Here is a 54,063-nt window from a genome sequence, read left to right as displayed (position 1 = left end):
GAGAAGACGCGGACCGCCTCGAACTCGCGAACAGTCGCGGTCGTCGCGACCTGCCCGCGCGCCTGCGCGCCGCTGCCGATCACGGCGAGTTCGGTCGCGTCCTCGCGGGCGAGCGCGTCGACCGCGACCGCGCCGGCAGCACCCGTTTTAAACGGGTTCATCGAGGCGCCGTCGATGAGCGCGAGCGGCGCGCCCGACTCGGCGTCGAAAAGCGGGGTCATGAACCACGCATCCTCCGCGCCGAAGCCGGCGGAATACGAATAGCCGCCCATCGCGCCCGTCTCCGGGAGGACGGCGGCGTAGGTCGTGAACATCCCCGGCGGCTCGCGGTTGAACAGCTTCGTCCGCGGCTCGGCGGGCGCGCCCTCGCCTACCTGTCGGTACGCGTCGCGCACGGCGGCGACGTAGTCGGCCGGCTCGGCGAGGTCGTCCACCGCGGAACTAGCGAGGAACAGGGCTTCGGTCATACTCGCCCGGTTGGGGCGGGGGAACTAAACGGTACAGGACGCGGCGAACGGCGGCGCGTCACGCGGACGACCGGCCGGTAGGGTGTCAGGCGGACGACCGGCCGCCCGAGCCGGCTTCTCCTTGGCCGGAGCGCGACGCGTCCGCCGGCGCGTCGGCGGCGACTGGGGCCCTGACGAATATCGCGTGGGCCATGACGGTGGCGGCGGCCACCGCGCCCGCGGGCAGCGCCGACAGCAACGACAGCCCGACCAGGTTGAGGAACGCGGTCACGCCGATCAGTGCTGCCGGGATGAGCCCGAGGACGTAGTCGTAGTATCCAGTCATGCTCCCGTTGAATAGTAGTCGAAAATCGATATTAAATCTTTCCCGTGGTTCGGAGGTAGTTCCGCTATGAACACAGAGAGGTAACTCATAACTTATGAACCGATCTGAGCCCCGGCCGACCGAGTCGAACTGCGACGAGAAGGGAGAAAACGGCGTTTGGACGCCGAAATCCGATCGAGGAGCGCTACCGGAGCCGGAAGTAGAGCGCCCGCCAGCCGCCGAGGGCGAGGGAGCCGAGCACGAGCATGACGACGGCGAACGCGGGCGCGGCGCCGCCGCGGAAGACGAACGCGCGGAGCGCCAGCCCGACGACCGCGGCCGGGATCCACGACCGGATCGCGAGCGGGACCGACGACTTCGCGGTCTCGACGGCGCCGGCGGAATAGGCCCCCACGAGCGGCGCGATTAGGGCCCACGCGATCAGGAACGGCGCGAACACTTCGAGCAGGTAGAGCGGGTTCGACGACAGGAACTCGACGCTGCTGTGGTTGATCGCGCCGATCGTCAACAGGACGATCAGCGCGATCAGGTCGCCGACCGCGAGGGGAACGGCGGCGCGATCGAGGCGTGTTGCGAGGAACGACGAGTCGGCCATACCGACCCGTCGGGCGCCCCCCTACTTTGTACGCACGGATTCGGTCGGGCGGTCGAGCGCCGGCGACTGCGACGTCGCCGGCCGGGATGCCGTCACTCGTACAGCGGGTGCGCCTCGCAGAGCTCGACGACGCGCTCGCCGACCTCGTAGATGACGTCCTCGCTGTCGACGTCGTCGACGACGCGGTAGATCAGGTCGCCGACCTCCTCGATCGCGTCGGCGTCGAAGCCCCGCGTCGTCAGCCCGGCGGTGCCCGCGCGGATCCCCGAGGGGTCGAACGGCGAGCGGGTTTCGCCGGGGACCGTGTTCCCGTTGAGGACGATGTTCGCGGCCGCGAGCGCGTCCTCCGCGTCGCCCCCGGAGAGGTCCGGGTGCGAGTCGCGCAGGTCGGCCAGCACAAGGTGGTTGTCGGTTCCGCCGGAGACTAAGGAGAGGCCGTGCTCCTGAAGCGTCTCGGCGAGTACCTCCGCGTTGTCGACGACCTGCTGCGCGTACTCCTCGAACTCGGGTTCGAGGGCCTCCTTGAAGCCGACCGCCTTGCCGGCGACGTTGTGCATCAGCGGCCCGCCCTGCCCGCCGGGGAAGACGGCCGAGTCGATGTCGTCCGCGAACTCCGCGTCGCACATCACGATCCCGCCGCGGCCGGCGCGGATCGTCTTGTGGGTCGAGCCCGTGACGAAGTCGGCGACGCCGACCGGCGACGGGTGGACGCCGGCGGCGACGAGCCCGGTGATGTGCGCGATGTCGGCGAGGTGGTAGGCGTCGACCGCGTCGGCGGCCGCCTGGATCTCCTCCCAGTCGACGGTGCGCGGGTACGCGGAGTAGCCCGAGACGATGATGTCGGGCTCGAAGGACTCGGCCGTGTCACGCAGCCCCTCGTAGTCGATGTACCCCGTCTCGGGGTCGACCTCGTACTGCTCGACGTCGTACAGCTGCCCCGTGAAGTTCGCCGGGTGGCCGTGCGAGAGGTGGCCGCCGTGGTTCAGCTCCAAGGAGAGGATCTTGTCGCCCGGTTCGAGGACCGAGTAGTACACCGCCTGGTTCGCCTGCGTGCCGGAGTGGGGCTGGACGTTGACGTGGTCGGCGCCCCACAGCTCCTTCGCGCGCTCGATCGCCAGCTCCTCGACCTCGTCGGCGTACTCGCAGCCGGCGTAGTAGCGCGACCCGGGGTAGCCCTCGGCGTACTTGTTCGTGAGGACGCTCCCCTGCGCCTCCAGTACCGCCTCGCTCACGTGGTTCTCGCTCGCGATCATCGCGAGCGTCTGCTCCTGTCTGTCGCGCTCGCCGGTCAGCGCGTCGGCGACCGCCGGGTCGACCTCCCGGACGTGCTCGTGGTCCATGTGCGAACGCGGGCGCGACCGCGCATTAATCCTTCTGTCGCCGTGGGAAGTGCCGTCGTCTCGCCGGCGGACGCGGCCCCACGCGTCGACCGCCGATCCGGGAGCGAACTCCCCGATCCGCGGACCGATATTCGATTCGGCGAATTAGCCGTTTTCGTTCGTTTGAGAGCCGCTGCGTACGTTGTTCGAAGCATAAACCCCGTTAATATTAAATACGCAACCGGCTTTTATACGAAGAGATATATGGTGTCGAATTTACTGGCGGCCGACGTCGAGGCGGCGCTCGAAGCGGCGTTCGCGGGGGACGACGACGAGCTGCTCGTCGTGGACCCCTCGGCTGAGACGATCGTATCGCTGGTCGAGACCGCGGTCGGGCGGGACGACCTCCCGGAGCTGTCGATGCTCGCCGACGAGCGCACCCTCAAGGACGTCACGGACGACTTCGTCGTCGCGTCCCGGGCGGCCGACCTCGTCGCCGACGGCGCCCTGGACCTCCGGGTGTTAGACGGGGAGGTCGACAACGCGCTGTTCGTCTCCCCCTCTCGGGTCGTGGCGCTCGTCACGGCGGGGGACGACGTCGCCGCGCTCTCGACGGACGAGGACGAGTTCGTCGACGAGGTGTACGAGTCCCACCGCGACGCGTTCGACGAGGCGGAGCCGTACACGCTCCGCACGCCGGCGATCAGCCGGGTCCGCGAGACGATGGAGTCCGAGATCGGATCGGAGGCCCGCGACGACTTCGACGCCGCCCTCGCCGCGACCGAGGGGGCCGACGGCGCCGACCTCGACGAGGTGACCGTCTCGCTGCTCGTCGCGGCGAAGAACGACGTGCTTCTCTACGACATCTCGAAGTGGGGCGAGGACGTCGGTATCGCCTCGAAGGCGACCTTCTCCCGGACGAAGACGCGCCTCGAAGACCTGGGGATCATCGACACCGAGAAGGTCCCGATCGACGTCGGGCGACCCCGCCTCCGCCTGAAGCTCGGCGACGAGCGCCTCCGGGGCGTCGACGCCGCGGAACTCGCCGCCGAGGCCGCCGAGATGATGGCCGCCACCCCCGCCTGAGCGCTCCCGAACGCGCGCTCGTCTCGCGTTCCGCCCTCTCGTACGTCCCGCTCTCGCTCGCTTTTCGCCCGCGACCGCGTTCCCGCTCTCGCTTGCTTTTCGCCCGCGACCGCGCTCCCGCTCTCCCGCGGGACGCGTTCGCAGCCGTGCCGCGGACCCGCGGCTTTTTTTCGCCGCCTCGCGTCGACCGGGTATGGATATCGGACTTGTCGGCGACGGCCCCGCGGTCGAGGCGGCCGCGGCCGCGCTCGGCGACGTCGACGTGAACGCGATGCCCGTCGAGGCGGAGCTGCTGGACGGGTTCGACCTGGCGGTCGTCGTCGACACCGCCGGCTCGGCGGCGTTCGCGACCGCGAACGAGCTGCTCGACCGGTGGATCGGCGTGGAGGTGGGCGGGCTCGGCGGCGTCCCCCTCGACGACCTCGACGCCGCCGTGACCGTCTTTGACGACGCCTGCTACGACTGCCTGCGCGCCCGCGTCGAGAGCGGGGGCGCCGAGCCGGCCGACGGACCGACCGGCCGCCGCTCTGCCGTGCGCTACGCCGGCGCGGTGGCCGGGCGCCGGGCGATCCGGCTGCTCGCCGGCGACCCGGTCGCGGACACCGTCGTCGAGGTGCCGGGCGCCGAGCGGACGCTGCTGCCCGCGCCCGGGTGCGGCTGCGGCGCCGACCCCGGCGACGCGCTCCCGCGCGAGGACGTCGAGCGCGACCTCGGCGAGGCGATCGACCGCGCGGAGCGGGCCGTCGACCCCCGGATCGGCGCCCTGAGCGAAGTGGGCGAGCAGGAGTCGTTCCCGCTGCCGTACTACGTCGCGCGGGTCGCGGACACGACGCCGTTCTCCGACGCCGACGCGGCCGACTTCGGCGGCGGCGCGGCCGCCGACTGGGACGCCGCGTTCATGAAGGCGCTCGGCGAGGGGTTAGAGCGGTACGCGGCCGGCGTCTACCGCGAGGCCGAGTTCACGCGCGCGCCGGCCGCGAACGTCCCGAACCCGGTCACGCCCGACGCGTTTGTCCGGCCCGAGGGCGCCGAGGCGTACGACCGCGACGACCGGCTGCCGTGGGTCCGCGGCGAGCGCCTCGGGACGGGCGACCCCGCGAGCCTCCCGGCGGAGTTCGTTGGCTTCCCGCCGCCGGAGCGCCGGTATCGGCCGCCGATCACGACCGGGCTCGGGCTCGGGGGATCCGGGCCGGACGCCGCGCTCTCCGGCCTCTACGAGGCGATCGAGCGCGACGCGACGATGACCAGTTGGTACTCCACGACGGAGCCGCTCGGACTCGAGGTCGACGACCCCGCCTTCGCCGAGCTGGAGAAGCGGGCGCGCGCCGAGTCGCTGTCGGTGACCGCGCTGCTCGTCACGACCGACGTGGACGTGCCCGTCGTCGCGGTCGGCGTCGGCCGCGAGGGCGACTGGCCGCGGTTCGCCGCGGGCTCTGGCGCCGACCTCGACCCGGCCGCGGCGGCGCGGAGCGCGCTCGCCGAGGCGCTCCAGAACTGGACCGAGCTCCGCTCGATGGGGCGCGAGGCGGCCGCCGAGCAGGGCGCCGCGATCGGTCACCACGCCGACTTCCCCGCGGAGACGGCGGCGTTCTTCGACCCGGACGCGACCGTCTCGGCCGACGGGCTCGGGGAGCCGGAGCTGTCGGGGGCCGAGGAGCTGGCGGCCGTCGTCGACCGCGTCGAGGGCGTCGGGCTCGATCCCTACGTCGCGCGGGTGACGACGCGCGACCTCGCGGCGCTGGGCTTCGAAGCCGTCCGCGTGCTGGTCCCGGGCGCGCAGCCGCTGTTCACCGGCGAGCCGTTCTTCGGCGAGCGCGCGAGCGAGGTGCCGCGGTCGATGGGGTTCGAGCCCGCGCTCGACCGGCCGTACCACCCGTTCCCCTGACGAGGTGAGGCGTCTCCCTCCCGCGGATTTAGGTGCCTCCGGGTCGCGGGAGGTCGTATGGACGTCGTACCCGACGCGGACGTCGAGGCGGTCGAGGCGGTCGACGGCGTGTTCCTCACCCAGGGCGCCGTCGGCGAGGAGACCAGCATCCAGCGGTTCGAGATCGAACCGGGCGCGACGGTGCCCGAACACGACCACCCGCACGAGCAGATCGGCGTGATCACGGCCGGCAGGCTGACGTTCGTCGTTGACGGCGAAGAGCGCGTCGTCGGCCCCGACGACACCTACGTGATCCCCGGCGACGAGCCGCACGCGGCCGAGAACCGCACCGACGAGCCGGTGGTCGGCTTCGACATCTTCGCGCCGCCGCGGGCGAACCCCGACTGGGGCGAGAAGTAGGCTGTCGGCGGCTTGTGGCGGGCCGGGCCAAATTCGGGGCGCGAACCCCCTAGTTCCCGACGTTTCGCGCGTCCGCGATACCCGCAAGACGTACCGGACCGAAGGTGTGTTAGTGCTCGGGGCCCGATACCGGGTAATGGGAGTCCAAGAACAGTACCCGTTCGACGTGGAGGCGCTCCGCGCCGACTTCCCGATCCTCGATCGGAAGGTCGGCGGGGATCCGGAGACGGCCGGGGAGGGCGAGGGCGACGACACGCCGCTCGTCTACCTCGACAACGCGGCGACCTCGCACACGCCCGACCCGGTCGTCGACGCCATCTCCGACTACTACCGGAGCTACAACGCCAACGTCCACCGCGGGATCCACCAGCTGAGCCAGGAGGCCTCCGTCGCCTACGAGGAGGCCCACGACGCGGTCGCCGACTTCGTCGGCGCGGCGGGCCGCGAGGAGATTGTCTTCACCAAGAACACGACCGAGGCGATGAACCTCGTCGCCTACGCGTGGGGGCTCGAAGAGCTCGGTCCGGGCGACAACGTCGTCCTCTCCGAGATGGAGCACCACGCCTCGCTCGTCACCTGGCAGCAGATCGGCAAGCGCACCGGCGCCGACGTGCGCTTCATCGACGTCACCGACGAGGGACGGCTCGACATGGACGACGCCGCCGACCTGATCGACGACGACACCGAGATGGTATCCGTCGTCCACGTGTCGAACACGCTCGGAACCGTGAACCCGATCGGTGAGCTGGCCGATCTGGCACACGACCACGGCGCGCTGATGTTCGCCGACGCCGCGCAGTCCGTGCCGACCCGTCCGGTCGACGTTCAAGAGCTGGGTGTCGACTTCCTCGCCTTCTCCGGCCATAAGATGTGCGGCCCGACCGGGATCGGCGCCCTCTACGGCCGCGAAGAGATCTTAGAGGGGATGCAGCCGTACCTCTACGGCGGCGACATGATCCGCCGCGTCTCCTTCGAGGACTCCACCTGGGAGGACCTCCCGTGGAAGTTCGAGGCCGGGACGCCCTCGATCGCGCAGGGGATCGGCCTCGCGGCCGCGATCGAGTACCTCGAGGAGGTCGGAATGGACCGGATCGAGGCCCACGAGGACCTGCTCGCCGAGTACGCCTACGACGAGCTCGAAGCGCTCGGGGGGGTCGAGATCTACGGCCCGCCCGGCGACGACCGCGGCGGCCTCGTCGCGTTCAACGTCGACGGCGTCCACGCCCACGACCTCTCCAGCATCCTCAACGACTACGGCGTCGCGATCCGCGCCGGCGACCACTGCACCCAGCCGCTCCACGACGAGATGGGCGTCGCCGCCTCCGCGCGCGCCTCCTTCTACTTCTACAACACTGTCGAGGAGGTCGACGCCTTGGTCGACGCGGTCCGCGAGGCGCGCGACCTGTTCGCGTAGCACGACGCTGACCTCGACCGGGTCCGCACGCTCGTCGACGAACATCGAGACCGCGAGGCGGGCGCGGTAACGGAAGCCGCATCGACTCTGCGTCCGCTCGGCTTGCCGGAAGAGACGCTGCGCTCCGAGGAGCGAGGTTTGGCGTCGCTGGGTGGCGGACGCGGAGGAGGCGGGTGTCGTCGACGAGGTGCGGGGACGGCCGCGTTATCGTTCGAGATCGACCGTGAGGTCCGTCGCTATCCACGCGTCGGTGTTGCCCTGTTCGGCGAAGACGGTCCGCTCCTGCGAGCAGCGAGTCGCGGCGACGGTCGGCCGCTCGTCCGCCGCCGATTCGACGTTCCGCTCGATCCGGTCTCCCGTTGTCATTACGCCCCCCTCAGCGGCCAGTGGTGTTATAGATTTCGGTCGGCCTAAACCGTGCGCGGCGATCCGCGCGAGGGATCGGTGGGTCTTACCCCTCGGCGGTCGTTCGCACGCCCGTGACCGATACCCTGTTCACACCGCTCACGCTCCGCGACACCGAGTTCCGAAACCGCGTGATGCTGTCGCCGATGTGCCAGTACTCCGCCGAGGACGGCCTGGCGAACGACTGGCATCGGGTCCACCTCGGCGCCCGCGCCGCCGGCGGCGCGGGGGTCGTGATGACTGAGGCGACCGCCGTCGAACCCCGCGGCCGCATCACGCCGAACTGCCTCGGGATCTGGTCCGACAAGCACGCCGAGAGGATCGAACCGATCGTCGAGTTCGTGAAGTCCCAGGGCGCGACGCCGGGGATCCAACTGGCTCACGCCGGGCGGAAAGCCTCCCACCAGCCGCCGGCCGAGGGGAGCGGTCCGATTCCCGTCGACAAGCCGGCGGGCTGGGAGACCGTCTCAGCGACCGACGAGCCGTACCCGCATCCGAACGTCGACGACCGCGACCTGACCGACACCCGCCGGCTGGACGGTGCGGGCATCGACGAGGTGATCGACGCGTTCGCGGTCGCGGCGGAGCGCGCGCGCGACGTCGGCTTCGAGGTCGCGGAGGTCCACGCGGCCCACGGCTACCTGCTCCACCAGTTCCTGTCGCCCGTCACCAACGACCGCGACGACGAGTACGGCGGAAGCTTCGAGAACCGCGCTCGACTCCTGCGTGAGGTCGTCGAAGCCGTGCGCGAGGTCTGGCCCGACGGGAAGCCCGTCTTCGTCCGCATCTCGGCGACGGACTGGCTCCCCGACCGCGACTCGTGGGACGTGGACGACTCGGTCCGGCTGGCGCCGCTGCTCGCCGAGGCGGGCGCCGACCTGATCGACGTCTCGGGCGGCGGGATCCATCCCGACCAGGAGATCCCGAACGCGGGGCCGGGCTACCAGGTGCCGTACGCCGAGGCGATCCGCGAGGGGACCGACGTGCCGGTCGCCGCGGTCGGCGGGATCACGGAGCCGACCCACGCCGACGCGCTCGTCCGCAACGGGCGGGCCGACCTCGTCGCGCTCGGCCGCGAGATGCTCCGGCACCCGTACTGGCCGCTGGAGGCCGCCCATGAGCTCGGCGAAGAGGCCGAGTGGCCCGTCCAGTACCGCCGCGGGCGCTACGACTGAGACGGCCCCCTAAGAGGGGCGGTACTCCCCCGCACGCTCCGGGAAGACTTATTCGGCTTCCGCGAGCCGACCGCGTATGGAGTATCGACCGTTCCCCGACGAGCGCGGCGAGGAGTTCGACGCGTTCATGCGGTACGCGTTCTCCCCGACCGAGGGCCCGTACGACCCCGAGGCGGCGGACGACCACGACACCATCGCTGACACGCGGGGGCTGTTCGACGGCGACGACCCCGTCGCGGTCTGCGCGCACCACGACTTCTCGCTGCGAATCCGCGGCGCGGACCGCGAGGTCGCCGGCCTCTCCGCGGTCGCGTCCCCGCCGGAACACCGTCGTGAAGGCAACGTCGCCCACATGCTCCGGGAGTCGCTGGCGGAGTACCGCGAGCGCGACGTTGCCGTCTCGGCGCTGTGGCCCTTCGAGTATCCCTTCTACGCGAACTACGGGTGGGCGACCGCGAGCCGATACCGTCATCTGACCGCGCCGCCGGCCGCGCTGGGGTTCGTCGACGACCTCATCGCGACCGACGGCGGCGACGCCGGGCGCTTCCGCCGGGTGGGCGAGGACGACTACCCGGCCGTGAAGCCCGTTCTCGCGGCGATGGCCGACCGCTACGACCTGACGATGGACTGGACCGAGGAGTGGTGGCGCGAGCGGACCCTCCAGGGGTGGAAGACCGACCCGTTCGTCTACGGCTGGGAGCGCGACGGCAGGCTCCGCGCCGTCTGCGCGTACAGCTTCGACGACGACGCGGGCGACGGAGACGATCCAGTCCTGCGCGTCACAGACGTCGCCGTCGCGGGCGACGAGGCGTGGTTCCAGCTCCTGCGATTCTTCCGCAACCACGACTCGCAGGTCGACGAGGTACAGATTCGCGCCCCGCCGGACGCGCCCCTGCTCGACCTCGTCGACGACCCGCGCGCCGTCGACTGCGAGGTCCGCACCGGCCCGATGATCCGGCTCGTCGACGTCGCCGCCGCGCTCGAAACGCTCTCCCCCGACCCGGCGGTCGAGGCCGCGTTCTCGCTTTCGGTCGCCGACCCTCTCGCGGCGTGGAACGACCGGACGTTTCGGGTCGAGGTCGCTGACGGCGCCGTGGCAGTGGAGCCGGCGGACGGCGGCGGGGGCGCAGACAGGACCGCGGACGCCCCGGTCGAGATGGGCGCGCTCTCGCAGCTGTACGTCGGGTACCGGTCGGTCGACGAGGTGATTCGGGGGGACGGGCTCGCGGTCGATTCCGCGACCGCCGACGACCTCCGCGAGCTGTTTCCGACGCGGACGACGCACCTGCGCGAGGGGTTCTGAGGCGCTCGCTCGAACCCGCTTCCGCGACCCGGCAGGGCTTTTTATCCGCGGACCGCCTACGAGGCGGCATGAGTTCCCGTGACCCACGCGACGACGACCTCGAGGAGCGGCTCGACGAACTCGAGGACGTGCTGAGCGAGCTCCGCGCCGACCTCCGCGAGACCGAGCGCGACCGCCGCGGCCCCCCGCGGCCGCCCCGGCTCTCGGAGCTGGTCCGGTTCACCGAACAGTACACGATCCCGACGATCATCGCGCTGCTAGAGACGACGATCAAGTCGCTCGAGCTGCTCCAGGGGACCCTCCGGCTCGCCGACCCCGGCCGGAGCGTCGCCGAGGGCGCGGAGGGCGCGGGCGACCGCCTCGCGGACGTCCGCGACGGCGCGACGGCCGGTCTCTCGCGGTCGCTCGCGGAGCTCCGAACCGCCCTCTCGGAGGCCGACCTTCCCGAAGAGGCCGCCTCCCGCTCGATCGTCGCCGACGCGCGCGACCTCACCGCGGAGATCGAGTCCCGGATAGACGAGGGGCGCCGCGAGGCCGACGCGGCGCGAGACCGGCGGCTGGGGCGGGAGCGAGACGGTCGGCGAGACGACGCGACCCGAGAGCGAGACGGCGGGCGCCGAGATGGAGTCGAGACGCGGTCCGACCGAGGCGACGAGGCGAGCCCGGTTCAGATCGACGTGACCGAGCCCGGAGAGAGCGGAGACGACGCCGAGGGCGAGGGAGCCGAGGACGCCGACGACCCGCCGGAGATCGACGTCGAGTCCGAGCTGGAGTCGATAAAGCGCCAGATCGACGGCGACGAGGTCGACCCGGACGCCGGCGGGAATAGTCCGAGCGTGGACGAGGGCGATCCCGGCGAGGGCGACGGCACGGAGAGTGGCGCGGACGGGGACGGCGATGCGGACGACGAGAACCCGGACGGCGACAACGCGGCCGACAACGACTCGGACGCCGACGACGCGGCCGACCGGGCGAACTGAGCCGCGTATTTAAAAGGTGACGCCGAGCCGGTCGGCGACGCGCTCGGCGGAGTCGACGAGGAGCGTCTCGTCGTCGGTGAACACCTCCAGCGCGACGGTCCCGTCGAAGTCGGCGAGTTCCGACTCGACGACGCCGTAGTCGACCTCGCCTGCCCCCACGGGGAGGTGCGTGTCCCCGCGGCGACGGACGTCGTGGCAGTGGAGGTGCGAGATCCGGTCGCCGTGGCTTCGGAGGAACCGCTTTATCGCCTTGTTGCCGCCCTCCATGTACGCGTGGCCGACGTCAAAGCAGACCGACGTGTCCGTCTCCCGGGCGAGGTCACCGAGGACGGAGAGCTGGAGCCCCGCATGCTGGTGGCCGACGTTCTCGACGACGACCTCGACGCCCGCCTCGCGGCCGGCATCCGCGACCCGCCGGAGCTGGTCGGCCGCGGTCTCACGGAAGTCCACGTCGTCGCGGTCGGCGGAGGTGGCGTGGAGGACCGCCTTCTCCGCGCCGAGTTCGCCCGCCGAATTTAAAAGGCGGCGCTGGTAGTCGACGATGGCGTCGTTGACCTCGGAGACGTACGTCGCCAGCCGCTGGCTGTACGGGAGGTGAACGAGCAGGTCGCGGCCGGCGAGCGCGTCGGTCAGGCGCTCCGGGTCGATATCCTCCGGGACGAGCGTCGGCTCGCCGACACCGAGTTCGCAGAAGTCGAACCGCGCGGGCGACGCCGCGAGGCGGTCGAGGTCGTCGCCGACGGTGAGACCGATCTCCATGTCGGCGGTGGGTGCGGCGGCGTGTTATGTATCTCTGATTATTTCAGTATTTAAATAAGGAATTATACTACCAGCCAGAGATGGCCACTCCGATCGCTCGTGTTTGCGGCGCCGCCGCGTGAACTGTTCGTCGGGGAGTCCACCACTGGCACGGCGCTCGCGGCGGACCGGAGTCGGTCGGGTGTCGGTTCACCCGGAGCTCCTCTCGAGGAGCACGTAGACGAGATACAGCGGGACGGCAATCAGTAGCCCCATCCAGAGGATCCCCCAGAACCCCATTATACCGCCGAAAAGACCCCAGCCGCCCATCATGCCGCCGCCGTAGCCGCCGCTCCCGTGAGCAGCCGCGGTGCCCGTCGCGGCGATCAACAGCGGGACCGCGAGCGTCGCGATTCGGCGAATCGTCCGTCCGAGGGCGTCGATATCGTGTGTCATTGTGACCGGTGAGTGGATTCTTTGAACGGCCCTACGCTTGGCAATCGAGTCGAACGGCGACCGTTAACAACCGTACCCCCGTCCGTTCATCCCCGCGGCCGGATGATCTTCGTCCGCCATATCTCGGACCATCTCCTCGACGGTGACGCCCATGTGAGCTTCCATCTCGTCGACGGCGTTCGGGCCCATCTGACCGGTCATATGACGATCCATCCAGGCGGCCCGCTCCGCCATCTCGCCGTCGATCGGCGTCCCTTCGGCCGCCGTTTCGTTTTCCCGGACCGGTTCGTCTCCGTGTGCGCTGACTACCGGGGCAGCGAATGCGAGTCCGGCGATCGCGAGCGCCACGAGCAGCCATCGTCCGATGTTTCGGTCGGTCATTGTCTTTCGCCTCACCTGCTCATACGGCGGGCTCTGAGTTATGCTCGCGGGCGTGAACGCAAGCCTGAAAACGTTTGAGAGCGTTTACAAGCTCACCTAAACGTTTCATTTTCCGAGGACCGTTCATACCTGCCGAATTCGGACGGAGGGAGTCTACCGGCCGGCGGCTACCCGTCCGGCCGTTGCTGCCGGAGGTCGTCGCTCGGATACACGCGGTAGGTCCGCCCTTGTCGTTCCCGATACAGCAGCCCGCGCTCTTCGAGTGAGCTCACCGTCTGACTCACCTTGCTCTTCGAGAAACCGGACCGATCGCGGAGTTCGATCTGCGTGGTCCCGGGGGAGTTCAACACGGGTTCGAGGACGCGTCGTTCATCGTCCGGCAGGAGATCGAGGACCCGCGCCTGCGGGTTAGACTCGGGGTTGAGAGAGGTCGCCTGTGAGCCTTCGCCGCCTTCCGCGGACGTAGCGGTCTCCGCCGACGGCGGGTCGGGAGTATCGTTCACCCCCGAGTCGGTCGCTCCCGACCCGGTGAGCTCGCCACGGACCAAGAAGTAGACGCCGCCGATCACGCCCACGACCAGCAGCGTTCCGACTGCGTACCAGAGGGGGTCTGGTCCGTGTAGCGACCCCATCGACGAGTCCATCATCGACCCCATCGACTGCTCGAGGGCGCGGCGCCGTTGATACGCTCGCCAGGTGAGCCCCCCGCCGGCCAAGAGGACGAACCCGAGGAGCACACCGACGACGGCGTCCGCTCGACGTCGGTTCATACGGAGACCCCCGGGTTCGACGTCTGACTGTTCATACCGGTAGTTCGGGGGCGACGAGTGTGATGATTGCGGATCAGAACCACACCAACGGGATCGCGCATTCCCGGAGCGCCCCCGACGAAGTCGTCAGTGGTCATGGTCGTGGTCGCGACTCCGGATCTCCGGGTGCTGATCGGCGAACTCCCTCGGCGCCTCCTCGAACATCCGCTCACACGCCGTCGAGCAGAAGTGATACGTCGCCCCGTCGTGGGACGCGCTGGGGCCCTCGTCGTCGGTCCGCATGCCGCAGACCGGATCGCGGTACTCTCCGGGCGCGCCGAGACCGCGCCGAGACCGCGCCGATAGACGTACAGGAGGAACCCGGAGAGCGCGAAGGCGACGAGGTTGAGGAAGAACGTGTAGTTGAACTCGAAGTACGTCTGCTCGGTCGCCGTCTCGCCGCCAGCGAGGTCGGGGACGATGCCTAAGGCGTCGAACAGCAGCTCCATGAGGAAGCCGGTGAACGCCATCGTGACGAAGAAGACGCCGAGGATGTACAGCATGACCTTCCAGCCGTAGTACTTCCGGTAGACGTTCAAGACGGGGATCGTGATGAGGTCGGCGTAGACGAACGCGATGATCCCGGCGAAGCTCACGCCGCCGCCCCACAGCGCGACCGCGAACGCGACGTTCCCCATGCTGCCGACGAAGCTGAAGACCGCGATCGTGACGCCCATGACCGCGTTCTCGGCGGTCACGAGCAGACCGTCTCCCTGAATGAACAGGGCGTTCCACACCCGCTGCGGTACGAAGACGATGACGAACCCGGAGATGAGAAAGCCGGCGACGACGTCCTTCCAGATCATCGACCACTCCTTGCGGTACTGGTTGGCGACCTTGTACCAGCCCCCCCACGAGCGCAGCTCGTCGCGCCACCCGCCGCGGCTCGACGCCTCCTGCCGGTACGTCTCCAGACACCCCTCCGAGCAGAACCGCAGCGTCTCGCCGCCGTCGGTCGTGAGGGTGTACGCTTTCGTTCCCTCCATTCCGCAGGTGGGGTCCTCGCTGACCGCTGACTCCCGATCGCGTTCAGCGAGCGCCTCTCTGACCTCCTCGAAGAGGGCTTCGGGGAGCGTGAGGTGGACGATGGCGGCCATAACGGCGATGAGAATCAGGCCGCCGAGCAGCTCCGCGAGCAGGAACTCCCAACCCAGCAGGAGTAGGATCATCAGCCCGAGTTCGACGATGAGGTTCGTCGACGCGAACATGAACGCGAGGAAGTTCACCGCGTGGGCGCCTTTTTTGAACAGCCCCTTTCCGATGGCGACGGCCCCGAAACTACACCCGCTGCTCGCCGCGCCGAACACCGTCGCCTTCGTGAGACCGCGCAAGTCGCCGTCGCCCAGCGCCTGCGCCATTCGCTCCTTCGAGACGTACACCTGAACGAGACTCGTGACCGTGAGCCCCATGATGATCGCCCACGCGGCCGTCCAGAGGAACCCGACACCGATACGGAGGGATTCGAGGACGCCGTCGAGTATCGCTGCCTCCATAGTTAGATACTCGTAGGCGGAATCTATTGCAGTTTCCATTAGAATACCTCTCCCGAGACGCCGGAGACGCTGTGGGATCGAAAGCTTTCAAGCGACTATCTTTGGATAGCGAACCAGAAACCCGCTCATCGCGGACCGCGCGGGCGACGCCGCGAGCCAGTCGAGGTCGTCGCCGACGGTGAGACCGATCTCCATGTCGACGGTGAGACCGATCTCCATGTCGACGGTGGGTCCGGCGGTTTTGTACAGATGGTGGCACGGATTCGTGGCTCTGTCGCGATCCAGCGGCACGGGAACGGTGATGAGCGATAGCGGGAGTGGGTATCGCAGATCGATGCCTGCGATTCGGCATTTAAATATCCGTGAGCCACGGCGGCGATAGCTTATAAAGGCGGGCGATGGCGCGCCCCGGTGAGCGGCCGTCAGGCCGCGAACCGACGGTGCGAGGGAGTCGCTGGCGCCGTTGGCGCCAGCGACGAGGCTGGGGAGGTGTGAGGTGCCGTGCCGTGCGATGCGGGGCGGGACTCAAAGGGGCAGTCGCGAGGGCGAAGCACGCCGCAGTAAGCACCGCAAGGAGCGAGTGAAACGAGCGACTGAGGAGCACAGCAAGGCGCGCGAGCCGTCGCGACTGGGGCTTTGGAGATCCTCATCCCAGCAGCGCCGGTTACTTATAAACAACCGACAACAACACCGTGATCTGAGTTATAAACGACCGACCAGCTGTACCGATACACCTACTCCCGGAATCGCTCGAAAATCCTCGCAGTGTTACGTATCCACTTCGAACCCGAAGGAGACGTCGACGGAGGCTTCGGCGGGGTCGGTGTCTTCACCGCCGCTTTCGGTCTCGTTGTCGGTCTGCGAGTCGGCGGGGTCGCGGAAGGTGATGGTCCCGGTGGCGGCGTCCTGCGCCTCGGCCACCAGGGAGCCGTCGGCGTAGACCTCTATCTCGACGCCCGCTGTCACGTCGTACGAGACCGTGTTGTTGTCGTAGGAGGCCGACTGGACGTCCTGGCCCTCGCCGGTGAACTCCGTCCGCTCGACGAGCGAGTACGTCGGTTGCCAGGCGACGCTGCCCCGTGGCTGGTCGGGATTGCGGTTTACGTCGTCGGAGAAGCTTCCGAACCGGTCGAACTCGACGTCTAAGTTGAGCAGGACGGTTTCCGAGGGGCCGGCGGCGGTGTCGAAGTCGCCGGAGACATCGCCGGTGATACGGAGGTCGTCGATGGCGTCGTCGTCCGGGAGATCGACGGTGGCGTCCTCGAAGTCGAAAGCGACTTGGGCCGACGCCGTCCGAGCGAACCGGGTGAGCCCGTACAGGCCCGCGGAGCCCGCCAGGGCTCCGGTTCCGATGTATCCGAGTACTTTCCGCCGGGGTTCCGTGTTCATACGAGTACGTCGCGTACGGAGCTAGCCGTGTTGGTAATTCGCGGCGTACGCCGCGTAGGGCGGTGCTACGAGCTCGCGTGCTCAGAAAAGTTCGGCACGGCGGGAGAAGGGAGAGCGCAGCCGCTCCGACAGCGGCGCGTCAGTCGTCCGCGAGCGGATTGGCGAGGTCGATCTCGCCGGAATCGATCTCGGCTTCGACCTCGCGGACCGCGGTCACCATGTTCTCGGTCTTGCCGTAGGCGACCTCGCGCGGGAGCAGCTTCAGCCCGCAGTCGGGCGAGATCGTGAGCTTCTCCGGCGGGACGACGCGCAGGCCCTGCCGGATATTCTCTTTGATCGCCTCGACCGGCTCGATCTCAGCCGTGTGGGCGTCGACGACGCCGAGCGCGAGGTCGGGCTCTAACTCGGGGTCGGTGAACGTCGGGATCTGCTCGAAGTCGCCGTTACACAGCTCGACGTCGAACTCGTCGATCGGGTAGTCGTTGATCTCGGGGTAGATCCGCGAGTAGTCGCCGTAGCAGACGTGGAGCCCGATGCGGACCTCCTCGTCGATGCCCGAGACGATGCGTTCGAGCGCCTCGCCGACGATGGCGTGGTCCTCCGGCGTCGTCGCCAGCGCGGGCTCGTCGATCTGGATGTAGCGCGCGCCGGCCTCGACCAGCTTCTCGACCTCCTCGTTGACGAGGTCCGCGAGGTCGTAGACGAGCTCCTCGGTGGAGGGGTACGCCTCGTTGAACGCCCAGAATCCGAGCGTGTACGGCCCCGTAATGGGGACCTTGACGGGACGCTCGGCGACGTTCGAGGTGAACTCGAACTCGTCGACGAGCCACGGCTCGTCGTACTCGACCTCCTCGACGACCGACGGCTTGTCGAAGTAGTTGTGCCCCCACACCTTCACGGGCCCGTTGAACTCGTAGCCGTCGATGCGGTCGGCGAAGAACTCCACCATCTCGTTGCGGCGCATCTCGCCGTCGACGACCGTGTCCAGCCCGGCGCGCTCGTGCTCGTGGGTGATCAGCCGGCAGGCGTCGTCGTGGGCCTCCTCGAGATCCGACTCGTCGAACTTCGAGTCGGGGTCGTCGACGAGCTCGTCCGCGCGGTTGAGCCACTTCGGCTTCGGGTACGAGCCGACGACGGTGGTCAGCAGGAACGCCTCGTTCGGGTGGTCGTTCGGGCAGAACTGGTCGCGGTTTGCTTCGGGGTTTCTGACCATTACTCGAGCACCTCCGCGGCGGCGGCGAGCGCGTTCAGCTTCTCGCGGTACTTGTTCGTCGGCAGGTAGAACAGCTCGGTGTTCGGCGTGAGGTAGGTCCGGTCGAACCCCTCGAGCGGGATCTGCTCTTCGAACCACTCGACGCGCTCCGCGACCGTCTCCGGCGCCTCGACGAGCGTGTTCTGCCCGTCGACGAGCCCGAGCGACAGCGAGTCGGTCGAGCCGAACTCCTGAACGTTGTAGACGGTGTCGTCGCGGTCGCCGGCGACGAGGTCGAGCCCGAGCGCGTCGGCGCCCGCCTCGTCGACGAGGTGCGCGTACAGCTTCTCGCCGAGCGCGCCGTAGAACGTCTGGACGACCACGTCGGCGTCGGTCGCGTCGACGACCGTCGCGATCGCCTCGGTCGCGAACTCCTCTTCGCCCTCGGCGGGCGGGTTCGTGACGAGCGACGGCTCGAGGAGGAACAGCGTCTCGTGGGCCGGGAACGCCTCGACCTCGGCCGCGAGGAACTCGGCGATCGCGGCCTGGAACCCGGCCTCGTCCCCGTAGTGCTCGTCCGTCGCGAGGTCGGCAAGCGAGTACGGCCCCGGCAGCGTCGCCGCGAGCGACGCGTCGCCGGCGCCGTCCGCGTCGGCGAGCAGGTCCGCGGCCGTCTCCAGTTCGCCCGCCACGTCGCCGGAGGCGCCGAGATCGTCGACGACGCGCGGGTCGCGGTAGAAGTTGTTGTTGTCGTAGTACCGGACGATCCCGCCGGTCTCGACGGCGTCGCTGACGGTCAGCGGGTGCGCGATCATGTCGTCCCAGCGGCCCTGCCCCTCGGATATCAGGTCGAGGCCGGCGTCCAGCTGGTCGTCGACGTACTCGGCGCGCACCTCGTCGTACTCCGCCACGATCGCCTCGCTCTCGTCGCCGCTCAGGAGGTCCCCCTTCTGGTGGCCCTTCAGGTCGGAGAGCGTCTCTTTCGCCCGGTCCGGGAGCGGATACAGCCCCGGCGTCGCCGCGACACGTTCGGTCATTACCGTCCGTTAGATATGCCGTCGTATAATATTTGCTAATGACTATTATATCTTCAAGTAATATCGCCGAGAGGGCGGCTACGCTCGACGCAGCGCCAGCACCGTGAGCGTCTCGAACGGGAACGACTCCTCGACGACGGGATCGGCCGCGAAGCCGGCCTCGTCGATCAGGTCGAGCACCTCGTCGTACCCCGTGAGCGAGGAGACGAGCAGGAGGACGACCCCGTCGGGGGCGAGGACGCGGTCCACGTCCGCGAGGAAGGGCTCGATGAGCTCGCGGCCCGACTCGCCGCCCGAGAGCGCGCGTTCCATCCAGTCGCCCCACTCGTTGTCGGGGTCGGTCGGGAGGTACGGCGGGTTGAAACACACCGCGTCGAACGCGTCCGCGCGGAACGGCGAGAGGAGGTCGGCGACGACGGCCTCGACGCCGCGCTCGCGGGCCTCTCGCGCGGCGTGCGGGTTGAGGTCGCTGCCGACCACGTCGAGGTCGCGCTCGGTCGCGACCCGCTCGGCGACCCACCCCGACCCCGTACCGACCTCCAGCACGCGCCCGTGCGCCTCCGCGACCGCCGCCTCCGCGAGCAGCCCGGAGTCCTCGGCGGGCTGGTAGACGACCACGTCGTCGACCCCGCGTCGCTCCGCGAGGCCGCCGCCGCGCTCAGCTCCGCCGCGCTCAGCCCCGCCGCCGCCGCGCTCGTCTCCGTCCCCGGTCATCGGTCGTCGCCCTCCGCCTCGGCGTCGCCCGCGTCGGCGGCGCCGGAGTTCTCGGACCCCTCGCGCGTCGCCGCGCGCCCCTCGACCGACGCGTCCAACTGCGGTCCGGAGGTGCCCTCCGCGCGGGCGGAGAGCGTCTGTTGCGGGAACGGGATGACGATCCCTTCGTCTTCGAGCGCGTCCTTCATCGCGTTCATCGCAGCGGTCTGGGTCCGCCAGCGCTTCCGCATGCTCGGGTTCCGGATCCAGTACCGCAGCCCCAACACGACCGCCGAGTCGTCGAAGCGCTTCGTCACGGCGTTCGGCTCGGGCATCTCGGCGACGTCCTCGACGTCGGCGACCGCCTCCTCGACGACCGCGGCCGCGCGCTCGACGTCGGTGTCGTAGTCGACGCCGACCTCGACTTCGATCCGCAGCCGGTTCCGCCGCGAGCGGTCGACGATCGAGCCCGAGCGGACGTCGTCGTTCGGCATCGTGATCACCTCGCCGTCGAACGACCGGAGCCGCGTGCTCATGATCGAGATCTCCGTCACCGTCCCCTCGTGGTCGCCGACCTCCACCCAGTCACCGACCTCGAACGGCCGCGAGAACATCAACACGAAGCCCGCGAGGACCGCGCCGAGCGTCTGCCGCGCGGCCATCCCGACCACGATCCCGAGGAACCCCGCGCCGACGAGGAGGCTGCCGACGTTGTCGGTGAACAGCCCGACGACGGCGACCAGCACAGTCGTGTAGACGGTCAGCTGTGTGATCCGCAGGATGACCTCCTGTTGGTGTTGGGAGATCGACGCGCTCTCGGCGCCGACCTCGCGGATGACGCCGCCGAGGAAGTCCGTGAGCGCGTACGCGATCGCCAGGAGGATCACCGCGAGGACGACGTTCGACACCTGATTGGCTGTCAGCGTCGACCGCGCGGCCTCGAAGAGGGCGCCGCTCCGGTCCCACACCGCGATCAGGGTGATCGCCCCCGCCGCGGTGGCGACGCCGACCGCCGCCGACAGCAGGAGCCGCTTCGTCGAGGTGAGGTCCCTGTCCCCGCGTTTCAGCCGCCCCGTGAGGTACCGGACCGCGACCACGGCGGCGACGATCCCGACCGAGGCGGCGAACCGCTCGAAGTTGCCGGCGAGCGCGCGCTGAAGCTCCGTCACGAGGCCGATCCAGCCGGTCATCGTCACGCCTCCGTCGGGGACCCGCGCTCGCGGGCCAGCTCCGCCAGCGCGGCGAACGCCGCCGGCTCCAGCGTGCCGGGCCGGCTACGCAGCAGCTCCTCGTCCGCCGCGTCGACGACCGCCTCCGGGTCGTTGAGCCCGGAGATGTGCGCCGTGTTCCGCACCGCGTTCCGCACCGTCTTGCGCCGCTGGGTGAAAAGCGCCTTCACGAACCGGAGGAAGAACGCCTCGTCGCCGACGGCGTAGTCGGGGTCGCGGGGGGTACAGCGCACCAGCGCGCTCTCGACGGCCGGCTGCGGGTCGAACGCCTCCTTCGGGACGCGCTCGACGATCTCCACGTCGGCGTAGTGCTGCGCCGACACCGAGAGCCGGCCGTACGCGGACTCGCCGGCGGACGCGACCATTCGGTCGGCGAACTCCGCCTGGAACATCAACACGAGCGGCTTCTTCTCGGGCAGCAGCCGGAAGGCGATCTCCGAGGAGACGCCGTACGGAAGGTTCGCGACGCAGGCCGAGAAGGGCGGGAGGTCGACGTCGAGCGCGTCGCCGTCCACCACGTCGAGGAGCCCGTCGGCGACCGCGGCCGCGAACTCCTCGCGGAGGAACTCGGCGAAGGCCTTGTCGCGCTCGATCACCGTCAGACGCCCGGCGGCGTCGCTCGCGGTCGCCAGCAGCCGGTCGGTGAGCGCGCCGGCGCCGCCGCCGATCTCGAGGAGGTGGCTGGCGTCGGCGCCGTCGGGGAGGTACGTCGGGATCCGGTCGAGGACCCGGTCGTCGACGAGGAAGTGCTGGTCGCGGTCGGGGTCGGCGCGCGCGCCGGCCCGCCTCGCGAGCGCGTCGGGATCGCGGCTCCCGTACGCGGCGCCCTCACCCGTCGATGAGTCGGTCATAGCCGGGGTAGACGCGGTGTTCGGGTAAAAGCCTCGTTTCGGGGCGCCCGTCGCGCTCGCGGCGGGTTCCGAGGGGCGGCCAGGGGCGATCGGCCGCCAGCCGATCACCCGACGAGGCCGTCGACCCGACCGGCTCACTCTTCCCGGGCGACGAAGGTCCGGTACTTCAGGTCGGACTGCCGGATCTCCTCGACGATCCGTTCGAGGATCACTTCCCGCGGGCGGTGAAGCCCGGAGATCCGCTCTTCGACGTCGGCGAAGCTCTCGAACGGGCCGCGCTTCCGCTCGTCTAAGAGGTCGTTCCGCAGCTTCTTACCGATCCCGGGCAGCAGGTTCAGCTGGTGGAGCCGGAGGGTGATCGGCCCCGCCTCGTTGTAGAAGTCGACGAACCGCTCCTCGTCGGCCTCAACGATGGCCTCGACGGCGTACTCGATCTCCGCGGCCGCGTTCCGGGTGAGGCCGTCGAACTCGACCTCGCGGTAGCGGCCGACGTCCGGGCCGTCCAGCGCGATCCGGTCGCCGACCGAAGCGTCAACGTCGTCGGCGAGCGTCAGCTCGTACAGCGCGAACGAGGCGGCGCCGAGCCCGTACGCCACCGGCGACTTGCGGGACTGCGGCCGGTCGTCGTCGGGACGGCCGTTCGGCAGCACGTCGAGCAGGACGGCGGTCGGGCCCTCGTCCTCGCCAAGGGCGTCGTCCGCTGCGCCGTCGTCCGCTGCGCCCTCGTCCTCGCCGAGGCCGTCGTCCGCTGCGCCCTCGTCTTCGCCGAGGGCGTCGTCCGTTGCGCCCTCGTCTTCGCCCGGGGCGTCGTCCGCTGGGGCGTCACCCCCGCTCCGATCGTCGGCCGGCGTCCCGTCGCCGTCGGCGTGGTCCATGTATCGTTTATCGCTCCGAGCGGTGAAAAAACCGCTGGGGGGACGGGACGCGTCCGCGTCCGCCGACGACCGGATTCAATAGCGTCGAGTGCCACGTGGTATCATGGCGAAACCGGAGCCGGCGGAGGTGATCCGACTTGTCGAGGCGTTCCCGGGTCCCCCGCCGGAGACGAACGACCACGGGCGGGTCGACGACCTGCTCGACGGCGCGTACGGCGCCCTGACGCGGAACTGGTACCCCGAACTCCGGCGGCGCGCCGCGGCCCACGCCGACGGCGACTGCCTCCGCGAGCGGGTGCTCGAACACGTCGAGGCGGTGCCTTCGTTCCGGCTCTCGGACGGGCCGACGCCCCTGGAAGAGCGGCGCGAGGCGCTCGCGGAGGCGGCGGCGCTGCGCGACGACGTCCGCGAGATCGCGGAGTGGTACGGCACCCTGCGGTCGCGGCTGGAGGGCGAGCGGGCGTCGCTGACGCGAGGGGAGCGCCTGCTCCACGACTTCGGGTACGCGCTCGCGCACGTCCTCTTTCTCGGCGCGTCGTCGCCGAGAGCGGTCGTCCGACGGCTCAGGCTGGCGTACCGGACCGTCGGCGTTCGGATCGACGAGACCGCCTCCGAGGGCGGGGTCGAGGAAACGAAGTTCACCTGTCCGTACCGGAACGTCGCGGGCGGGCGGTGCGGCGAGCGGTGGGTGTGTCACGAGAAGCTCGACCGCGTCGACGACGGGTACGTCTCCTACCTCGCGGAGCGCGGGATCGCCTACCAGCGGCCGCGAGGGTGTGTCGACTCCGAACAGTGTCACTCGACGGTCGCCCGCGACGGGCCGGCGCGGTGGTGGCCGAAGACACCCCCGGCCGCGGTGGGCGCCGACCCGTGACCCGCGACGGCGAGGACGCGGGCGGGTCCGCGACGGCCGATGGCTTCGAGGCGGCGGATCCGCGCCGACTGCGCCGGATCCGGCGCGGCTACGACGCGTGGGCCCGCGTCTACGACTGGTTCGCGCGAGCCACCGCGTCCGTCGGCGGCGTCCGGACCGCCTGCGTCGACGCGCTGGGCCTCGACCCGGGCGACACCGTCGTCGAGTTCGGCTGCGGCCCCGGGGTGAACCTCCCCGCGCTCCGCGGCGCCGTCGGTCCGAGCGGTCGCGTCGTCGGCGTCGACGTCTCGCCGCGGATGCTCGATCGGGCGACGGGGCTCGTCGAGCGGCGCGGCTGGGGGAACGTCTCGCTCGTCGAGGCCGACGCCGAGCGCCCGCCGGTCGCGGCCGCGGACGGCGTCCTCGCGACGTTCGTCACGTCGCTTCTCGCCGACCCGTACGCGGTCGTGAGCCGGTGGTGCGACCTGGCGGACGCCGTCGTCCTCGCGGCGTTCGTCCCCGAGGGGAACCGAGCGGCGAACGCCGCGCTCCGGGCGTTCGTGGCGCTGAACGGTCGCCTCTTCGACGCGCGGACCGACGATCCGCTCGGCAGGCTGGCGGAGCGGACCGCCGCGGCGCGGCGGGCGCTCGACGATCACGCGGCCGTCCGCGAGCGACGGCGACGCCTCTTCGGGACGATCGCCGTCGAGGCCGGGCGAGGGGAGTAGCGGGGACGGGTCCCCACGGTCGGCGCGGGAGTCAGGCGGAGACCGGAACTGAGACGACCGTCGCGTCGGCGTTCCGGATGACGCGTTCGGTCGTGCTGCCGAGCAGGTCGTCTGCGGCCTCGTCGAGGCCGCGCTTGCCCATCACGACAGCGTCCGCGCCGACCGCCTCCGCGTAGTCGGCGATCTCGTGAGCCGGAACCCCGGCTTCGATCGCAGTCTCGCTGTCGACGCCGGCGTCCGTGACGGCCGCGGCGACCCGGTCGACGGCCGCCTCCAGTCGCTCGCGGCGCTCGGGGTCCTCGTCGTCGAACTTCTCCGGCTTGCCCGAGCGGTCGTACATCGGGATCTCCTCGACGACGCCGAGGACGTGTACCGTCCCGTCGTCGGCCGTGACCTCGATCGCGTCGTCGACCGCGTCGAGGGCGGCGTCGCCCTCGCCGGTCGGAACGAGGGTAGTCTGGTACATGCGGGTCAACGTACGTGGGGAAATCTGAAAAAACATGTCGACGACCCGCCCCGTCGGGCCGGAAGAGACCCGCAGTCAGGCGTACTTCGCGACGACGTCGAGGACCTCGTCGAGCTCCTCGCCGTCGAGCGAGTAGCGCTCCTGCGCGAACACCGAGCGGAGCTCCGTGCGGTCCTCGGGGAGCAGGTCGGTGATCTTCACGGCGGTCGGCAGATCGATCTGATCGAGCTCGGTGAGCTCCTCGACGAGCTCGCGGGACTCCTCGGCGTCGAGCTCCGCGAACCGGTTGACGTGTTCGATCGCGCGGGCGAGCTCGTAGCGGAGGTCACGCTCCTCGTCTTCCGCGCGCTCGTCTTCGATCTCCACGAGGATCTCTTTCGCCTCGGAGGTGGTGACGTACTCCTCGTCGAGCTTCTCTTTGAAAATCGTCATCTCAGTTCTGCTGAGCCCGCATGTGGGCGGCGGTGACGATGAGCGTCTTCGTCTTGCCGCCGTCCGGGATCTCCACTTTGAACGCCGACCCCTGCTTGCCGACGACGGTGCCGGTCCGGCCGTCGAAGCGCGGATGGAAGCGCCCGTTGGGGACGCTCGGGTCGATCTTGAGGTGGACCTGCGACCCCTCGTCGAACTCCTGGATCGCTCGCTGCGGCGGGGAGGTGCCGCGGTTGCGGGGTTTGTTCGAGAGCTTGTCGCGAGTCGCCTTCTGCGGCCCATTGGAACTCGGCATGGTCTTGGGATACCTTCCGCTGCCGCCGTTATAAATCGTGCGTTACGACCCGCAGGACGTGGGCTCCTCACACACGCGGCCGTCGGCGAGCGGCCGCTGACCGCGTCCGTCGCTGCCGAGTCGCACGCGCGCGACTACCAGATGTACCTCCCCCTTCCGAAAGGGCTAATCCAAGGAGTCCCTATCATATTTGTAATGAGTCATCAGCTGCCGGATGTACAGGCGTCGTCCCCCGACGTCACCGTCGGGCTCTCGCAGGTCGGCGTTACCGGCGTGGAGAAGCTCGTGAAGCTGGCGCGCGGCGACAAGCGCCCTATCGTCCTCATGGCCGAGTTCGAGGTGTTCGTCGACCTCCCGAGCGGCCGGAAGGGGATCGACATGTCGCGGAACCTCGCGACCGTCGACGAGATCTTAGAGGACATCACCCGCGAGGAGGCGTACCGCGTCGAGGACGTCTGCGGCGACGCCGCCGAGCGGCTCTTAGAGAAGCACGACTACACCACCACCGCCGAGGTGTCGATGACGGCGGAGCTCGTCACCCGCGAGGACACGCCGGCCTCCGACATCGAGACGCAGAGCACGGCGACGATCGTCGCCAGCGCGACCGCCACCGAGGACGGCACGCGCGAAGAGATCGGCGCCGAGGTGACGGGCATGACCGTCTGTCCCTGCTCGCAGGGGATGAGCGAGTCCCGAGCCCGCGACAAGCTCGCGGAGCTCGGCGTCGACGAGGAGACGACCGAGGAGTTCTTAGACGCCGTCCCGCAGCCGGGCCACTCCCAGCGCGGCCACGCGACGCTGACGATCACGACGGACGGCCACCCCGACATCGACCTCCGCGACCTGATCGACGTGGCTCGCGACTCGATGAGCGCGCGCATCTACAACATGGCGAAGCGCCCCGACGAGGACCACATGACCTACGAGGCCCACGCCGACGCGAAGTTCGTCGAGGACTGCGTCCGCGCGCTCGCCGAGGGCACCGTCGACGAGTTCCCGCACCTCTCGGACGAGGCCGTTATCCACATGAAGCAGTCGAACGACGAGTCGATCCACCAGCACAACGCCCACGCCGAGCGCGAGGTCCGGCTGGGCGACCTGCGCGACGAACTCGACCCATAGGTGCGTGTAGTCGCAGTCTCCGGGCCTTTTTAACTGAATTCGGGTGTTGTTGTCGGCTTTTTATAAGCGAACAGTGATACTGCGGAAAAGACCGCCAAAGTCACAGCCGCTCGTTTATAAATAATTGATATTCGATCGGTCGCGAACACTTCTGAAGTCCCAGCCGCTCGCTTATAAATAGCCAACAACGGATCGGCGACGAACACCTCCAAAGCCCCAGCCGCGACGGCTCGCGCGGCTTGCTGTGTTCCTCGCTCGGTCGCTAGCGCTCCCTCGCTGTGGTACTTGCTGCGCCGTGCTTCGCCCTCGCGACTGCCCCTTTGAGCCCCGCCCCGCACAGCAACCGCAGCCTCACACCTCCCCAGCCTCGTCAGTCGCCTCCGCTTCGCTCCGGCGACTGACTCCCTCGCGCGTGCTGTCGCCGGCGCTTCGCGCCGGCTTCCAGAGGGACCTTCGGTCCCTCGCGGCTCGGCCGCGAGGCGGCCTCGCAGGCACGCGCCGCCGCATCCCATTTATAAACAGTCGTCGTTGTCAGCCGCTCACCCGAACGTCAGCGGCTCCGCCTCCGCCCAGCGCGGCTCAAACTGGTCTTTCACGCTCGTCGCGAACTCGATGTCCTTCACGTCGATCATCGCGAACGGCTCGTCCGACGACAGCGGGTGCGGCACCTCGATACACACCTCTATCTCGTCGAACACGTTGAACGTCCCGTCGACGTCGGGCAGCGTCCGGACCTCGAACCCGTCCATATCGGTCAGCTCCGCGGTGTACCGGCGCCCGACGCTCCGCGGGAGCTCGTCGACCGTCGCCGGGGAGAGCAGCACCCGGATCTCCACGCCGCGCTCGAGCGCGGCCTCCAGCTCGGCGGTCACGCGCTCGCCGATCGTGCCGAGGTCGAACCCGGTCGCGGGCGCGCCCGCGACCACGACGACCCGTCGCTCCGCGGCGGCGATCCGCTCTAAAAGGAGGTCCGTCGCCTCCTCGGCGCCGACCGCCGCGGTCCAGAACTGGCCATCGACCGGCTCGCCGGCGTCGAGTTCGGTCGAGAGATCGTCGACAACCGACTCGTACTGCTCGGCCTGCGTCCGCAGCTCCTCCTTCTTCTCGTCGAGCAGGCGGTCGAGCGCTGCGTCCGGCTCGACCGCGACGTACTTCTTCGGCCGGCTGGCGGCCTGACTGCGGACGAGGTTGTGCTGCTCTAAGCTGTTGAGCACGTCGTAGATCCGCCCCATCGGGACCTCGCTGGCCCGCGAGAGGTCCTTCGCCGTCGTCGGCCCGGTGCGGAGGAGCGCGCGGTACGCCCGGGCCTCGTACTCGGAGAGCCCCAGATCGCGGAGAGATGCCATACGCTGGGATGCCGCGGCACCCGTATAAACGCGTCGCCCGTTTACGATCCGGATGGGTCGCCGCGGACGACCGGTGACGAGCGAACGAGTCAGCGGCGGCGTCGTTCGGCGTCGACGAGGGGGTTATGCCAGGACGTCGCCGACCCGGTCCATCAACTCGTCCGGCGTTTCCGCCGGCTCGGAGGCGCCGTCGCCCGCGAGGACGACCGCGGTTCCCGCGGGAACCGTCCGGGGCGCGGGCGCGTCGGCCTCGTGGGCGTTCGGCGCGATCACCTTCTCGTGGTCGGCGACCCGCCACGCGGCGCGGTGGAGGTCGCTCCCGGGCTCGGTCCCGACCGCGATGACAGTCGTCCCGCGCCGCAGGCGGGCGGCGAGGCTCCCGTAGCCGGCGACCTGGACGCTCAGCCGCTCGGTGGCGCCGGCGAACGCCTCGGCGGTCTCCCGGGCGACCTCGCGGTAGCGCTCCTCGCCGGTGAGCGCCGCGAGGTCGAGCAGGGACGACGCCATCTCGACGTTGGCGTCGAGCGGGCGGAACGACCGATCGAGCAGCCCCGCCCCAGAGCGCGGTCCGTCGACAAACGAGCCGTCGACGCGGAGCCGGTCGATCGCCCGGTCCGCGACCGCGCGGGCCACCTCGGCGCCCTCCCCGAGGATACCGGCGGCGCGGACGTACACCCCGACGACGCGGGCGGCGTCTTCGAGCAGGTCGGACTCGCCGACCTCGTCGGTACCGCGGTAGCGGGTCACCGCGCCGGACTCGGCGTCGATCAGGTCCCGCTCGAGGCCGTCGAGGATCCGGCCGGCGTACTCGCGGGCGCGCTCGTCGTCGGTGTAGGCGGCCACCGCGAGCAGCGCGTCCGCGGCGAGCGCGTTGCCGCCGGCGAAGACGGTCAGGTCGCGGCGCGGCTCGTCCAGCTCCGCGCGGTCCTCGGCCGGCGCGGCGTAGTAGGCGCGGCCGAGCCCGGGCCCGAGGCTGCCGCCGACCCCGTAGCCGGTCCAGAGGTCGTCGGTGAGGAAGCCGACGGCGTCGAGCGCGGGCTCTACGTACGCCTCGTCGCCGGTGTAGAGGAAGGCGTTCGCGAACGCGCGGATCACGGCCGCGTTCGTGTCGAGCGGCTTCTCGTAGGCGATATCGCCCCAGTCGCGCGTGCCCGCGTATCGGAAGAACCCGCCGTCCACGTCGTCGGCCAGGTGGTCGCGCACCGCGTCGAGCGTCCGGAGCGCGCAGCTCCGGTCGCGCTTCAGCGCGAACTCGACGGTCCGCGGGAGCGGGAACTTCGCGTCCGTCCCCCAGCCGGCGTGCTCCTCGTCGTACTTGGCCTCCAGCTGCCCCGCCAGGTGGCTCTCGATCCCGTCGGTCAGTTCGCCGCGGGGCGGCAGGTCGGCGTCGAGCGCGCGGGGGACGCGGCCGGCCTCGCGGCCCTTGTCGGCCCACATCTGCCGGACCGATTCGAGGACCTGCCGCATCCCGTCGACGTCGAGGTAGCCCGCGCCGGTCAGCAGCGTCCCCTCGGGCGTCAGGAAGGCGGTGGTCGGGAAGCCGCCCATGTTGTACCGCTCGCGAACCCGCGGGTGGCGGTCGACGTCGACGCGGACGGGGACGAACCCCTCGTTGACGTTGGCCGCGATGCGCGGCTCCGCGTAGGTGATCGCGTCCATCTCGTGACAGCCCTCGCACCACGTGGCCGACAGCGAGAGCAGCACCGGGCGGTCGCGCTCGTCGGCCTCGGCGAACGCCTCGGGGCCCCAGTCGCGCCACTCGACGCGGGTCTCGTCGGTCATGGGCATAGTCGGATCGGGGCGGGGGTAAGCGCTTCGAGAGCGGGACGCTGGCGGGAGGAACGAAAGCGGGGGAAGCGTGGAGGGCGGGCGGGAGGAGGGCGGAGGCAGGGAGAGGAGGGCGGAGGCAGGGAGAGGAGGGCGCGGCACCGGTGTCCACGCGACGCGTCGGGCGTTCGGCGGGCGGTTCGGGTCGGGTCTCGGCGAGCGAGTCGGCGTCGTCCGTCAGCGTTTGTAGTCGTGACCGAGCGCGAGCGCGAGGGCGTTCGCGAACAGCAGGACAACGAACAGCCGCCCGGTGCCGCCGTCGAGCCCCGAGTACAGGAGGACGGGGTAGGCGGCCGGGATGGCGATGGCCGCCCAGAAGGCGGCGGCCTTGACGGTGCCGGTCATCAGCCCGGCGAGCCGTTCGCCGGACGCGATCTGCGTGGGAGCGGGGGTTGACATGGACACCTCTCCGTATGACGGGGGACCACATATAGCCCGACGAGGGTTCGGCGAATTTCACGGCGTTTCTCGACCGATCGAGTCGTTTTAAAACCGGCGCAGAAGCGTTTTAACTGTTTATTGGGCTCGCTAATTCTTTGTTTCGAGATCCTCGCCGATCCGGCCGTCTCGGCGCGATCCGCCGGTCCGCCCGCGTCGGACCGACCGATCCGGATCCGAACGACTGCCGCGGCACCAACCGCTTTGTCCGTCGCGGAGCGAGGTGGGGTATGCCAGAGACCGATCACCGCGACGGACAGCGAGATCCGAACCGCCCCGCCGCGCGCGCCGACGGGGGGCGACCCCGAGTGGCGGTCGTCGCCTGCGGCGGCACCATCGCCTCGGAGCCGGGCGACGACGGCGCGGCCCCCGAGAAGACCGGCGACGACCTCGTGGCGGCGGTGCCGGCCGTGAGCGACTACGCGCGGGTGACGACCAGAGAGGTGTGTTCGCAGCCCGGGTTCGACGTCCGGTGGCGGGACGTGCTCGCGACGGCGACGGCCGCGCGCGACGCGGTGAGCAAGGGCGCGGACGGCGTCGTCGTCACCCACGGGACGGACACGCTCGCGGACACCGCGTTCGCGCTCGACCTCCTCACCGACCTCGACGCGCCGGTCGTCGTCACCGGCGCGCAGCGCCGGCTCGACGAGCCCTCCAGCGACGTCCCCGCGAACCTCGCGCTCGCCGTCCGAGCGGCCGCGGACGACCGGTTCGCGCCGGGCGTCCACGTCGCGTTCGACGACGAGCTCCACGCCGCCCGCGACGTCGTGAAGGGCCACAGCAACGCGCTGTCGACGATGACCTCGCCGGGCGCGGGACCGGTCGCGACGTTCACCCGCGCCGCCTCGCGGCTCGTCCGGGCCCCCGAGCGCGGCGTCCCGGTCGCCCCGCTCGGGGACGAGATAGGGGGACCTGCGGACGTGCCGGAGGTCCCGGTCGTCCACTCGGGGACCGGCGTCGGCGCGGGGGCGCTCGAACGCGCGCTCGACGCGGGCGTCGGCGGGATCGTCGTCGAGGGGACCGGCCTCGGGAACGTCACCGGCGCGCTCGGCGACGCGATGGGCGACGCGGTCGACGTCGTTCCGGTCGTCGTCGCCGGCCGCCCGCCCGCCGGGCCGACGGAGCCGGTGTACGGGACGCCCGGCGGCGCCGTCACGCTCGCGGACCACGGAGTGACGTTCGCCGGCGACCTCCCGGCCGCGAAGGCGCGCGTCGCGCTCGCGCTCGGCCTCGCGGCCGGCCTCGACGGCGAGGGGATCGAGGCGCTGTTCGCGCCGGCGTGAGGCGAGGGCGATCGGCGCGAGGCGAGCGCGGCGCGCCGAGTCGACCGGGGCGAAACCGCCCGCCGAGATGGGACAGACGCCCGTTTTCGTTTACAGGAAGCCCATATATACCGGCCCCGTACCGGGAAGCATGACCCAGTTCACGCGACGGACGGCCCTCTACGGCGTCGCCGCCGGCGCCGCCGCACTCGCGGGCTGTACGGAGGCCGGTGCCCCCGCGGACGGAAACGGGACCGACAGCGGCGACGGAGACGGCAGCGACAGAGCCGACGGGGGGGACGGAGACGACGGCGACGGCGGCGAGGTGACGACCGCCGTCCGGCAGGTCGGCGCGGCTCTCTCGGGGCCCGCGTGGGACCGAACCGAGCGGCGCGGGTTCTGCGTGCTGATCACCGAGGAACACGGAGACGGCGCGTGGCTGCTCGACGAGGCGCCTGAGGCGGTCCGCGCGTTCGTCGAGGAGACGGACTTCGCCGAGTCGGTGATCGTCTACGTCGAGTCCGTCGGTCCCGACACCTGTCACGACGAGATCGCGTTCGACGACGTACGCGTCGAGGACGGGACCCTCGTCGCGGACGCGACGGTCCGAGGGCCGGATGACGAGGAGGTCGCCTGCGGCGAGGCGATCACCTACTCGGCCGCGCTGCTGCGCGTCACGAGCGACCCGCTCCCCGACGCGGCGCGGCTCTCGGTCACCGACGGCTGGGGCGAGACGGAGACGGTGCGCGACGGTGACGGGACCCGCGACCCGGCGGGGCTCCCGGGCGAGGTCCGCCCCGACCACGAGCCGACGACCGTCCCCGCCGCCTTCGACTGCGACGCCGACGGCTTCGAGCGCCACCCGCAGATGTACGACGGCGAGGTCAACTGGGGCGGCGGGGGCGGCGCAGGCAGCGACGCGGGCGGCGACGGCCCGCTCGCGCTCCGGGTCGTGAGCCCCGGCGACGACGCGCCCGGGTCCGACCCGCTCGCGATCGGCCGCGGAACCCGGTTCCGGATCGAGCTGACCAACGTCTCCGGGCGCACGGCGTACGTCGGCAACCAGGGGAAGTACAACCTGGAAATTCTGACCGAGGCGGGGTGGACCGAACTCCGGGGGGCCGAGGGGGACGCAACGTTCGGCTATACGGACGAGGCGCTCGGGGTCGCACCGGGCGGGACGCTCGACTGGGAGTTCGAGATGACCGAGTCGGGGCTCGTCGAGGGAGGGCCCCACGCCGACGCGCTCCGGGTCTGTCCGGATCTCGTCCCCGGCCGGTGCCGGTTCGTCTTCTTCGGCGCCGCCGACCTCGCGGTCGCGTTCGACTACGAGGGGTGACCGGCGGGTTCGACGGTATCCGGCGGCGCGTCAGGCGCGGACCTCGATGAGGAGGTCAGTCTCGGGCGACTCGCCCATCGTCTCGCGGACGCGGTCCCACGAGAGGTCGGTCCGCGCGGTCACCGACTCGGTGGCGACGGCGCCGCAGGCGTTGCCGACGAGGATCGGCACCTGATAGTCGCGCGGGTCGTGCGAGAACCCGTCCCTGGCGATCTCCGGCTCCCGGAGCGCGGCGGCGAGGAACCCGGCCGCGAAGGCGTCACCGGCGCCGGTGGTGTCGACCGGGTCGGCGTCGAACCCCGGGTGCGAGACGCTGCCGTGGGGCGTCCGCACCGTCGCGCCCTCGTCGCCGAGCTTGATCGCGACGACGCGGTCGTCCGGCTCCCACGGGTCGACGTCGGTCGCCGCCTCGAGCGCGTCGGCCTCGCGGTCGTTCAAGAAGAGGACGTCGCTCGCGTGGAGCGCGGCCTCGAACTCGCGGTCCGCGACGCGGCGCCCGGGGTCGAAGCTCCGGGTCGCGCCCGCCTCCGCCGCCGCGGTCGCGAGCGCCGCCGCGGTCTCGGGCTGCTGCCCGGTGAGGTGGAGGTGGTCGGCGGCCGCGAGCGTGTCGCGGTCGAGGCCGGCCGCGGAGAACGACTCGTTGGCGCCGTCGTTCGCGAGCATGAGCAGTTCGCCGCCGCCGTCGACGATGACGTACTTCACCGAGGTGGGCTCGGCGGCGTCGACGAGCACCTGTCCGGGGTCGACGCCGGCGCTGGCGAGCTCGCGAAGGGCCAGCGCGCCCGACTCGTCGCCGCCGACGCTGCCGTAGACGACCGACTGGCCGCCCAGGTCGACGAGCCCGACCGCGACGTTCGCGGCGCTGCCGCCACCGGACTGTTCGAGCCGGTCGATCCGCGTCTCCCCGTCCGGCTCGGGCAGGCTGTCGACGTGGATCGTCACGTCCCAGTTGATGTGGCCCGCCGAGACGACCTTCGGCACGCGGTCGGCCTCGTCGGGGGGCAGGTCGGGGTCGCGGTCGACCGCGGGGTCGACTCCGTCCGGCTCGTCGCCGGTTCCGTCGGCGTCCGGGTCGCCGTCGACCGCGCCTTCGGTGCCGCCGTCCGGGGCCTCCTCCCACTCGTCGACCTCGCGGTCCCACGCCGCGACCGTCTCGTCCCAGTCGTCGACTTCCTCGTCGCGCCCGCTCATGGTTCGGCCCACGGCTCGGCGGCGCCCTCGCCGAACAGCTCCCGCATCAGCGTCACGATACTCTCCGGGGGGAACTGTCCGTGCTCGGTGACGATCGCGTCCATGTACCGCGGCGGCGTCACGTCGAACGCGGGGTTCTCGACGTCGATCTCGCCAATCTCCTCGCGGGCGTCGGGGTCGATCACCTCGGTCTCGTCGCGCATCTCGATCTCGACGGTGTGGCCCGTCAGCGTCTCCGGGTGGAGCTTGATCGTCTGCGCGGCGGTCATGATCGGGACGCCGCGCTCGCGGGCGTTGACCGCGAGCCCCGAGGTGCCGATCTTGTTGATGACGCCGCCGTCCGCCGCGATCGAGTCGGCGCCGACGACGACGTGGTCGACCTCGTCGAGGTAGCGCCGCGCCGCGGAGTCGACGATCAGGGTGACGGGGACGCCCGCGTCACGGAGCGCCTCGGCCGTGATGTGCCCCTGCTGGCGCGGGCGCGTCTCCTTGACGACCGCCGAGATCGACTTCCCCTGCTCGACGGCGGCCTCGATACACGCCAAGGCGTCGGTGGAGTGGCAGTGCGTCATCACCGTGTCGCCGTCCGCGAGGCGGTTCGCTCCCACCTGCCCGAGGTCTTCCTGCGCGCGGTCTAACTGCTCGACGAACGCGTCGCTCGCGTCGACGACGCTCCGGCGGAGCCGGTCGACCGAGTCGCCCTCCATCCGCTGGAGGACGTACCGGAGGGCGTTCGGCAGCGACACCGCGGTCGGGCGCGTCTCCCGGAGGGTCCGCGCCGCGGCGCGCATCGACGCGCGGAACGCCTCCGGGTCGCTCGCGGTCGCGTCCGCCGCGGCCGCCGCCTCCGCCTGCTCGGCGAGCGCCTCGGCGGCCGCGGAGGCGATGGTCGCCGCGCCGCGGATCTCCATCGTCGCGATCGACTCGGCGGTCTCGCTGACCGCCGGCGCCGGCTCGGTGTCCGTCATACTGATCCGGTAGCCGGCCGTGTGGTGATAAAAGCGCCCCTCGACGGACCCGTCGACGCGGGAACGGCGGCGCTCAGAAGACGACCGGTGCGCCGTCGACGACGTCCACGGCGACCCGCTCACCGGTGTCGACGCCGCCCTCTCGCCCCTGAATGACGATCTGAACCGCTTCGGCGTCGAAGTCGGGGTCGATGACGAAGTTTGTCCGGTCGCCCTGGAAGTACCGCTCGGTGACCTCGCCGGTGAAATCGCCGCCCTCAGGGACGAGCGTGAAGTCTTCCGGCCGGACCGAGACGGTCACGTCGCCTCTCGCGCCGTCGACCGGGACGACGAACCCGTCCGGACCGCCGACCCGAACAACGCGGTCGCCGTCCCGGTCGATCACCTCGCCGTCGAACAGGTTGGTGTCGCCGATGAAGTCGGCGACGAACTCGGTGGCCGGGTCGCGGTAGATCTTTTCGGGGGGCCCAATCTGTTCGATCCGGCCCTCGTTCATCACCGCGATGCGGTCGGAGAGCGTCATCGCGACCTCCTGATCGTGGGTGACGTAGAAGAACGAGCCCTGGGTCTGCTCGTGGATCTGTCGGAGTTCGACCTGCATCCGCTTCCGGAGCTTGCGGTCGAGGCTCGACAGCGGTTCGTCGAGCAGGAGGACGGCCGGCTCGTTGACCAGCGCACGCGCCAGCGCGACCCGCTGCTGTTGGCCGCCGGAGAGGTCGGCCGGATCCCGGTCGGCGTACCCCCCGAGGTCGACGAGGTCGAGGTACTCCCGGACCCGCTCGTCCCGCTCGTCGGCGTCGACGCCCGCCTTCTTCAGCCCGTAGCCTACGTTCTCGCCGACGGACATGTGCGGGAACAGCGAGAGGTGCTGGAAGACGAGGTTGGTGTCTCGCGCCTCCGGGGGGAACGACGTCATCTCGCGGCCGTCAATGCGGACCCGGCCCTCGGTCGGGCGTTCGAAGCCGCTGATCATCCGGAGAGTCGTGGTCTTGCCGCAGCCGGACGGGCCGACGAGCGTGAAGAACTCGCCCTGTCGGATGTCGAAGTCGATCCCCTTAACGGCGACTACGTCTCCGAACTCCTTTCGAACGTCGTCAAGCTCGACGAGGGTCCCGTCGTGTGCTGCCATCGCCGAATCATGCGTGACACTCGTTATCAAACTATCGCCGGAAGGGGGTCGCGACGCAAGCAAAATTTATTAGTTTCGAATATACATCACGTTCCATGTCACACAATAACGAGTTAACAGATGACACGGATCGGACGACTGGCGGCCGGCTGCCCGGCTCCCGGAGCGTCAGTCGGCGCGCGTACCTCGCCGGTGCCGGGGCGGCGGCGACGCTGGCGAGCGCCGGCTGTATGGGTGAGGGCGGCGGCGGAACCCCGACGATAAACGTCATCACCTGGAACGACTTCGCACAGGACCCGGTGGTCGAGAGCGTCGAGGAGAACGTCGATGCCACGGTCGAGATAACGTCGTCGACGTCCTCGACGGAGATGTTCCAGCAGATGAACCAGAGCGCGGACTTCGACATCGCGGTCCCGAACAACAACCTCGTTCCGCGGTTCCTCAACGCGGAATTGATAGAACCAGTGGACACCGACACCGTCGGCAACTACGGCGACATCTACCAGAAGTTCAGAGACTTCGTCGGTCAGCAGTTCACGCAGGACGGCAACGCGTACGGCGTTCCGATCCGGTGGGGGTGGTACGGATACGCGTACGACACCCGCGAGGTACCCGATCACGAGCCCAGCTACAACATCATGTTCGAGGACGACTACGTCGACACCGACCTCGACGGGGAAGTGATCATGTACGACGAGGCCGCCAAGACGATGCCGGTGGCGGCGCTGTACCTCGCCGAAGAAGAGGACGATCCGTCCTACAGGGAAGCGCTCACCGAGAACGACCGCATGACGTTCACCGAAGATCAGATCCAGAGCATGCGGGACCTGCTCATCGAGCAGAAGCCCAGCCTCGAGGGATACATCTCCTCGGACACGACCTTCATCCAGCAGTTCCAACAAGGAAACTTCCTCGTCGGTCACTCCGGCCGGAACGAGGTCATTCGGCTCCAGGAAAACCAGGACGCCGACTGGGTCGAGTTCGTCGTTCCACAGGAAGGGGCGATGGCGTGGTACGAGACGGCCGTCGTGTCGCAGGACTCGGACAACCCCGAGGTGGCGTGGGAGGTCGTCAACGAGTACATCGCGCCGACGACCGGCGCCGAGCTGGCCCGCCAGGGGAAGTCGCCGAGCTGTAATCCGAACGTCGCGGACGAACTGGAGGAGAGTGAAGCAGAGTTGTACGGTCGCATCGATCCCGAGCGGTTCGAACAGTTCATTCCGTTCAAGGACATCGACCCCGACGTTCAAGAGCCGTACAACGCCGCCTGGGAGGAGGTCAAAGCGTAGATGGCCGCCCCAGACAGGGACGAAACGCTCCGGGCGGCTCTGGTCAGAGGACTGAGCCGCCGTCGCACCGGCCTTGGAGTGACGGCCGGCCCCGGTGCGATCTGGATCGTTCTGTTGTTGATCGCGCCCCTGGCGTTCATGACGGCCGTCAGCTTCGCGTCAATCGACAGCGTCACCTTCGACATCGTCTGGGAGCCGACCGTGAACAACTACCGCGACCTGGTCGTCGGCGGCACCTCGGAATACTCGCTCGGACCGCTCGTGTACAAGGCGACGGCCTTCGAGAAGGCGGTGTTGTTGTCGTACGCCATCGCGACGGTGGCGACCGTCCTCTGTCTGGTGTTCGCGTTCCCGCTCGCGTATGTCATGGCCCGGCTCGACGACCGGGCGTTCAAGATCGTGATCTACCTCGTGCTCCTCCCGTTTTTCACGATGTACCTGGTTCGGGCGTACTCGTGGCGGCTGATGTTCGGACAGTCGGGCGTGCTCAATCAGGTTCTCGGTGCCGTCGGTATCGGTCCGGTCGCTGCGTTCGAATTCGGTGTCCCGGCGGTGATCGTGGGGTTGACACACGCGTACTTCCCGTACATGTTAATTACGTTGTACGCCAGCTTAGACGGACTGGACTTCTCGTTAATCGAGGCGGCCCGTGACCTGGGCGCGTCGCGGGTCGACGTGATCAGAGACCACATTATCCCGCTCACGTTGCCCGGTATCGTCGGTGGGAGTCTGTTCGTGTTCGTTCCGAGCGTCGGGGCGTTCATCACGCCGCAGATCCTCGGACAGGGGAAAGTCCAGATGATCGGCATCCTCATCGAGCAACGAGCCATCGGGGAGGCGACCAACGCCGCAACCGCGAGCGCGGCGTCGATGGCGGTCGTCTTTTCGATCGTCGTCGCGATGTTCCTCGTGTTCAGGTACGTCGACCTCGACGAACTCGGGGGTGTCTGAGATGGCGACCGAAACCGGCGAGCCGGCCGAGCAGACGAGCCAAGAGTACGCGGGTCGGTTCCGCAACCACCAACGGATCGAGCGGTTGTTGGGAAAGGGACTGTACGCCTTCGCGGCGCTGATGCTGGTCTTCTTGTGGCTGCCGCTGTTGATCATTATCTTCCTCTCGTTCGCTCAGTCTCCCAACCTCCTCCCGTTCGACGGGCTCACCCTCAGCAACTATCAGGGGATCGCGGGGGAGCCGGGGCTGCGCTCGTCAGTCGTTGCCAGCTTCAGCATCGCCACACTTTCCGCGATCGTCGCGACGACCCTCGGCGTGCTGGCGAGTTTTGCGCTCACCCGCTACCGGTTCCCGCTCCGAGAGGTATACCGCACGTTCGGGATCATTCCGATGGTCGTTCCGGGAGTGATCCTCGGCGTCGGGCTCCGCTTCTACTTCCTAACCGTGGGGCTCAATCCGTCGTTCCTCGCGACCGTGCTCACCCACTCGTTGTACGGGCTCCCGTTCGTCCTGCTCATCGTGAGCGCACGCTTGTACACGTTCGACGAGTCTTTAGAGGAGGCGGCTCGGGACCTCGGCGCAGATCCCCTGACGACGTTTCGCGACATCACCTTCCCGGTGATCGCGCCGGCGGTAGGCGCCGGCTTCCTGTTCGCGTGGGTTCGCTCCTTCGAGGACTACATCCGGGCGTTGTTCGTCAGCGGCATCAACACCGACCCGTTGACACAGTGGATGTTCGGCAAGATCACGAAGGCGTCGGCGGAGAACCTGAACGTCCTGAACGCCGTATCGACGCTCGTTGTCCTCGCCATCGCCGTCGGCCTCGCGATCGCGATGAACTACGGGAACGTGACCGGCTACGTCGCCGGGACGAACGCGGACGACGACGAGTAGCGTCCCGGCCTACTCCGCGTCCGGCTGTTGGCCGTAGCTTTCGAACCGCTCCTCGACGGTCGCCATCTGCTCGTCGGTGAGGACGTGCGGCTCGCCGACGGCGGATGCGCGCAGGTAGAGCCGGCAGATGTCCTCGACGTGGTGGGTGTTCTCGACCGCCGTCTCGATATCTGGGCCGGTCACCACCAGCCCGTGGTTCGCTAAGATTGCGGCGTCGGAGCCCGCCTCGGCCATCGCGGCGACGACGTTCGCGGCCAGCTCCTCGGTGCCGTACGGCGCGTAGTCGGTCAGCGGCACCTCGCGGCCCACGGCGGCGATCATGTAGTGGATCGGGGGCAGCCGCTGGTGGAGCGTCGCCATCGTCGTCGCCCACGGCGAGTGGGTGTGGACGATCGCGCCCGGCCGGTCGTGCTGATAAATGCCTGTGTGCATCGGCACCTCGCTCGACGGCGCCATCCGCCCGGCCAGCCGCTCGCCCTCCAGGGAGACCACGGGCACGTCGGCGGCGTCGAAGGAGTCGTAGGGGACGCCGGTGGGCGTGACCGCCACCGCGTCGCCGTCGCGGACGCTCAGGTTCCCGGTCCGGCCGGGCGTCAGGTCCGCGAGCGCCGGCGCGTACTCGACGACCGCCTCGCGCGCCTCGCGCAGGCGGTCGGGGTTCGCGCCCGAGTCGGGCTCGCCCGCAGAGCCGGGACCGCCTCCGGATCCGGGGCCGCCTCCGGAGCCGTCTCGGGTCACGCCGCCACCTCCGTCAGGTCGGCGAAGGCGTCGAGCCAATGGTCAGGGCGTGCCTCGGAGAGGTCCGCATCGGCGGGCGCGTCGCCGTCGGCGACGAACAGCGCGGAGTCGAGCCCGACCGCGTTCGCGCCGGCCACGTCCGTCTCGACGTTGTCGCCGACGGCCAGCGCCTCGCTCGGCCGGCGGTCGAGCTCGGCGAGCGCGGTCGCGAACGGGAGCGCGCTCGGCTTCTCGCGGCCCACCTCCTCGGAGGTGACGAGGAGGTCGATCCGGTCGTCGACCCCGAGGCGCACGAGCTTCCGCAGCTGGACCCGCGTCGTGAGGTTCGTCACGACCGCGACGTCGACTCCCGCCGCGTCGAGGGCATCGAAGACCGCCTCGACGCCGTCACAGAGCGACATCGCCGCGAGGAAACCGTTCCAGTAGGCGTCGCCGGCCGCCAGCGCGCCCGCGACGTCGGGCTCGCCCGCCTGTCGGTAGAGCCCGCGCTTGAAGTAGACGTGTCGCGAGTGAGAGGCGGCGGTCCCGCCGGTCTCGCGCTTCGTCTCTCGTCGGCCGGTCGCGTACAGCTCGTCGAACGCCGCGCGGTCCAGCTCGTACCCCCGCTCGCGGAGGGCGTCGAGCGCGGCCCGCTTGCCCGCTTCGTTACACGGGGCGTACGGGTACAGCGTGTTGTCGAGGTCGAAAAGCACTGCCTCGTAGCTCATGTCCGTACTCCGCCGGGCGGCGACTTAAGCGTGGTTCGACGCGGCGGCGGCGGGCGAGGTGAATCCGCTCGTCGGCCTCCTACTGCTCGTTCATCGCCTCGCTGGCGATGTTGCGGCCGCGGGAGTTGAGCGCGACCTCGCGGCGGATACGCACCTCCTCGACCACTTCGAGGTCGACCAGCCGCTCGAACGTCTCCTCGACGTCGTCGACGTCCATCCCGAGGAACGAAGGGATCTCGAACGGCGAGACGCCGGAGTACAGCGCCATCAGCACCTCTCGGTCGCGGCTGGAGAGGTCGACGTTCGTCGAACTGCGCTGTTCCCCCTTCCGGAGCCACGACTCCACGAACCGCATCCGGCTCGGGTCGCCCGCGACGTGCGTCTCGATGCTCGTCCCCTCGTCGTCGGTGTGCGACACCTCGATGACGGGCTTCTTGTCGCCGTTGACCGTGCGCTTCGCGGCGTCGAGCCCGCTGATGTCGTCGAGGTCGAACTTCACGAAGGCGCCGCGCTCCAGGGCGGCGTTGAGCCCGTTCTCGTCTATCTTCACGCGGGCCTGCTCCCACTCGGTGTCCGTGACGACGCCCCCCTCGATGGCGGGGTGTTTCACCATCACGGTCTTCTGGTCGAGCAGCGCGCGGTAGACGTCGCGCTCGAACGGCTCGTGGTCCTTGGCGGCGACGAGCAGCACCTGCTCGCCGAGGTCGAAGCTCACGTAGTTAGAGACGCGCGCGACCGACTGGTTCGCGTCGTGCCGGCCGCCGAGCCGCTCCAGCTTCGACAGCGGGACGGTCCGTTTCCCGTCGTTGCCCGCGAGTATCAGCCGGCGGTTCGAGAGAAGGACGCGTCCCGGCGTCCACGAGACGTCGCTCACCTTCCGGCCCTCGCGGACCGCGACCGCGAACTTCGCTTGCGTGTCGGTGATCTTGTACTCGTCGCCCTGTTGCGCCATTTACGGACCCCCCGCGCGGAGCTTCGAGACGGCCGAGAACACGCGCTTTCTGACGGCCTGACTGTCGTCGTCCGCGTACTCCTCGAGGCGGTTGAGCGTCTCCTGCCCGCCGATCTGTCCGAGGACGAACACCGCCTTCGCGCGGGCGTCCTCCGGGTGTTCGGGACCCAGCTTGTCGAGGAGGCGGTCCTCGACGACCGGCCCGCCGAGGCTCTTGAGGCTCGTGGCCGCGAACTGCGCCGTCTGCGGGTCGTCGTCCGCGAGCGCGTCCGCGAGCGCCTCCACCGCCAGCGACGCGTCCGGGTCCGCCACCCGACCGAGGATCCACGCCGCGTTCCGCCGCTGGCGAGACTGCTGGCCGTCGGTGAGGATCTCGACGAGCGGCTCGACGACGGTCGCGTCGTCGGCCGCCTTCAGCTCCGAGACCACCCGGTCGCGGACCGCGTGGCTCTGCTGTGTCGGCACGTTCGAGAGCAGCTCGATCACCGAGTACACCGCGGCGTTGCGCACGACCGCGCTCTCGTCGCCGAGCGCCCGCGCGAGCGGCTCGACCGGCTCCGGGGTGCTCGCCTTCCCGAGCGCACCGGCCGCGATCCGGCGGATCGACTCGTCGCCGTCGTCGAGCAGGTCGAGCAGCGGCGACAGCGCCTGGTCCGTGCCGATCGTCCCCAGCGCGTTCGCGGCGGCGCGCCGCACCCGCGGCTCCTCGTCGTCGAGCCGCTCGCGCAGACCGGGGACCGCCCGGGCGTCCGCGAACGTCCCGCAGGCCTGCGCCGCGCGGAGCCGGACGCGGGGGTCGTCGTCGTCGAGCGCGCCGACGAGCGCCTGGAGGCCACTCGCGTCGTCGAGGCGCCCGAGGGCGTTCGCCGCCGCCATCCGGAGCTCCGGCCGGTCGGCCTTCAGCGCCCGTGCGAACTTGCGGGCGGTGACCCACTCGGCCTCCGAGTCGCCGCCGCCGCCCGTGAGCTCCTTGAGGAGCTGCTGGAGCGCCGCCTCGCCGATCTCGTCGAGCGCGTCGACCGCCGCGCCCCGGACCTCGGGGTCGTCGTCGGTCGTCGCGGCGCGGAGCAGCCCGTCGACCGTCGGCTGGTCGCCCTCCTCGCCGATCTCGCCGAGGAACTCCGCAGCACGCTTCCGGACGGCCGCGCTGTCGCTGCCGAGCGCGTCCCGGAGGCGCTCCGCGTTCCCGTCCCGGGCGTGCTGGTACAGCGACATCAGCGCCTCCCGAACACCCGCCGTCGCTTGTCGAGCGGTTCGTAGCGGTCGGTCCGGTCCGGGGGGACGCTTTCGGTCATCCCCAACACCAGAACGCCATCGTCGGCGAGCGACGCCTCCAGCGTGTCGAAGAGGGCCGCCTTGTGGTCGACGTCGATGTAGATGAGCAGGTTCCGGCACAACACCACGTCGAAGGGGTCGCGGGCGCCGTCGCGGATCAGGTCGTGCGTCTCGAAGCTCACGAGCCGGCGGGGGGCCGCCCGGACGCGAAACGTGTCCCCGTCGCGCTCGACGTAGCGGTCCGGGTCGGAGAGCGGCTCCAGCTCCTCGGCGATGTCGGTCGTCCGCGTCGTGTGATAGACCCCGTCGCGGGCGCTGTCGAGCGCCTCCTCGCTGATGTCGGAGCCGAGCACCTCGACGCGCGACTCGTCTATCTCGGGGTCGTCGCAGGCCAGCATCGCGACCGAGTACGGCTCGCGGCCGTCAGCCGAGGGGGCCGACCAGACGCGGACGCGCCGCTGGTCCGCGGTCCGCTCGCGTAACACCCCGCGGAGGACGTCCCACATCTCCGGGTTGCGGAAGAACTCGGTCACGTTGATCGTGAGCGCGTCCATCAGCGCCTGCCGCTCGTCGGCGTCCTCGCGGAGGATGCGCTCGTACTCGGCGTGCGACTCGGTGTCGCGCCGGCGCATCCGCGCCGTGATTCGGCGGTCCAGGTACGACTCGTTGTAGTATCCCGGCTCGAACGGCACCGTGTCGTCGATCTGCCGGAGGACGCCTTCGAACGCCGTCTCGCCGTCGTCCGCCGACCCGCTCATAGGCTCACCACGTCGAGCACGGCCACGACGTCCCCGTCGCCGAGGACGGCCGTGCCGCTGAGGCCGGGCGTTCCAGAGAGCGGCCCGTCGAGCGGTTTGACGACGACTTCCTCCTGGTCTAACACCGCGTCGCAGTGGAGCGCGACCTGCCGCGTCTCCTCGCGGATCCGGACGAGCATTCCGTCGTCGGTCGGCTCCTCGCCGGACTCCCCGGGCGCCGCGGGGTCCGCCGGGACGAACCCGTCGTCGCCCGGCTCGTCAACCGCGACCCCGCCGTCGGCGGCGGGCGTCTCGTCGGCGGCCGCCTGGGCCGCCGAGGCCTCGGCCGCGGTCGAGCCCATCTCGCCGAGGCGGTCGTTCAGCCGGATGACCGGGTAGAGGTCGTCCTCGTGTCTGACAACCTCGTCGCCGTGGACCTCCTCGACGCCGTCGGCGCGGGCGACCTCCGCGATCGACTTGATCGGGATCCCGTACTCCGTGCCGCCGACGTCGACGAACATTACCTTCACGATGGCGACGGTGACGGGGAGCCGGAAGCGGACCGTGGTCCCCTCGCCGGGGTCGCTCTCGACGGAGACGGAGCCGTCGAGGTCGCGCGCGGTCGTCCGGACCACGTCCATCCCGACGCCGCGGCCGGAGACATCCGTGACCTCCTCCGCGGTGGAGAAGCCGGGGTGGAAGACGAGGTCGTACACCTCGTCGTCCTCCATCGCCTCGACCGCCTCGCGGCTCTTGACGTCCTCGTCGACCGCCTTCTCGCGGAGCTGGTCGGGGTCGAGCCCGCCGCCGTCGTCGGAGACCTCGATGATCACGTGGTCGCGCTCGCGCTCGGCCGTGAGCTCCACGTGGCCGGTCGGGTCCTTGCCGGCCGCCTCGCGCTCCGCGGGCGACTCGATCCCGTGGTCGACCGCGTTCCGCAGGACGTGCACGAGCGGGTCGCGCATCTCCGTGAGGATCGTCCGGTCTAACTCGACGTCGTCGCCTTGGATCTCGAAATCGATCCGCTTGTCGAGGTCGCGCGAGATGTCGCGGACGAGCCGCGGGAACGAGTCGGACACCTGCGAGAACGGGATGAGCCGCATGTCCATCGCCGTGTCCTGCAGGCTGGAGGCGAGCTTGTCGAGCTCGTCTAAGGCGTCGGACTCCGCGTCCGTCCCCTCTATCTCGCGGCGGAGCTTGATCCGGCTCGTTACCAACTGCTCGACGAGCCCGTACAGCTCGTCGACCTGGTCGACGTCGACGCGGATCGACTTGATCTCGTCGCCGGACTTGGAGTCGGAATCCGACCCGGAACCGTCCGACTGCGACCCGGAGTCGTCAGACGGAGAGCCGGCGTCGTCGCTCCCGTCGTTGACCTGCTCGGTCTCGCCGCCGCTCTCCTCGTCCCCGCCCTCCTCAGCGGGATCCTCCGCGGCTTCCGAATCGGCGTCGACCCGATCGGCGTCCGCGGCTTCCGAATCGGCGTCGACCCGATCGGCGTCCGCGGCTTCCGATTCTGCGGTCGTGTCGCCGTCGCCCGCACCGTCGCCGACCGCGACGGCGGTGACCGCCTCGACCTGCGTGAGCGCCCGGAGTCCCTCGGCGACGACCTCGGGATCGGCGCCGCCGACGAAGGCGTCGAACCCCTCGTCGTACTCGCCGTCCTCTAACGCCTCCGGCGCGGGGTCGGTCGCGTGCCCGTCGAACTGCTCGTCGATGGCCTGGAGGACGAGCGCCGCGTCGACGCCCGGCATCTGGGCGTCACCGATCGTCACGTCGGCGTACGCGACCGGCTCGGGGAGGTCGGCAGCGGCCGCCGGCGGTTCCGGCACCGAGACGTCCGGGGCGTCCTCGTCCGCGCCGTCTTCGGCGTCGGTTTCGCCGTCTGCGTCGTCGCCTTCGGCCTCGTCGACCGCATCCTCGGCGTCGGCCTCGTCCGCGTCGCCCTCGCCGGCGCCGTCGCTTCCGTCATCGTCGCCGTCCCCGCCGCCGACGGTGCCGCGTTCCTCCATCTCCCGCAGCCGCGACTCGAGGCCGGAGGGGTCCGTCGACACGTCTCCGGTCTCGGCTATCTCGTCGACCATCGCCTCGACCGTGTCGACCCCCTCGAAGAGGAGGTCCATCAGCTCGGGCGTCACCTCGCGGTCGCCCTGCCGGACCGCGTCCAGCAGGTCTTCGAGCGCGTGCCCGAAGTCGGAGACGTCCTCGTACCCCATCGCCGCGGCGTTCCCCTTCAGGGTGTGGGCGACGCGGAACACGTCGTCCATCGCCTCGGTGTCCTCGGGGTCGGCCTCGAGGGCGAGCAGGGCATTGTTCAGGTCCGTGATCCCGTCTTCGGCCTCGGCGACGAACGCCGCGCGGTGGGAGTCCATCAGGCCTCACCCCCCACGATCGCGCCGGCGACGTCGTCGAGGTCGTACACCGCGTCGACCCCGCCCGTCTCGACCGCGCGCTTCGGCATCCCGTAGATCACGCAGGTGTCCTCGCTCTGCGCCAGCGTGCGCGCCCCGGCGTCGGCCATCGCGCGGATCCCCTCCGCGGCGTCGGATCCCATCCCGGTCAACACGACGCCGACGAGCGGGTCGTCGATCACCTCGGCCGCCGAGCGCATCGTCACGTCGGCCGCCGGGGTGACGGTGTGGGAGTCGTCGTCCTCGTCGAGTTTGACCCGGAGCCGCCCCGAGCGGTAGCTGTCAATCAGCGTGTGGCTGCCGCCGCGGGCGACGAGCGCCTCGCCGGCCCCGATCCGCGCCCCGTCGCTGGCCTCGCGCACGTCGTACGCCGAGGCGGCGTCGAGCCGGTTCGCGAACCGCGAGGTGAACGCCTCCGGCATGTGCTGGACGATCACCACGCGACAGTCCGCCATCGGCAGCGCCGACAGCACGCGCTCGACCGCGTTCGGCCCGCCGGTCGACGCCGCGATCACCACGGTCAGCGGCTCGTCGACGTCGGCCGCGTCCGCGTCGGCCCCGGCGTCGGGCGAGCGCGCCGCCGCGGCGCTCGGGTCGTCGCGCTCGCGGGTCGCGGCGTCGAGGTCGGCGCCCGCGACCGAGCGCACCGCCTCGACGAGCCGGTCGGACTCCCGCGAGACGCCGGTCGACACCTCGCCGCCGGGCTTCGCGAAGAAGTCGACCGCCCCGCGGTCGAGCGCCTCGAAGGTGACCTCCGCGCCCTCGTCGGTGTGCGCGGACAGCATCAACACCGGCGTCGGCGTCTCCTCCATCAGCCGCTCGACGGCTTCGAGCCCGCCCATTCCGGGCATCTCGACGTCCATCGTCACGACGTCGGGGCGCGTCTCGGCGACCACCGAGAGCGCCTCCTCCCCGTCCCCCGCCTCGCCGACGACCGCGACCCCGGCGTCGCTCAAGAGGTCGCTTATCAGTCCCCGCATGAACGGGGAGTCGTCGACGACCACCACCCGCGGCGACCCGTCCCGACCGCCGCGCCGATCCGTCGTCCTGCTCATGTTCCAGAGCGCGCCCAGAATCAGCATAAATCCACGGACCCAGTAATCACCCCTGATAATTCAGGGGACACGATTATCTGTCGGTTCGCCACACCTACGGCCATGGCAGCAACAGAGGCGGCCGCCGAACCGACCAAGGTGCTCGAGTTCGGGCTGGGCGACGGGACGTACTGTCTGGACATCGGCGTCATCGACGAGATCGTCGACGCGGGCGAGCTCACGCGCATCCCTAACTCGCCGGACCACGTCGAGGGCGTGATGGACCTCCGCGGTCGGACGACGACGATCGTCGACCCGAAGACGCTGTTCGACATCGACGAGGACGGCCCGCGCGAGCGGATCGTCGTCTTCGACGACGAGGAGATCGACGAGGGCGGGACCGTCGGCTGGATGGTCGACGAGGTGTTCCAGGTCCGCGACGTCTCGCCCGAGGACGTCGATCAGAGCACCACCGTCGAGGACGAGGGCGTCCGTGGGATCGTCAAGTCCGACGACCGGTTCGTCGTGTGGGTCTCGCCCGACGTCGACGACGCGCTCGCCGCCGACCTCGACGACGTCGAGACCGCGGAGTAGCCGGACCGAGTCGACCGGCCGGCGGGCGGACGGCGCCGGATCGACCCGATCCGTCCCGGACCGCATCGGTTCTCACCCGTGAGAACCGGGAGCCAACGCTTATCAGCCGCCCAACGGGTCACCTAGGTATGCGCGTCTCAAGCGGCGTCCCCGGGTTCGACGACCTCGTCGACGGCGGGTTTCCCGAGGACCGCCTGTACGTGGTCAGCGGTCCGCCCGGGAGCGGAAAAACGACCTTCTGTTCGCAGTTCGCTGCCCAGGGCGCCCGAAACGGCGAGGACGTCCTGTACATCAGCATGCACGAGACCAAGGCGGGGATCCGCGAGGACATGAGCGGCTACGACTTCGGATTCGACCGCGCGCTCGACTCCGACCGCGTCACCTTCCTCGACTCCTTCTCGTCGGACGGCCGGCGCTTCTTCGGGCTCCCCGGCGACCGACGCGACCGCTCCGGCGTCACCAACCGCCTCACCGGCTTCATCAACTCCCGCGACATCGACCGGGTCGTCTTCGACTCGACGATGCTGTTGCGGTTCCTCTTAGACGACGACGAGGACACGATGATCCAGCTGCTCTCCTCGCTGAAGCGGACCGACGCCACGACCCTCCTCATCTCCGAGATGACCGACCCGAGCGCCTACTCCGAAGAGCACTACCTTGCTCACGGCGTCGTCTTCATACACAACTACCTCGAAGACGAGGGGATGCGCCGCGGGGTCCAAGTGCTGAAGATGCGGGGGACGAACGTCGATACCGACATCCAGGACGTGGAGTTCACCGACGGCGGCCTCCGCGTCGGCTCGGCCGCGACGGTGACGCACTGATGTACGAGCGCACCTTCGACACGGGGTGGGACGACCTCTCCCGAGAGGAGGCCGTCGAGCGGGCCTTCGCGCTGGGCGTCGCGGCCGGCGTCGACAGCGCCCGCCCGGAGGAGGTAGACCGGGTGTTGGAGGCGTTTCCGGGGGGCTACGACCGGAGCATCGTGGAGCTGGCGTACGACGAGGGCCGGACGAAGGCGCTGGAGGCGAAGGCGGAGCGGGACGACCCCGACGACGAGGCGGTCTGGCAGTCGCTCGTCGACGGCGCCGGGGCGCCGCGCGAGTCGCCAGTTCCCGCGGCGCTCCCCGGTGCGATACGCGAACTGACACTGACCGACGGGCCGCGGGAGGGGCCGCCGTCCTCGCTCGACCTCCCCTCCATGCTCCGAAAGTGATCCCTCGGAAGGGTTTTACCCGATACACTCTCACGTTTTCACCATGACCGGGCTGCCCGACGCTGTCCGCGGCGCCGACAGCGTCCTCATCAGCGGGCCCCCGATGAGCGGGAAGTACGACCTGTTCAACCGGCTGCTCGCGGCGTGGTCCGACGGCCCGGTCGTCATCTCGACGGGGCGAACCGCGGAGAAGGTCCGCGGCGACTACGAGGAGCTCACGGGAGAACGCGGCGACGACGTGGTCGTCATCGACTGCGTCACCCACGAGCAGGGCGACAAGCGCGAGGACACCCCGACGACGAAGTACGTCGCCAGCGCGGGCAACCTCACCGACATCGGGATCAAGTTCACCGACGTCGTCGAGTCCTCGGCGGGGCGCGACCGCGCGGTCGGCGTCTACTCGCTCTCGCAGCTGTTGATGTACTGGGACCCCGAGCGGATCTACCGCTTCACCCGGGTGATGACCTCCCAGACCTCGGGCGAGGGGTGGCCGTTCGTCGGCGTCGTCGGGTCGACCGCCCACGACGAGCAGGTCGTCCACACCCTCCACGAGCCGTTCGAGACCGTCGTCGAGACGCGCGTCGACGACGACGCGCGGGAGTTCCGCGTCCGCGGCCGCGTCGGGCAGCCCTCCGACTGGCAGTCGTTCTGAGTCGACGCGGGCGGCGCGAAACGGGGACCTATCCCACCAGTTCGAACTCCGCGCCGATCGGCGGCGCGTCGACGAGCCCCCAGTAGACGAACCGGTAGGTTCCGGGGCCGAGCGGCGGGCAGACCGCGAGGTCGACGCCGTCGACCGCGTCGGCGATCCCCGACTCCGTCAGCGTGACGTCCCAGGAGTACGCCGAGCTCGTGTCGAGCGAGGCCTCGCTCCGGGGGAGTTCGACCGGCTCGCCGGTCGTCGACCCGCGCACGTCGAGCCACCCCTCGCCCGTCTCGCGCTGGAGCGAGTAGGCGGCCTCGCCGCGCGTGGCGGCGGGTGCGTCGCCGGCGTTCCGGAGGACGAGCCGGAGCGACTGGCCGTACGTCTCGGTCGTCCCCTCGGTGGAGAGCTCCACGGTCGTCTCGTCGGTCTCGACTCGGGTCTCCGTGACCGACCCCTCGAACGGCTGATCGAGCCGGACGAACCCCTCGTCCTCGCAGGTCAGCGTCGCCGGCGTCCCCTCGGGGCCTTGCGGTCCGTCGCCCGCGGCGAAGTCGAGACAGCCCGCCGTCGAGACGGACAGGGCGAGCGCGCTCCCGGCGAGCGCCTCGCGTCGCGTGTAGTCCATACGAGACGAACGGGCGCCACCGGCATGAACCGCACGCGTCGTCGCGGGCCGGCGCGAGAGTGTCTCGACGACGACACGTCGCCGAGCGGTTCGGAACCGCTTTCCCGTCGGCCGGCGGACTGGCCCGCATGGAGCTGTTCGGATCGAGCGGAATCCGCGGGGTCGCGCTGCGGTACCTCACGCCCGCGCTCGTCCTCGACATCGCGAAGGCGGCCGGGACGGTGTGGGACGCCGAGCGCGTGGCCGTCGCGCGCGACACGCGGACGACCGGCGAGCTGTTCGCGAACGCGGCCGCGAGCGGGCTCGCCGCCGTCGGCTGCGACGTCGACCGCCTCGGGGTCGTCCCCACGCCCGCGGTCGGGAACTACTGCGAGTCGGCGGGAGTCCCCGCCGTCCTCGTCACCGCCTCGCACAACCCGCCGGAGTTCAACGGGATCAAGCTCGTGGGCGACGACGGCGTCGAGCTCTCAGTCGACGTGTTAGAGCGGATCGAGCGGCGCGTCCTCGACGACGAGTACGACCACGCGGACTGGCGGGCGGCCGGCGCGACGACGCCCGTCGAGGGGGCCGTCGACGACTACGTCGACCAGCTGATCGCCGCGATCGACCGCGAGGCGGTCGCCGACGCCGATCTCACGGTCGCGGTCGACCCCGGTCACGGCGCCGCCTCCGTGGCGTCACCCCGGATCTACCGCGAGCTCGGCTGCGAGGTGCTGACCGTGAACGCGACGCCGGACGGCCACTTCCCCGGGCGCGACTCCGAGCCGGTCCCGGAGAACCTCGGGGACCTCCAGCGGCTGGTCGCGACCTCCGACGCCGACGTGGGGATCGCACACGACGGCGATGCGGACCGCGCCGTCTTCGTCGACGAAGACGGCGAGTTCGTCGACGGCGACACCTCTTTCGCGGCGCTGGCGGACGCCTGCCTCGAACCGGACGACGCGGTCGTCAGCGCGGTCAACGTCTCCCAGCGGCTCGTCGACGTCTGCGCCGACAACGACGCCGACCTCGAACTGACCCCCATCGGCGCCACGAACATCATCACCCGGACGCGCGACCTCCACGAGGAGGGCGTTAACGTCCCCATCGCGGGTGAGGGGAACGGCGGGCTGTTCTTCCCGCCCTACCGGCTCTCGCGGGACGGGGCCTACATCGGCGCACGGTTCCTCGAACTCCTGGCGGCCGCGGACGGCGCGCCCGTCAGCGAGATCGTAGCGCCGTACAGCGACTACCACTTCGTGCGGGAGAACGTGGAGTACGCGGACGACGACGAGCGCGACGAGATGCTCTCGGCCGCCCGCGCCTACGTCGAGACCGCCGACGCCGAGCCGAACACGACCGACGGCTACCGGCTCGACTACGGCGACGCGTGGGTACTCGTCCGCCCCTCCGGCACGGAGCCGAAGATCCGAATCTACGCCGAATCCGCCGACGCCGACCGCGCCGAGCGGCTCGCCCAAGACATGCGCGTCGCCGTCGAGAGCGGGCGATAACACTGACCCATTTATAAATAAACGAGGCGGTGGCGTCGCCGGCGGCAGAGCCGCCGGCTGTCACCGGGCGAAGCCCGGTTGCCCGAGGGACGTAGTCCCTCGCTGCAAGAGGCGCGTCGCGCCTCCCTGCGTGCCTGCGAGCGGCCGCCCCCGGCGGCCGCGAGTAGGGAGAGACCGAAGGTCCCTCGCTGGAGTCGGTGGTCCGGAGCGTAGCGGAGGACCACCGACGAGGCTGGGGAGGCGTGAGGTGCGGTTGCGGTGCGGGGTGGGACTCAAAGGGGCAGTCGCCGGCGGCGAAGCCGCCGGCTGCCAGAGACGCGTAGCGTCTCGCCGGCGGCGAAGCCGCCGCAGACGACGCAAGCACCGGAACGAGTGAGCGGAGCGAACGAGTGAGGAGCGTGGTTCGAGACGCCAAAGGCGTCTCGTCATCGCCAGAAATCAGAGATTTCTGGCTAGCAGTCAGAATCCGAAGGATTCTGACGACATCCCGAAAATCTCTGATTTTCGGGCGACAGCGAGTGTGCGGCGGCTTCGCGGCTGGGGCTTTGGAGGTGTTCTCCGCCGATTCATCGCTAACCATTTATAAGCGATCGGCTGGGTTTTGGCGGTGTTCGCCGCCGATTCACACTCAGTCATTTATAAGCCAGTGGCTGGGACCTCGACGGTGCTCCCGGCGTGTCCGGTTCGAGTGTCGGCGTATCTGTTCGCCGAGCGAGGTTGGCAGATCGGAAATGACAATAAAGTGGTACGTTCCGATACTAATATATTAACTCGCTATGTAGTAACTATCGATGACTGCCGCAAAGGCCGACCGCTCGTCGCGCCCCGCCCCGTCCGACCCGGACCCGTCGCCCGAACTGTTGAACGCGCTCGAAAGCGACACGGAGACGGTCACCGGCGCCGTCGCCGCCGGAACCGTGACGCTGGAGGAAGTCGAGCGGTTCGTCCGGCGCGCGGAGTGCGGCGAGATCGACATCGAGGCGAACCTCGACGCGGTCGTCCGGATCGTCCACGCCCTGTTGTGCGACGAGCCGAGCTGGGCGAAAATGGAACCGGCCGGCTCGCCGGTTCGGGTCTGACGCCGCCGCAACCGAAGCGGACCTTCCGTCTCTCCGCTCTCTCTCGTCTTTTCCGTCTCTCGTCTCTCCCGTCTTTTCCGTCTCTCGTCTCTCCGTTCTTCCCTATCTCTCCGACCCCGTTCGAGGCGTCGCCGCGCCGCCGGTTATCGCTCGAGTGCCGCGAGCGCCTCGGCCGCCTCGCGGGCCGCTTCGAGGTGGTCGCGGGCGCGCCGCGGGTCGTCCGTCTCCTCGGCCGCCCGGGCGAAGCGGGTCAGCGTGCGCGTCAGCGACGCGCGAGCGGCCGCGACGCCCTCGCCGTCGTCGACCGGCCGCGACGAGGGTGACCGCTGGGACTCGGACCCGCGCGGCGACGCCTCCCACGACGACGCCGGCTCCGCTGACGGCGCGGCGGTCGACGGAGACGGCTGCGACGGTGCGGGTTCGTTCGCGCGGGCCTCGACCCCGCCGGAGTCGACTGTGCCGGAATCGTCCTCGCCGGCGCCGCCAGCGCCGACCGCGCCCCCGGCGGCCGCGCCGTTCTCGGCCGCGGCATCGACGCCGTCCTCGGCTTCCGCGTCGGCCGGTTCGGCGCCCGTATCGACCGCAGCCCCGCCCGCCTCGGACGAAGCCTCGCCCGCCTTGGCCGCGCCCCCGACCTCGTTCCCGCAGGTGGGGCAGAACTCGCGGCCGTCGTGGCGGAAGATGGGGTCGCCGCACTCCCCGCAGTGCCGGTTCGTCATCGTCGCGCCCTTTAACAGGAGCTCGGACATCCGCTGCGTGTGCTCGCGCTTCTCCTCGTCGTCCGCGAGCTTCTCGCGGAGCTTCTCGCGTTCCGCCTCCTTGTCGAAGCCGTCGCTCATGCGCGGACGAACGTGGTTCGCGGGCAAAAGTCCGGTGGGCTCGGGACGAGCGGGCGCCGGTGCCAGCAGCACGCGGTCGAACCGCGACCGGCTACTCCTCGGTGACGGTGCGGTCGTCGGGGTCCAGCTCGCCGCGGTGGATCTTCGCGCCATCCTGTGCGACCTGCCGGCCCAACACCGCGCACTTCACGCGCATCGGCGAGATGTCGACGCCGAGCATGTCGGTGACGTCGTCGGTGTCGAGCGCGTCGAGGTCGTCGACGGGCATCCCGTGGAGCCGCTCCGAGAGCATGCTCGCGGAGGCCATCGAGATGGCGCAGCCGTCGCCGGTGAACCGCACCGCCTCGATCGTTTCTCCGGCGTCGTCGAGCTCAACGTCCATTCGGATCGTGTCCCCGCAGGAGGGGTTCTCGCCGACGTGCGTGAAGTCCGGATCCTCGATTTCCCCGTAGTTACGCGGGTTCTTGTAGTGGTCGAGGATCTGCTGTCGGTACATGTCCGAGCCCAGTCCCATACTGGCTCCGCGTACGCCGCTGCCGCTCAAAAGGGTTCCGTCAGTCGGAACGTTGACCGTAACCGGTGACGGTTCATCCGGAGACGTACCGCCCCGGCTACGCCCCCGCGTCCCGTAACCGGTCGCCCTACGCCGCGTGCTCGTCGACCCACGCCGCGAGGTCTTCGCCTGGAATG

The 54,063-nt window shown here is 70.1% G+C and carries 58 protein-coding genes and 1 pseudogene (2 of these 59 cut by a window edge); 21 read left to right on the top strand and 38 right to left on the bottom strand.

From position 1 onward, the window contains the following. The 4 genes from F3H13_RS03945 to glyA form a co-directional block, all read right to left on the bottom strand. On the bottom strand, positions 1–467 hold the beginning of the coding sequence (locus F3H13_RS03945) for an ornithine cyclodeaminase family protein (RefSeq protein WP_149797755.1). 535 nt of this gene lie to the left of the window's left edge; only the first 467 of its 1,002 coding nucleotides appear in the window; its start codon is at positions 465–467; its stop codon lies off the left edge, out of view. A gap of 85 nt (positions 468–552) precedes the next feature. Further along, positions 553–792 (bottom strand): hypothetical protein, encoded by a 240-nt coding sequence (locus F3H13_RS03940; RefSeq protein WP_149797754.1) that lies wholly within the window; start codon positions 790–792, stop codon positions 553–555. 184 nt (positions 793–976) lie between these two features. Further along, positions 977–1,387 carry a DUF3054 domain-containing protein gene (locus tag F3H13_RS03935; RefSeq protein WP_149797753.1) on the bottom strand — a complete coding sequence of 137 codons (411 nt, stop codon included), beginning with the start codon at positions 1,385–1,387 and terminating at the stop codon, positions 977–979. A gap of 92 nt (positions 1,388–1,479) precedes the next feature. Then, a complete protein-coding gene (gene glyA, locus F3H13_RS03930) occupies positions 1,480–2,727 on the bottom strand; it encodes a serine hydroxymethyltransferase (protein WP_149797752.1) in 1,248 nt (415 codons plus the stop codon). Between the two features lie 243 nt (positions 2,728–2,970). Here glyA and tbsP point away from each other — a divergent pair, with 243 nt between their 5' ends. From tbsP to F3H13_RS03910, 4 genes are all read left to right on the top strand, one after another. Continuing rightward, positions 2,971–3,792, top strand: coding sequence for a transcriptional regulator TbsP (gene tbsP, locus F3H13_RS03925; protein WP_149797751.1), 822 nt, complete (start codon positions 2,971–2,973; stop codon positions 3,790–3,792). Positions 3,793–3,985: 193 nt separating this feature from the next. Beyond that, positions 3,986–5,677: a YcaO-like family protein gene (locus tag F3H13_RS03920; RefSeq protein WP_149797750.1), complete on the top strand. Its 1,692-nt coding sequence runs from the start codon at positions 3,986–3,988 to the stop codon at positions 5,675–5,677. Positions 5,678–5,734: 57 nt separating this feature from the next. Further along, positions 5,735–6,076 (top strand): cupin domain-containing protein, encoded by a 342-nt coding sequence (locus F3H13_RS03915; RefSeq protein ID WP_149797749.1) that lies wholly within the window; start codon positions 5,735–5,737, stop codon positions 6,074–6,076. Between the two features lie 136 nt (positions 6,077–6,212). Beyond that, on the top strand, positions 6,213–7,490 hold the full coding sequence (locus tag F3H13_RS03910; protein WP_149797748.1) for an aminotransferase class V-fold PLP-dependent enzyme: 1,278 nt from the start codon (positions 6,213–6,215) through the stop codon (positions 7,488–7,490). Positions 7,491–7,694: 204 nt separating this feature from the next. Here F3H13_RS03910 and F3H13_RS16100 read toward each other — a convergent pair whose 3' ends face one another. After that, positions 7,695–7,856: a hypothetical protein gene (locus tag F3H13_RS16100; RefSeq protein ID WP_188127990.1), complete on the bottom strand. Its 162-nt coding sequence runs from the start codon at positions 7,854–7,856 to the stop codon at positions 7,695–7,697. A gap of 113 nt (positions 7,857–7,969) precedes the next feature. Between F3H13_RS16100 and F3H13_RS03905 the strand changes: the two genes are divergently transcribed. The 3 genes from F3H13_RS03905 to F3H13_RS03895 all read left to right on the top strand — a co-directional run bounded on the left by F3H13_RS03905 (position 7,970) and on the right by F3H13_RS03895 (position 11,353). Next, positions 7,970–9,070 carry an NADH:flavin oxidoreductase/NADH oxidase gene (locus F3H13_RS03905; protein ID WP_149797747.1) on the top strand — a complete coding sequence of 367 codons (1,101 nt, stop codon included), beginning with the start codon at positions 7,970–7,972 and terminating at the stop codon, positions 9,068–9,070. A 76-nt stretch (positions 9,071–9,146) separates the two neighbouring features. Beyond that, positions 9,147–10,373 carry a GNAT family N-acetyltransferase gene (locus tag F3H13_RS03900; protein WP_149797746.1) on the top strand — a complete coding sequence of 409 codons (1,227 nt, stop codon included), beginning with the start codon at positions 9,147–9,149 and terminating at the stop codon, positions 10,371–10,373. 68 nt (positions 10,374–10,441) lie between these two features. Then, positions 10,442–11,353: a DUF7547 family protein gene (locus tag F3H13_RS03895; protein ID WP_149797745.1), complete on the top strand. Its 912-nt coding sequence runs from the start codon at positions 10,442–10,444 to the stop codon at positions 11,351–11,353. 9 nt (positions 11,354–11,362) lie between these two features. Here F3H13_RS03895 and F3H13_RS03890 read toward each other — a convergent pair whose 3' ends face one another. The 13 genes and pseudogenes from F3H13_RS03890 to F3H13_RS03835 form a co-directional block, all read right to left on the bottom strand. Continuing rightward, positions 11,363–12,112 carry a sugar phosphate isomerase/epimerase family protein gene (locus tag F3H13_RS03890; protein ID WP_149797744.1) on the bottom strand — a complete coding sequence of 250 codons (750 nt, stop codon included), beginning with the start codon at positions 12,110–12,112 and terminating at the stop codon, positions 11,363–11,365. A 189-nt stretch (positions 12,113–12,301) separates the two neighbouring features. Further along, positions 12,302–12,547 (bottom strand): hypothetical protein, encoded by a 246-nt coding sequence (locus tag F3H13_RS03885; protein ID WP_223174369.1) that lies wholly within the window; start codon positions 12,545–12,547, stop codon positions 12,302–12,304. Positions 12,548–12,610: 63 nt separating this feature from the next. Continuing rightward, entirely contained in the window at positions 12,611–12,928 is a 318-nt protein-coding gene (locus F3H13_RS03880; RefSeq protein ID WP_149797743.1) for a hypothetical protein, read from the bottom strand. Between the two features lie 167 nt (positions 12,929–13,095). Then, a complete protein-coding gene (locus tag F3H13_RS03875; protein WP_149797742.1) occupies positions 13,096–13,698 on the bottom strand; it encodes a helix-turn-helix transcriptional regulator in 603 nt (200 codons plus the stop codon). Positions 13,699–13,824: 126 nt separating this feature from the next. Next, positions 13,825–15,230, bottom strand: a pseudogene (locus F3H13_RS03870) (permease). Positions 15,231–15,317: 87 nt separating this feature from the next. After that, positions 15,318–15,449: a hypothetical protein gene (locus F3H13_RS16495; protein ID WP_262488587.1), complete on the bottom strand. Its 132-nt coding sequence runs from the start codon at positions 15,447–15,449 to the stop codon at positions 15,318–15,320. A gap of 549 nt (positions 15,450–15,998) precedes the next feature. Continuing rightward, positions 15,999–16,619, bottom strand: a complete 621-nt coding sequence (locus tag F3H13_RS03865; RefSeq protein ID WP_149797741.1) for a hypothetical protein — start codon at positions 16,617–16,619, stop codon at positions 15,999–16,001. Between the two features lie 139 nt (positions 16,620–16,758). Then, positions 16,759–17,832 (bottom strand): methionine synthase, encoded by a 1,074-nt coding sequence (locus tag F3H13_RS03860; RefSeq protein WP_149797740.1) that lies wholly within the window; start codon positions 17,830–17,832, stop codon positions 16,759–16,761. Next, a complete protein-coding gene (locus F3H13_RS03855; protein ID WP_149797739.1) occupies positions 17,832–18,848 on the bottom strand; it encodes a 5-methyltetrahydropteroyltriglutamate--homocysteine methyltransferase in 1,017 nt (338 codons plus the stop codon). The genes F3H13_RS03860 and F3H13_RS03855 overlap by 1 nt, the downstream gene beginning before the upstream one ends. A 78-nt stretch (positions 18,849–18,926) precedes the next feature. Next, positions 18,927–19,562 (bottom strand): HemK2/MTQ2 family protein methyltransferase, encoded by a 636-nt coding sequence (locus tag F3H13_RS03850; RefSeq protein WP_149797738.1) that lies wholly within the window; start codon positions 19,560–19,562, stop codon positions 18,927–18,929. Continuing rightward, positions 19,559–20,737: a mechanosensitive ion channel family protein gene (locus F3H13_RS03845; RefSeq protein WP_149797737.1), complete on the bottom strand. Its 1,179-nt coding sequence runs from the start codon at positions 20,735–20,737 to the stop codon at positions 19,559–19,561. The genes F3H13_RS03850 and F3H13_RS03845 overlap by 4 nt, the downstream gene beginning before the upstream one ends. Continuing rightward, on the bottom strand, positions 20,734–21,621 hold the full coding sequence (locus F3H13_RS03840; RefSeq protein ID WP_149797736.1) for a 16S ribosomal RNA methyltransferase A: 888 nt from the start codon (positions 21,619–21,621) through the stop codon (positions 20,734–20,736). Before F3H13_RS03840 ends, F3H13_RS03845 begins: the two co-directional genes overlap by 4 nt. A gap of 134 nt (positions 21,622–21,755) precedes the next feature. After that, the gene (locus F3H13_RS03835) at positions 21,756–22,496 is read right to left on the bottom strand and encodes a DUF655 domain-containing protein (RefSeq protein WP_149797735.1); all 741 of its coding nucleotides are present in this window, start codon (positions 22,494–22,496) and stop codon (positions 21,756–21,758) included. A 103-nt stretch (positions 22,497–22,599) separates the two neighbouring features. Between F3H13_RS03835 and F3H13_RS03830 the strand changes: the two genes are divergently transcribed. Together F3H13_RS03830 and F3H13_RS03825 are read left to right on the top strand one after the other, a co-directional pair. Next, entirely contained in the window at positions 22,600–23,370 is a 771-nt protein-coding gene (locus F3H13_RS03830) for a hypothetical protein (protein ID WP_149797734.1), read from the top strand. Beyond that, entirely contained in the window at positions 23,328–24,077 is a 750-nt protein-coding gene (locus F3H13_RS03825) for a class I SAM-dependent methyltransferase (RefSeq protein ID WP_149797733.1), read from the top strand. Before F3H13_RS03830 ends, F3H13_RS03825 begins: the two co-directional genes overlap by 43 nt. A gap of 31 nt (positions 24,078–24,108) precedes the next feature. Here the strand turns inward: F3H13_RS03825 and F3H13_RS03820 are convergent, their stop codons facing one another. The 3 genes from F3H13_RS03820 to F3H13_RS03810 form a co-directional block, all read right to left on the bottom strand. After that, entirely contained in the window at positions 24,109–24,543 is a 435-nt protein-coding gene (locus tag F3H13_RS03820) for a universal stress protein (protein WP_149797732.1), read from the bottom strand. Positions 24,544–24,618: 75 nt separating this feature from the next. Continuing rightward, positions 24,619–24,975 carry an RNA polymerase Rpb4 family protein gene (locus tag F3H13_RS03815; RefSeq protein WP_149797731.1) on the bottom strand — a complete coding sequence of 119 codons (357 nt, stop codon included), beginning with the start codon at positions 24,973–24,975 and terminating at the stop codon, positions 24,619–24,621. 1 nt (position 24,976) lies between these two features. Then, complete coding sequence (locus tag F3H13_RS03810) at positions 24,977–25,270, bottom strand: 50S ribosomal protein L21e (RefSeq protein WP_008441398.1); 294 nt, start codon at positions 25,268–25,270, stop codon at positions 24,977–24,979. Positions 25,271–25,465: 195 nt separating this feature from the next. On the opposite strand from F3H13_RS03810, the gene mptA reads away from it, so the two are divergent. Then, on the top strand, positions 25,466–26,392 hold the full coding sequence (mptA, locus tag F3H13_RS03805) for a GTP cyclohydrolase MptA (RefSeq protein WP_149797730.1): 927 nt from the start codon (positions 25,466–25,468) through the stop codon (positions 26,390–26,392). Positions 26,393–26,931: 539 nt separating this feature from the next. Here the strand turns inward: mptA and F3H13_RS03795 are convergent. The 3 genes from F3H13_RS03795 to F3H13_RS03785 form a co-directional block, all read right to left on the bottom strand. Then, positions 26,932–27,738, bottom strand: a complete 807-nt coding sequence (locus tag F3H13_RS03795; RefSeq protein ID WP_149797728.1) for a TrmB family transcriptional regulator — start codon at positions 27,736–27,738, stop codon at positions 26,932–26,934. Positions 27,739–27,861: 123 nt separating this feature from the next. Further along, positions 27,862–29,520, bottom strand: coding sequence for a DUF255 domain-containing protein (locus F3H13_RS03790; protein WP_149797727.1), 1,659 nt, complete (start codon positions 29,518–29,520; stop codon positions 27,862–27,864). A gap of 222 nt (positions 29,521–29,742) precedes the next feature. Next, a complete protein-coding gene (locus tag F3H13_RS03785; protein WP_149797726.1) occupies positions 29,743–29,964 on the bottom strand; it encodes a hypothetical protein in 222 nt (73 codons plus the stop codon). Between the two features lie 269 nt (positions 29,965–30,233). Here F3H13_RS03785 and F3H13_RS03780 point away from each other — a divergent pair, with 269 nt between their 5' ends. Both F3H13_RS03780 and F3H13_RS03775 read left to right on the top strand, forming a co-directional pair. After that, positions 30,234–31,286, top strand: coding sequence for an asparaginase (locus tag F3H13_RS03780; protein ID WP_188127988.1), 1,053 nt, complete (start codon positions 30,234–30,236; stop codon positions 31,284–31,286). Between the two features lie 130 nt (positions 31,287–31,416). Then, positions 31,417–32,604, top strand: a complete 1,188-nt coding sequence (locus F3H13_RS03775) for a hypothetical protein (protein ID WP_149797725.1) — start codon at positions 31,417–31,419, stop codon at positions 32,602–32,604. Between the two features lie 30 nt (positions 32,605–32,634). On the opposite strand, the gene F3H13_RS03770 is transcribed toward F3H13_RS03775, so the two are convergent. From F3H13_RS03770 to F3H13_RS03760, 3 genes are all read right to left on the bottom strand, one after another. Then, positions 32,635–33,795: a carbohydrate kinase family protein gene (locus F3H13_RS03770; RefSeq protein ID WP_149797724.1), complete on the bottom strand. Its 1,161-nt coding sequence runs from the start codon at positions 33,793–33,795 to the stop codon at positions 32,635–32,637. Further along, positions 33,792–34,763, bottom strand: coding sequence for a ribose 1,5-bisphosphate isomerase (locus tag F3H13_RS03765; protein ID WP_149797723.1), 972 nt, complete (start codon positions 34,761–34,763; stop codon positions 33,792–33,794). The genes F3H13_RS03770 and F3H13_RS03765 overlap by 4 nt, the downstream gene beginning before the upstream one ends. 73 nt (positions 34,764–34,836) lie before the next feature. Continuing rightward, positions 34,837–35,892 carry an ABC transporter ATP-binding protein gene (locus tag F3H13_RS03760; RefSeq protein WP_149797722.1) on the bottom strand — a complete coding sequence of 352 codons (1,056 nt, stop codon included), beginning with the start codon at positions 35,890–35,892 and terminating at the stop codon, positions 34,837–34,839. Positions 35,893–35,987: 95 nt separating this feature from the next. Here F3H13_RS03760 and F3H13_RS03755 point away from each other — a divergent pair, with 95 nt between their 5' ends. The 3 genes from F3H13_RS03755 to F3H13_RS03745 all read left to right on the top strand — a co-directional run bounded on the left by F3H13_RS03755 (position 35,988) and on the right by F3H13_RS03745 (position 39,027). Continuing rightward, the gene (locus F3H13_RS03755; protein ID WP_149797721.1) at positions 35,988–37,181 is read left to right on the top strand and encodes an ABC transporter substrate-binding protein; all 1,194 of its coding nucleotides are present in this window, start codon (positions 35,988–35,990) and stop codon (positions 37,179–37,181) included. 138 nt (positions 37,182–37,319) lie between these two features. Further along, a complete protein-coding gene (locus tag F3H13_RS03750) occupies positions 37,320–38,132 on the top strand; it encodes an ABC transporter permease (RefSeq protein WP_223174368.1) in 813 nt (270 codons plus the stop codon). A gap of 1 nt (position 38,133) precedes the next feature. Then, a complete protein-coding gene (locus tag F3H13_RS03745) occupies positions 38,134–39,027 on the top strand; it encodes an ABC transporter permease (protein WP_149797719.1) in 894 nt (297 codons plus the stop codon). A gap of 9 nt (positions 39,028–39,036) precedes the next feature. On the opposite strand, the gene F3H13_RS03740 is transcribed toward F3H13_RS03745, so the two are convergent. From F3H13_RS03740 to cheB, 7 genes are all read right to left on the bottom strand, one after another. After that, positions 39,037–39,765: a class II aldolase/adducin family protein gene (locus tag F3H13_RS03740; protein ID WP_394349062.1), complete on the bottom strand. Its 729-nt coding sequence runs from the start codon at positions 39,763–39,765 to the stop codon at positions 39,037–39,039. Further along, a complete protein-coding gene (locus F3H13_RS03735; protein WP_149797718.1) occupies positions 39,762–40,472 on the bottom strand; it encodes an HAD family hydrolase in 711 nt (236 codons plus the stop codon). Before F3H13_RS03735 ends, F3H13_RS03740 begins: the two co-directional genes overlap by 4 nt. A gap of 79 nt (positions 40,473–40,551) precedes the next feature. Beyond that, the gene (locus F3H13_RS03730) at positions 40,552–41,424 is read right to left on the bottom strand and encodes a CheF family chemotaxis protein (protein ID WP_149797717.1); all 873 of its coding nucleotides are present in this window, start codon (positions 41,422–41,424) and stop codon (positions 40,552–40,554) included. Next, on the bottom strand, positions 41,425–42,639 hold the full coding sequence (locus F3H13_RS03725; protein WP_149797716.1) for a HEAT repeat domain-containing protein: 1,215 nt from the start codon (positions 42,637–42,639) through the stop codon (positions 41,425–41,427). It lies immediately after the preceding gene. Further along, a complete protein-coding gene (locus F3H13_RS03720; RefSeq protein ID WP_149797715.1) occupies positions 42,639–43,457 on the bottom strand; it encodes a CheR family methyltransferase in 819 nt (272 codons plus the stop codon). Before F3H13_RS03720 ends, F3H13_RS03725 begins: the two co-directional genes overlap by 1 nt. Further along, positions 43,454–45,808 carry a chemotaxis protein CheA gene (locus tag F3H13_RS03715; protein ID WP_149797714.1) on the bottom strand — a complete coding sequence of 785 codons (2,355 nt, stop codon included), beginning with the start codon at positions 45,806–45,808 and terminating at the stop codon, positions 43,454–43,456. Before F3H13_RS03715 ends, F3H13_RS03720 begins: the two co-directional genes overlap by 4 nt. Then, positions 45,808–46,902 (bottom strand): chemotaxis-specific protein-glutamate methyltransferase CheB, encoded by a 1,095-nt coding sequence (gene cheB / locus F3H13_RS03710; protein WP_188127987.1) that lies wholly within the window; start codon positions 46,900–46,902, stop codon positions 45,808–45,810. The genes F3H13_RS03715 and cheB overlap by 1 nt, the downstream gene beginning before the upstream one ends. Positions 46,903–47,004: 102 nt before the next feature. Here cheB and F3H13_RS03705 point away from each other — a divergent pair, with 102 nt between their 5' ends. The 4 genes from F3H13_RS03705 to F3H13_RS03690 all read left to right on the top strand — a co-directional run bounded on the left by F3H13_RS03705 (position 47,005) and on the right by F3H13_RS03690 (position 49,343). Then, positions 47,005–47,475 (top strand): chemotaxis protein CheW, encoded by a 471-nt coding sequence (locus F3H13_RS03705; RefSeq protein ID WP_149797712.1) that lies wholly within the window; start codon positions 47,005–47,007, stop codon positions 47,473–47,475. A gap of 128 nt (positions 47,476–47,603) precedes the next feature. Further along, the gene (locus F3H13_RS03700; RefSeq protein ID WP_149797711.1) at positions 47,604–48,299 is read left to right on the top strand and encodes an RAD55 family ATPase; all 696 of its coding nucleotides are present in this window, start codon (positions 47,604–47,606) and stop codon (positions 48,297–48,299) included. After that, positions 48,299–48,691, top strand: a complete 393-nt coding sequence (locus F3H13_RS03695; protein WP_149797710.1) for a hypothetical protein — start codon at positions 48,299–48,301, stop codon at positions 48,689–48,691. The genes F3H13_RS03700 and F3H13_RS03695 overlap by 1 nt, the downstream gene beginning before the upstream one ends. 43 nt (positions 48,692–48,734) lie before the next feature. Continuing rightward, complete coding sequence (locus tag F3H13_RS03690) at positions 48,735–49,343, top strand: DUF7504 family protein (RefSeq protein WP_149797709.1); 609 nt, start codon at positions 48,735–48,737, stop codon at positions 49,341–49,343. Between the two features lie 28 nt (positions 49,344–49,371). Here the strand turns inward: F3H13_RS03690 and F3H13_RS03685 are convergent, their stop codons facing one another. Continuing rightward, on the bottom strand, positions 49,372–49,962 hold the full coding sequence (locus tag F3H13_RS03685; protein WP_149797708.1) for a DUF6517 family protein: 591 nt from the start codon (positions 49,960–49,962) through the stop codon (positions 49,372–49,374). 128 nt (positions 49,963–50,090) lie between these two features. On the opposite strand from F3H13_RS03685, the gene glmM reads away from it, so the two are divergent. Together glmM and F3H13_RS03670 are read left to right on the top strand one after the other, a co-directional pair. Next, a complete protein-coding gene (glmM, locus tag F3H13_RS03680) occupies positions 50,091–51,455 on the top strand; it encodes a phosphoglucosamine mutase (protein WP_149797707.1) in 1,365 nt (454 codons plus the stop codon). A gap of 791 nt (positions 51,456–52,246) precedes the next feature. Beyond that, positions 52,247–52,534, top strand: a complete 288-nt coding sequence (locus tag F3H13_RS03670; protein WP_149797705.1) for a hypothetical protein — start codon at positions 52,247–52,249, stop codon at positions 52,532–52,534. A gap of 143 nt (positions 52,535–52,677) precedes the next feature. Here F3H13_RS03670 and F3H13_RS03665 read toward each other — a convergent pair whose 3' ends face one another. The 3 genes from F3H13_RS03665 to F3H13_RS03655 all read right to left on the bottom strand — a co-directional run. Next, positions 52,678–53,373: an Sjogren's syndrome/scleroderma autoantigen 1 family protein gene (locus F3H13_RS03665; protein ID WP_149797704.1), complete on the bottom strand. Its 696-nt coding sequence runs from the start codon at positions 53,371–53,373 to the stop codon at positions 52,678–52,680. 91 nt (positions 53,374–53,464) lie between these two features. Next, on the bottom strand, positions 53,465–53,887 hold the full coding sequence (locus tag F3H13_RS03660) for an iron-sulfur cluster assembly scaffold protein (RefSeq protein ID WP_149797703.1): 423 nt from the start codon (positions 53,885–53,887) through the stop codon (positions 53,465–53,467). A 127-nt stretch (positions 53,888–54,014) separates the two neighbouring features. Further along, positions 54,015–54,063 carry the end of a thioredoxin family protein gene (locus F3H13_RS03655; protein WP_149797702.1) on the bottom strand. Its footprint extends 347 nt past the window's final position, so only the last 49 of its 396 coding nucleotides appear in the window; its start codon lies off the right edge, out of view — the gene reads right to left on this strand; its stop codon occupies positions 54,015–54,017.

The sequence above is a fragment of the Halorubrum xinjiangense genome, from assembly GCF_900102375.1.
GTDB classification, from domain to species: Archaea; Halobacteriota; Halobacteria; order Halobacteriales; family Haloferacaceae; genus Halorubrum; species Halorubrum xinjiangense.
Note: the sequence above shows the minus strand (reverse complement) of the source record. Positions and strands in the feature narration are given on the sequence as shown.

Bases quoted from the DNA above. Each gene is read 5' to 3' on its own strand.
- F3H13_RS03765 (WP_149797723.1), bottom strand. From the start codon at position 34,763: ATGACGGACACCGAGCCGGCGCCGGCGGTCAGCGAGACCGCCGAGTCG.
- F3H13_RS03910 (WP_149797748.1), top strand. From the start codon at position 6,213: ATGGGAGTCCAAGAACAGTACCCGTTCGACGTGGAGGCGCTCCGCGCC.
- F3H13_RS03940 (WP_149797754.1), bottom strand. From the start codon at position 792: ATGACTGGATACTACGACTACGTCCTCGGGCTCATCCCGGCAGCACTG.
- F3H13_RS03935 (WP_149797753.1), bottom strand. From the start codon at position 1,387: ATGGCCGACTCGTCGTTCCTCGCAACACGCCTCGATCGCGCCGCCGTT.
- F3H13_RS03755 (WP_149797721.1), top strand. From the start codon at position 35,988: ATGTCACACAATAACGAGTTAACAGATGACACGGATCGGACGACTGGC.
- F3H13_RS03705 (WP_149797712.1), top strand. From the start codon at position 47,005: ATGGCAGCAACAGAGGCGGCCGCCGAACCGACCAAGGTGCTCGAGTTC.
- cheB (WP_188127987.1), bottom strand. From the start codon at position 46,902: ATGAGCAGGACGACGGATCGGCGCGGCGGTCGGGACGGGTCGCCGCGG.
- F3H13_RS03700 (WP_149797711.1), top strand. From the start codon at position 47,604: ATGCGCGTCTCAAGCGGCGTCCCCGGGTTCGACGACCTCGTCGACGGC.
- F3H13_RS03830 (WP_149797734.1), top strand. From the start codon at position 22,600: ATGGCGAAACCGGAGCCGGCGGAGGTGATCCGACTTGTCGAGGCGTTC.
- F3H13_RS03720 (WP_149797715.1), bottom strand. From the start codon at position 43,457: ATGAGCGGGTCGGCGGACGACGGCGAGACGGCGTTCGAAGGCGTCCTC.
- F3H13_RS16100 (WP_188127990.1), bottom strand. From the start codon at position 7,856: ATGACAACGGGAGACCGGATCGAGCGGAACGTCGAATCGGCGGCGGAC.
- F3H13_RS03865 (WP_149797741.1), bottom strand. From the start codon at position 16,619: ATGAACACGGAACCCCGGCGGAAAGTACTCGGATACATCGGAACCGGA.
- F3H13_RS03890 (WP_149797744.1), bottom strand. From the start codon at position 12,112: ATGGAGATCGGTCTCACCGTCGGCGACGACCTCGACCGCCTCGCGGCG.
- F3H13_RS03690 (WP_149797709.1), top strand. From the start codon at position 48,735: ATGACCGGGCTGCCCGACGCTGTCCGCGGCGCCGACAGCGTCCTCATC.
- F3H13_RS03660 (WP_149797703.1), bottom strand. From the start codon at position 53,887: ATGGGACTGGGCTCGGACATGTACCGACAGCAGATCCTCGACCACTAC.
- F3H13_RS03900 (WP_149797746.1), top strand. From the start codon at position 9,147: ATGGAGTATCGACCGTTCCCCGACGAGCGCGGCGAGGAGTTCGACGCG.
- F3H13_RS03920 (WP_149797750.1), top strand. From the start codon at position 3,986: ATGGATATCGGACTTGTCGGCGACGGCCCCGCGGTCGAGGCGGCCGCG.
- F3H13_RS03665 (WP_149797704.1), bottom strand. From the start codon at position 53,373: ATGAGCGACGGCTTCGACAAGGAGGCGGAACGCGAGAAGCTCCGCGAG.
- F3H13_RS03840 (WP_149797736.1), bottom strand. From the start codon at position 21,621: ATGACCGACTCATCGACGGGTGAGGGCGCCGCGTACGGGAGCCGCGAT.
- F3H13_RS03780 (WP_188127988.1), top strand. From the start codon at position 30,234: ATGCCAGAGACCGATCACCGCGACGGACAGCGAGATCCGAACCGCCCC.
- F3H13_RS03915 (WP_149797749.1), top strand. From the start codon at position 5,735: ATGGACGTCGTACCCGACGCGGACGTCGAGGCGGTCGAGGCGGTCGAC.
- F3H13_RS03695 (WP_149797710.1), top strand. From the start codon at position 48,299: ATGTACGAGCGCACCTTCGACACGGGGTGGGACGACCTCTCCCGAGAG.
- F3H13_RS03860 (WP_149797740.1), bottom strand. From the start codon at position 17,832: ATGGTCAGAAACCCCGAAGCAAACCGCGACCAGTTCTGCCCGAACGAC.
- F3H13_RS03850 (WP_149797738.1), bottom strand. From the start codon at position 19,562: ATGACCGGGGACGGAGACGAGCGCGGCGGCGGCGGGGCTGAGCGCGGC.
- F3H13_RS03670 (WP_149797705.1), top strand. From the start codon at position 52,247: ATGACTGCCGCAAAGGCCGACCGCTCGTCGCGCCCCGCCCCGTCCGAC.
- F3H13_RS03715 (WP_149797714.1), bottom strand. From the start codon at position 45,808: ATGGACTCCCACCGCGCGGCGTTCGTCGCCGAGGCCGAAGACGGGATC.
- F3H13_RS03880 (WP_149797743.1), bottom strand. From the start codon at position 12,928: ATGACCGACCGAAACATCGGACGATGGCTGCTCGTGGCGCTCGCGATC.
- F3H13_RS03785 (WP_149797726.1), bottom strand. From the start codon at position 29,964: ATGTCAACCCCCGCTCCCACGCAGATCGCGTCCGGCGAACGGCTCGCC.
- F3H13_RS03835 (WP_149797735.1), bottom strand. From the start codon at position 22,496: ATGGACCACGCCGACGGCGACGGGACGCCGGCCGACGATCGGAGCGGG.
- F3H13_RS03820 (WP_149797732.1), bottom strand. From the start codon at position 24,543: ATGTACCAGACTACCCTCGTTCCGACCGGCGAGGGCGACGCCGCCCTC.
- F3H13_RS03760 (WP_149797722.1), bottom strand. From the start codon at position 35,892: ATGGCAGCACACGACGGGACCCTCGTCGAGCTTGACGACGTTCGAAAG.
- F3H13_RS03795 (WP_149797728.1), bottom strand. From the start codon at position 27,738: ATGGCATCTCTCCGCGATCTGGGGCTCTCCGAGTACGAGGCCCGGGCG.
- F3H13_RS03685 (WP_149797708.1), bottom strand. From the start codon at position 49,962: ATGGACTACACGCGACGCGAGGCGCTCGCCGGGAGCGCGCTCGCCCTG.
- F3H13_RS03815 (WP_149797731.1), bottom strand. From the start codon at position 24,975: ATGACGATTTTCAAAGAGAAGCTCGACGAGGAGTACGTCACCACCTCC.
- glyA (WP_149797752.1), bottom strand. From the start codon at position 2,727: ATGGACCACGAGCACGTCCGGGAGGTCGACCCGGCGGTCGCCGACGCG.
- F3H13_RS03885 (WP_223174369.1), bottom strand. From the start codon at position 12,547: ATGACACACGATATCGACGCCCTCGGACGGACGATTCGCCGAATCGCG.
- F3H13_RS03730 (WP_149797717.1), bottom strand. From the start codon at position 41,424: ATGGCGCAACAGGGCGACGAGTACAAGATCACCGACACGCAAGCGAAG.
- F3H13_RS03735 (WP_149797718.1), bottom strand. From the start codon at position 40,472: ATGAGCTACGAGGCAGTGCTTTTCGACCTCGACAACACGCTGTACCCG.
- F3H13_RS03745 (WP_149797719.1), top strand. From the start codon at position 38,134: ATGGCGACCGAAACCGGCGAGCCGGCCGAGCAGACGAGCCAAGAGTAC.
- F3H13_RS03725 (WP_149797716.1), bottom strand. From the start codon at position 42,639: ATGTCGCTGTACCAGCACGCCCGGGACGGGAACGCGGAGCGCCTCCGG.
- F3H13_RS03810 (WP_008441398.1), bottom strand. From the start codon at position 25,270: ATGCCGAGTTCCAATGGGCCGCAGAAGGCGACTCGCGACAAGCTCTCG.
- F3H13_RS16495 (WP_262488587.1), bottom strand. From the start codon at position 15,449: ATGGAGATCGGTCTCACCGTCGACATGGAGATCGGTCTCACCGTCGGC.
- F3H13_RS03770 (WP_149797724.1), bottom strand. From the start codon at position 33,795: ATGAGCGGGCGCGACGAGGAAGTCGACGACTGGGACGAGACGGTCGCG.
- tbsP (WP_149797751.1), top strand. From the start codon at position 2,971: ATGGTGTCGAATTTACTGGCGGCCGACGTCGAGGCGGCGCTCGAAGCG.
- F3H13_RS03790 (WP_149797727.1), bottom strand. From the start codon at position 29,520: ATGACCGACGAGACCCGCGTCGAGTGGCGCGACTGGGGCCCCGAGGCG.
- F3H13_RS03855 (WP_149797739.1), bottom strand. From the start codon at position 18,848: ATGACCGAACGTGTCGCGGCGACGCCGGGGCTGTATCCGCTCCCGGAC.
- glmM (WP_149797707.1), top strand. From the start codon at position 50,091: ATGGAGCTGTTCGGATCGAGCGGAATCCGCGGGGTCGCGCTGCGGTAC.
- F3H13_RS03875 (WP_149797742.1), bottom strand. From the start codon at position 13,698: ATGAACCGACGTCGAGCGGACGCCGTCGTCGGTGTGCTCCTCGGGTTC.
- F3H13_RS03750 (WP_223174368.1), top strand. From the start codon at position 37,320: ATGACGGCCGTCAGCTTCGCGTCAATCGACAGCGTCACCTTCGACATC.
- F3H13_RS03895 (WP_149797745.1), top strand. From the start codon at position 10,442: ATGAGTTCCCGTGACCCACGCGACGACGACCTCGAGGAGCGGCTCGAC.
- F3H13_RS03775 (WP_149797725.1), top strand. From the start codon at position 31,417: ATGACCCAGTTCACGCGACGGACGGCCCTCTACGGCGTCGCCGCCGGC.
- mptA (WP_149797730.1), top strand. From the start codon at position 25,466: ATGAGTCATCAGCTGCCGGATGTACAGGCGTCGTCCCCCGACGTCACC.